Source organism: Variovorax sp. P1_H2 (genome assembly GCF_056405295.1).
The window spans coordinates 1-56,737 of record NZ_JBFUCJ010000017.1 but is presented as its reverse complement, the minus strand read 5'-3'; the positions used below and the strand labels follow the sequence as shown (position 1 = coordinate 56,737).

Annotated in this window: 53 protein-coding genes and 4 pseudogenes (1 of these 57 cut by a window edge); 20 read left to right on the top strand and 37 right to left on the bottom strand. The window is 65.8% G+C overall.

Annotated elements, in window-relative coordinates; all coding sequences use genetic code 11:
* The 10 genes and pseudogenes from AC1D2E_RS08820 to AC1D2E_RS08775 form a co-directional block, all read right to left on the bottom strand.
* A protein-coding gene (locus AC1D2E_RS08820; RefSeq protein ID WP_478197043.1) for a dicarboxylate/amino acid:cation symporter crosses the window boundary here: on the bottom strand, positions 1 to 1,327 show its 5' portion. Its footprint begins 17 nt before the window's first position; 1,327 of the gene's 1,344 nt are visible here — the first part of the coding sequence; it begins with the start codon at positions 1,325 to 1,327; its stop codon lies beyond the left edge, outside the window.
* Positions 1,328 to 1,346: 19 nt separating this feature from the next.
* On the bottom strand, positions 1,347 to 3,680 hold the full coding sequence (locus tag AC1D2E_RS08815; RefSeq protein WP_478197042.1) for an NADP-dependent malic enzyme: 2,334 nt from the start codon (positions 3,678 to 3,680) through the stop codon (positions 1,347 to 1,349).
* An 18-nt stretch (positions 3,681 to 3,698) separates the two neighbouring features.
* Positions 3,699 to 4,493 carry an alpha/beta fold hydrolase gene (locus AC1D2E_RS08810; RefSeq protein ID WP_478197041.1) on the bottom strand — a complete coding sequence of 265 codons (795 nt, stop codon included), beginning with the start codon at positions 4,491 to 4,493 and terminating at the stop codon, positions 3,699 to 3,701.
* Between the two features lie 10 nt (positions 4,494 to 4,503).
* Positions 4,504 to 6,264 (bottom strand): dihydrolipoyl dehydrogenase, encoded by a 1,761-nt coding sequence (gene lpdA, locus AC1D2E_RS08805; RefSeq protein ID WP_478197040.1) that lies wholly within the window; start codon positions 6,262 to 6,264, stop codon positions 4,504 to 4,506.
* Positions 6,265 to 6,277: 13 nt separating this feature from the next.
* Positions 6,278 to 7,750 (bottom strand): annotated as a pseudogene (gene aceF / locus AC1D2E_RS08800) (dihydrolipoyllysine-residue acetyltransferase); the annotation flags it as partial.
* A pseudogene (gene aceE / locus AC1D2E_RS08795) lies at positions 7,665 to 10,262 on the bottom strand (pyruvate dehydrogenase (acetyl-transferring), homodimeric type); the annotation flags it as partial. The pseudogenes aceF and aceE, both read right to left, overlap by 86 nt.
* A 294-nt stretch (positions 10,263 to 10,556) precedes the next feature.
* A complete protein-coding gene (locus AC1D2E_RS08790; RefSeq protein WP_478197039.1) occupies positions 10,557 to 11,306 on the bottom strand; it encodes a Mut7-C RNAse domain-containing protein in 750 nt (249 codons plus the stop codon).
* A 31-nt stretch (positions 11,307 to 11,337) separates the two neighbouring features.
* Positions 11,338 to 11,817 (bottom strand): aminoacyl-tRNA deacylase, encoded by a 480-nt coding sequence (locus AC1D2E_RS08785; protein ID WP_478197038.1) that lies wholly within the window; start codon positions 11,815 to 11,817, stop codon positions 11,338 to 11,340.
* Positions 11,818 to 12,051: 234 nt separating this feature from the next.
* A complete protein-coding gene (locus AC1D2E_RS08780; protein WP_478197037.1) occupies positions 12,052 to 13,170 on the bottom strand; it encodes a helix-turn-helix domain-containing protein in 1,119 nt (372 codons plus the stop codon).
* 24 nt (positions 13,171 to 13,194) lie between these two features.
* The gene (locus tag AC1D2E_RS08775; RefSeq protein ID WP_478197036.1) at positions 13,195 to 14,640 is read right to left on the bottom strand and encodes a catalase; all 1,446 of its coding nucleotides are present in this window, start codon (positions 14,638 to 14,640) and stop codon (positions 13,195 to 13,197) included.
* 209 nt (positions 14,641 to 14,849) lie between these two features.
* Between AC1D2E_RS08775 and AC1D2E_RS08770 the strand changes: the two genes are divergently transcribed.
* Positions 14,850 to 15,554, top strand: coding sequence for a YoaK family protein (locus AC1D2E_RS08770; protein ID WP_478197035.1), 705 nt, complete (start codon positions 14,850 to 14,852; stop codon positions 15,552 to 15,554).
* 13 nt (positions 15,555 to 15,567) lie between these two features.
* Here the strand turns inward: AC1D2E_RS08770 and AC1D2E_RS08765 are convergent, their stop codons facing one another.
* From AC1D2E_RS08765 to AC1D2E_RS08695, 15 genes are all read right to left on the bottom strand, one after another.
* Positions 15,568 to 16,182, bottom strand: a complete 615-nt coding sequence (locus tag AC1D2E_RS08765) for an antibiotic biosynthesis monooxygenase (RefSeq protein WP_478197034.1) — start codon at positions 16,180 to 16,182, stop codon at positions 15,568 to 15,570.
* 12 nt (positions 16,183 to 16,194) lie between these two features.
* The gene (locus AC1D2E_RS08760) at positions 16,195 to 16,503 is read right to left on the bottom strand and encodes a GNAT family N-acetyltransferase (protein ID WP_478197033.1); all 309 of its coding nucleotides are present in this window, start codon (positions 16,501 to 16,503) and stop codon (positions 16,195 to 16,197) included.
* A 6-nt stretch (positions 16,504 to 16,509) separates the two neighbouring features.
* On the bottom strand, positions 16,510 to 17,193 hold the full coding sequence (locus AC1D2E_RS08755) for an AraC family transcriptional regulator (protein WP_478197032.1): 684 nt from the start codon (positions 17,191 to 17,193) through the stop codon (positions 16,510 to 16,512).
* 19 nt (positions 17,194 to 17,212) lie between these two features.
* Positions 17,213 to 18,034 (bottom strand): alpha/beta fold hydrolase, encoded by an 822-nt coding sequence (locus tag AC1D2E_RS08750; protein ID WP_478197031.1) that lies wholly within the window; start codon positions 18,032 to 18,034, stop codon positions 17,213 to 17,215.
* Positions 18,035 to 18,088: 54 nt separating this feature from the next.
* The gene (locus tag AC1D2E_RS08745) at positions 18,089 to 18,607 is read right to left on the bottom strand and encodes a Dps family protein (protein ID WP_478197030.1); all 519 of its coding nucleotides are present in this window, start codon (positions 18,605 to 18,607) and stop codon (positions 18,089 to 18,091) included.
* 257 nt (positions 18,608 to 18,864) lie between these two features.
* The gene (locus AC1D2E_RS08740; protein WP_478197029.1) at positions 18,865 to 19,506 is read right to left on the bottom strand and encodes a hydrolase; all 642 of its coding nucleotides are present in this window, start codon (positions 19,504 to 19,506) and stop codon (positions 18,865 to 18,867) included.
* A gap of 431 nt (positions 19,507 to 19,937) precedes the next feature.
* Positions 19,938 to 21,110 carry an acyl-CoA dehydrogenase family protein gene (locus AC1D2E_RS08735; protein ID WP_478197028.1) on the bottom strand — a complete coding sequence of 391 codons (1,173 nt, stop codon included), beginning with the start codon at positions 21,108 to 21,110 and terminating at the stop codon, positions 19,938 to 19,940.
* A 91-nt stretch (positions 21,111 to 21,201) separates the two neighbouring features.
* Positions 21,202 to 21,582, bottom strand: a complete 381-nt coding sequence (locus AC1D2E_RS08730; RefSeq protein ID WP_478197027.1) for a VOC family protein — start codon at positions 21,580 to 21,582, stop codon at positions 21,202 to 21,204.
* The gene (locus AC1D2E_RS08725; protein WP_478197026.1) at positions 21,579 to 22,337 is read right to left on the bottom strand and encodes an SDR family NAD(P)-dependent oxidoreductase; all 759 of its coding nucleotides are present in this window, start codon (positions 22,335 to 22,337) and stop codon (positions 21,579 to 21,581) included. Before AC1D2E_RS08725 ends, AC1D2E_RS08730 begins: the two co-directional genes overlap by 4 nt.
* A complete protein-coding gene (locus tag AC1D2E_RS08720; protein WP_478197025.1) occupies positions 22,334 to 24,472 on the bottom strand; it encodes an acetate--CoA ligase family protein in 2,139 nt (712 codons plus the stop codon). Before AC1D2E_RS08720 ends, AC1D2E_RS08725 begins: the two co-directional genes overlap by 4 nt.
* 3 nt (positions 24,473 to 24,475) lie before the next feature.
* Positions 24,476 to 25,237, bottom strand: coding sequence for an enoyl-CoA hydratase/isomerase family protein (locus AC1D2E_RS08715; protein WP_478197024.1), 762 nt, complete (start codon positions 25,235 to 25,237; stop codon positions 24,476 to 24,478).
* Complete coding sequence (locus tag AC1D2E_RS08710) at positions 25,234 to 26,367, bottom strand: acyl-CoA dehydrogenase family protein (protein WP_478197023.1); 1,134 nt, start codon at positions 26,365 to 26,367, stop codon at positions 25,234 to 25,236. The genes AC1D2E_RS08715 and AC1D2E_RS08710 overlap by 4 nt, the downstream gene beginning before the upstream one ends.
* Positions 26,368 to 26,374: 7 nt before the next feature.
* Positions 26,375 to 27,562, bottom strand: a complete 1,188-nt coding sequence (locus AC1D2E_RS08705) for an acyl-CoA dehydrogenase family protein (RefSeq protein ID WP_478197022.1) — start codon at positions 27,560 to 27,562, stop codon at positions 26,375 to 26,377.
* A gap of 79 nt (positions 27,563 to 27,641) precedes the next feature.
* Positions 27,642 to 28,613 (bottom strand): flavin reductase, encoded by a 972-nt coding sequence (locus tag AC1D2E_RS08700; RefSeq protein ID WP_478197021.1) that lies wholly within the window; start codon positions 28,611 to 28,613, stop codon positions 27,642 to 27,644.
* Positions 28,614 to 28,650: 37 nt separating this feature from the next.
* Positions 28,651 to 29,742 (bottom strand): LLM class flavin-dependent oxidoreductase, encoded by a 1,092-nt coding sequence (locus AC1D2E_RS08695; protein WP_478197020.1) that lies wholly within the window; start codon positions 29,740 to 29,742, stop codon positions 28,651 to 28,653.
* 100 nt (positions 29,743 to 29,842) lie between these two features.
* Between AC1D2E_RS08695 and AC1D2E_RS08690 the strand changes: the two genes are divergently transcribed.
* Positions 29,843 to 30,754, top strand: coding sequence for a LysR family transcriptional regulator (locus AC1D2E_RS08690; protein WP_478197019.1), 912 nt, complete (start codon positions 29,843 to 29,845; stop codon positions 30,752 to 30,754).
* Positions 30,755 to 30,766: 12 nt separating this feature from the next.
* Here AC1D2E_RS08690 and AC1D2E_RS08685 read toward each other — a convergent pair whose 3' ends face one another.
* Entirely contained in the window at positions 30,767 to 31,921 is a 1,155-nt protein-coding gene (locus AC1D2E_RS08685) for an SMP-30/gluconolactonase/LRE family protein (protein WP_478197018.1), read from the bottom strand.
* Between AC1D2E_RS08685 and AC1D2E_RS08680 the strand changes: the two genes are divergently transcribed.
* Both AC1D2E_RS08680 and AC1D2E_RS08675 read left to right on the top strand, forming a co-directional pair.
* Positions 31,802 to 32,968 carry a CaiB/BaiF CoA transferase family protein gene (locus AC1D2E_RS08680; protein ID WP_478197017.1) on the top strand — a complete coding sequence of 389 codons (1,167 nt, stop codon included), beginning with the start codon at positions 31,802 to 31,804 and terminating at the stop codon, positions 32,966 to 32,968. The genes AC1D2E_RS08685 and AC1D2E_RS08680 overlap by 120 nt on opposite strands.
* Positions 32,969 to 33,034: 66 nt before the next feature.
* Positions 33,035 to 34,153, top strand: a complete 1,119-nt coding sequence (locus AC1D2E_RS08675) for a Bug family tripartite tricarboxylate transporter substrate binding protein (RefSeq protein ID WP_478197016.1) — start codon at positions 33,035 to 33,037, stop codon at positions 34,151 to 34,153.
* 59 nt (positions 34,154 to 34,212) lie between these two features.
* Here the strand turns inward: AC1D2E_RS08675 and AC1D2E_RS08670 are convergent, their stop codons facing one another.
* Both AC1D2E_RS08670 and AC1D2E_RS08665 read right to left on the bottom strand, forming a co-directional pair.
* Complete coding sequence (locus AC1D2E_RS08670; RefSeq protein ID WP_478197059.1) at positions 34,213 to 36,612, bottom strand: penicillin-binding protein 1A; 2,400 nt, start codon at positions 36,610 to 36,612, stop codon at positions 34,213 to 34,215.
* A gap of 162 nt (positions 36,613 to 36,774) precedes the next feature.
* Entirely contained in the window at positions 36,775 to 37,695 is a 921-nt protein-coding gene (locus tag AC1D2E_RS08665) for a LysR family transcriptional regulator (RefSeq protein WP_478197015.1), read from the bottom strand.
* Positions 37,696 to 37,770: 75 nt separating this feature from the next.
* Here AC1D2E_RS08665 and AC1D2E_RS08660 point away from each other — a divergent pair, with 75 nt between their 5' ends.
* Genes AC1D2E_RS08660 through AC1D2E_RS08640 form a run of 5 tightly spaced genes read left to right on the top strand, consistent with a single transcriptional unit; the run spans position 37,771 to position 42,708 of the window.
* A complete protein-coding gene (locus AC1D2E_RS08660; RefSeq protein WP_478197014.1) occupies positions 37,771 to 38,640 on the top strand; it encodes an HpcH/HpaI aldolase/citrate lyase family protein in 870 nt (289 codons plus the stop codon).
* 31 nt (positions 38,641 to 38,671) lie between these two features.
* Positions 38,672 to 39,649: a tripartite tricarboxylate transporter substrate binding protein gene (locus AC1D2E_RS08655; protein WP_478197013.1), complete on the top strand. Its 978-nt coding sequence runs from the start codon at positions 38,672 to 38,674 to the stop codon at positions 39,647 to 39,649.
* An 8-nt stretch (positions 39,650 to 39,657) separates the two neighbouring features.
* Positions 39,658 to 40,854, top strand: a complete 1,197-nt coding sequence (locus tag AC1D2E_RS08650; RefSeq protein WP_478197012.1) for a CoA transferase — start codon at positions 39,658 to 39,660, stop codon at positions 40,852 to 40,854.
* The gene (locus AC1D2E_RS08645; protein WP_478197011.1) at positions 40,851 to 41,726 is read left to right on the top strand and encodes an amidohydrolase family protein; all 876 of its coding nucleotides are present in this window, start codon (positions 40,851 to 40,853) and stop codon (positions 41,724 to 41,726) included. Before AC1D2E_RS08650 ends, AC1D2E_RS08645 begins: the two co-directional genes overlap by 4 nt.
* Positions 41,727 to 41,748: 22 nt before the next feature.
* A complete protein-coding gene (locus AC1D2E_RS08640; protein ID WP_478197010.1) occupies positions 41,749 to 42,708 on the top strand; it encodes a tripartite tricarboxylate transporter substrate binding protein in 960 nt (319 codons plus the stop codon).
* Between the two features lie 65 nt (positions 42,709 to 42,773).
* Here AC1D2E_RS08640 and AC1D2E_RS08635 read toward each other — a convergent pair.
* A pseudogene (locus tag AC1D2E_RS08635) lies at positions 42,774 to 43,082 on the bottom strand (kynureninase); the annotation flags it as partial.
* Here AC1D2E_RS08635 and AC1D2E_RS08630 point away from each other — a divergent pair.
* Positions 43,081 to 43,413, top strand: coding sequence for an aldo/keto reductase (locus AC1D2E_RS08630; protein ID WP_478197009.1), 333 nt, complete (start codon positions 43,081 to 43,083; stop codon positions 43,411 to 43,413). The pseudogene AC1D2E_RS08635 and the gene AC1D2E_RS08630 overlap by 2 nt on opposite strands.
* Positions 43,414 to 43,459: 46 nt before the next feature.
* On the opposite strand, the gene AC1D2E_RS08625 is transcribed toward AC1D2E_RS08630, so the two are convergent.
* The gene (locus AC1D2E_RS08625) at positions 43,460 to 44,362 is read right to left on the bottom strand and encodes a LysR family transcriptional regulator (protein ID WP_478197008.1); all 903 of its coding nucleotides are present in this window, start codon (positions 44,360 to 44,362) and stop codon (positions 43,460 to 43,462) included.
* Between the two features lie 34 nt (positions 44,363 to 44,396).
* Between AC1D2E_RS08625 and AC1D2E_RS08620 the strand changes: the two genes are divergently transcribed.
* The 8 genes from AC1D2E_RS08620 (at position 44,397) to AC1D2E_RS08585 (ending at position 50,478) form a co-directional block, all read left to right on the top strand.
* The gene (locus AC1D2E_RS08620) at positions 44,397 to 44,657 is read left to right on the top strand and encodes a hypothetical protein (protein ID WP_478197061.1); all 261 of its coding nucleotides are present in this window, start codon (positions 44,397 to 44,399) and stop codon (positions 44,655 to 44,657) included.
* Positions 44,658 to 44,666: 9 nt separating this feature from the next.
* Entirely contained in the window at positions 44,667 to 45,239 is a 573-nt protein-coding gene (locus AC1D2E_RS08615; protein WP_478197007.1) for an ester cyclase, read from the top strand.
* Between the two features lie 92 nt (positions 45,240 to 45,331).
* Complete coding sequence (locus AC1D2E_RS08610; RefSeq protein WP_478197006.1) at positions 45,332 to 45,472, top strand: hypothetical protein; 141 nt, start codon at positions 45,332 to 45,334, stop codon at positions 45,470 to 45,472.
* Positions 45,473 to 45,485: 13 nt separating this feature from the next.
* Entirely contained in the window at positions 45,486 to 46,328 is an 843-nt protein-coding gene (locus AC1D2E_RS08605; protein ID WP_478197005.1) for an SDR family oxidoreductase, read from the top strand.
* A gap of 233 nt (positions 46,329 to 46,561) precedes the next feature.
* Complete coding sequence (locus AC1D2E_RS08600; RefSeq protein ID WP_478197004.1) at positions 46,562 to 46,840, top strand: ester cyclase; 279 nt, start codon at positions 46,562 to 46,564, stop codon at positions 46,838 to 46,840.
* 165 nt (positions 46,841 to 47,005) lie between these two features.
* Complete coding sequence (locus AC1D2E_RS08595; RefSeq protein WP_478197003.1) at positions 47,006 to 47,692, top strand: flavodoxin family protein; 687 nt, start codon at positions 47,006 to 47,008, stop codon at positions 47,690 to 47,692.
* Between the two features lie 64 nt (positions 47,693 to 47,756).
* On the top strand, positions 47,757 to 48,230 hold the full coding sequence (locus AC1D2E_RS08590; protein WP_478197002.1) for a (2Fe-2S)-binding protein: 474 nt from the start codon (positions 47,757 to 47,759) through the stop codon (positions 48,228 to 48,230).
* A 10-nt stretch (positions 48,231 to 48,240) separates the two neighbouring features.
* Positions 48,241 to 50,478, top strand: a complete 2,238-nt coding sequence (locus AC1D2E_RS08585; RefSeq protein ID WP_478197001.1) for a xanthine dehydrogenase family protein molybdopterin-binding subunit — start codon at positions 48,241 to 48,243, stop codon at positions 50,476 to 50,478.
* An 85-nt stretch (positions 50,479 to 50,563) separates the two neighbouring features.
* Here AC1D2E_RS08585 and AC1D2E_RS08580 read toward each other — a convergent pair whose 3' ends face one another.
* The 6 genes and pseudogenes from AC1D2E_RS08580 to AC1D2E_RS08555 form a co-directional block, all read right to left on the bottom strand.
* A complete protein-coding gene (locus AC1D2E_RS08580) occupies positions 50,564 to 50,701 on the bottom strand; it encodes a hypothetical protein (RefSeq protein WP_478197000.1) in 138 nt (45 codons plus the stop codon).
* Entirely contained in the window at positions 50,650 to 50,919 is a 270-nt protein-coding gene (locus tag AC1D2E_RS08575; protein WP_478197060.1) for a hypothetical protein, read from the bottom strand. The genes AC1D2E_RS08580 and AC1D2E_RS08575 overlap by 52 nt, the downstream gene beginning before the upstream one ends.
* Before the next feature lie 8 nt (positions 50,920 to 50,927).
* Positions 50,928 to 51,368 (bottom strand): (R)-mandelonitrile lyase, encoded by a 441-nt coding sequence (locus tag AC1D2E_RS08570; RefSeq protein ID WP_478196999.1) that lies wholly within the window; start codon positions 51,366 to 51,368, stop codon positions 50,928 to 50,930.
* A gap of 61 nt (positions 51,369 to 51,429) precedes the next feature.
* Positions 51,430 to 51,920, bottom strand: a pseudogene (locus AC1D2E_RS08565) (SDR family oxidoreductase).
* A 43-nt stretch (positions 51,921 to 51,963) separates the two neighbouring features.
* Entirely contained in the window at positions 51,964 to 52,947 is a 984-nt protein-coding gene (locus AC1D2E_RS08560) for an aldo/keto reductase (protein WP_478196998.1), read from the bottom strand.
* A gap of 66 nt (positions 52,948 to 53,013) precedes the next feature.
* Positions 53,014 to 54,006: an aldo/keto reductase gene (locus AC1D2E_RS08555; protein ID WP_478196997.1), complete on the bottom strand. Its 993-nt coding sequence runs from the start codon at positions 54,004 to 54,006 to the stop codon at positions 53,014 to 53,016.
* Positions 54,007 to 54,108: 102 nt separating this feature from the next.
* Here AC1D2E_RS08555 and AC1D2E_RS08550 point away from each other — a divergent pair, with 102 nt between their 5' ends.
* Positions 54,109 to 54,999, top strand: coding sequence for a LysR family transcriptional regulator (locus AC1D2E_RS08550; protein ID WP_478196996.1), 891 nt, complete (start codon positions 54,109 to 54,111; stop codon positions 54,997 to 54,999).
* A 1,136-nt stretch (positions 55,000 to 56,135) separates the two neighbouring features.
* Here AC1D2E_RS08550 and AC1D2E_RS08545 read toward each other — a convergent pair.
* Positions 56,136 to 56,297: a hypothetical protein gene (locus AC1D2E_RS08545; protein WP_478196995.1), complete on the bottom strand. Its 162-nt coding sequence runs from the start codon at positions 56,295 to 56,297 to the stop codon at positions 56,136 to 56,138.
* Between the two features lie 107 nt (positions 56,298 to 56,404).
* Here AC1D2E_RS08545 and AC1D2E_RS08540 point away from each other — a divergent pair, with 107 nt between their 5' ends.
* Entirely contained in the window at positions 56,405 to 56,596 is a 192-nt protein-coding gene (locus tag AC1D2E_RS08540; protein WP_478196994.1) for a hypothetical protein, read from the top strand.
* Positions 56,597 to 56,737 lie beyond the last annotated feature (141 nt).

Sequence of the window (56,737 nt, the reverse complement as noted above, 5' to 3'; positions counted from 1 at the left end):
CGGGCATGCGGGTCTCGACCTGGTCCAGCACGGCCTCGGGCGCGTCGGCATCGGCCGGCGTCTCGTTGTCAAGGACGCGCTTCATGCGCTCGGTGTCCAGTTCGTTGGTCCATTTGGCGACCACGACCGTGGCGACGCCGTTGCCGATCAGGTTGGTCAGCGCGCGGGCTTCCGACATGAAGCGGTCGATGCCCAGGATCAGCGCCAGGCCTGCGACCGGCACATGGCCCACCGCCGACAGGGTGGCGGCCAGCACGATGAAGCCGCTGCCGGTCACGCCGGCCGCGCCCTTGGACGTCAGCAGCAGCACCAGCAGCAGGGTGATCTGCTGCGTCAGGGTCATGTCGGTGTTGGTGGCCTGCGCAATGAACACCGCCGCCATCGTCAGGTAGATCGAGGTGCCGTCGAGGTTGAAGGAGTAGCCGGTCGGGATGACCAGGCCGACCACCGACTTCTTGGCGCCCAGGTTCTCGAGCTTGGCCATCATGCGCGGCAGGACCGATTCGCTCGAGGAAGTGCCCAGCACGATCAGCAGCTCTTCCTTGATGTACTTGATGAACTTCCAGATGCTGAAGCCGTGGAAACGCGCGATGCCGCCGAGAACGACGAAGATGAAGAGCAGGCATGTGGCGTAGAACGTCGCCATCAGCTGGCCGAGCTGCAGCAGCGAGCCGACGCCGTACTTGCCGATCGTGAAGGCCATCGCGCCGAAGGCACCGATGGGCGCCAGCTTCATGATGTAGCCGACGATCACGAACAGCACGTGCGAGAACTTCTCGATGAAGTCGAACACGAGCGTGCCGCGACCGCCGAACTTGTGCAGCGCGAAGCCGAACATCACGGCGATCAGAAGCACCTGCAGGATCTCGCCTTTGGCGAACGCATCGACCACCGTGTTCGGGATCACGTGCAGCAGGAAGTCGACCGTGCCCTGCATCTGCCCGGGAGCGGTGTAGGCGGCGATCGACTTGGTGTCGAGCTGGCTCACGTCGACGTTCATGCCGGCGCCGGGCCGCACGATGTTGATGATCACCAGGCCGACCACCAGCGCGATGCTGCTGACGATCTCGAAATACAGCAGCGCCAGGCCGCCGGTCTTGCCGACCTTCTTCATGTCCTCCATGCCGGCGATGCCGACCACCACCGTGCAAAAGATGATCGGCGCGATGATCATCTTGATGAGCTTGATGAAGCCGTCGCCCAGCGGCTTCATCGCCGCGCCGGTGTCGGGATAGAAATGGCCCAGCAGCACCCCGATCACGATGGCCGTGATGACCTGGAAGTAGAGCGACTTGTACAAAGGCTTGGATACGGGTTGGTGGTCCATGGATGTCTCCTTGAAGATTTCAGACGCGGGCGGCAGAGGCGGCGTGCGCGTGCTGCGCAAGGCTTTCGAATGGCGCCGCGCCGCGGTGCGAGTTGGCGTCGACCACCGCCAGCGCCGTCATGTTGACGATGCGGCGCACGGTGGACGACGGCGTGAGGATGTGCACCGAGCGTGCCGCGCCCAGCAGGATTCCGCCCACCGTGATGCCGCTGCCGGCCGCCATGCGCAGCAGGTTGTAGGAGATGTTGGCCGCGTCGACGTTGGGCATGATGAGCACGTTGGCTTCGGTGTCCAGCGCCGAGTCCGGGAACTCGTGGTCGAGGATCGACTTGGACAGCGCCGCGTCGCCGCGCATCTCGCCCTCCACCGCGAGCTGCGGATCGCTCGCCTTGATGAGCGCGAGCGCCTCGCGCATCTTCAGGGCCGACGCCGCGTCCGAGCCGCCGAAATTCGAGTGCGACAGCAGCGCCACACTCGGCGTCACGCCGAAGCGGCGCACCTCTTCGGCCGCCAGCAATGTGATCTCGGCGATCTGCGCCGCATCGGGGTCGCGGTTGACGTGCGTGTCGCAGATGAAGAGCTGGCGTCCCGGCAGCATCAGCATCTGCATGGCGGCCATGGTCTTCGTGCCCGGGCGCAGGCCGATCACGTCGCGCACATGGCGCAGGTGGTCGCCGTAGCCACCCAATGTGCCGCACAGCATGGCGTCGGCCCGGCCCTGGCGCACCAGCATCGCCGCGAGCAGCGTGCCGCGGCTGCGCATCTCGGTCTGCGCCACCAGGCGCGAGACGCCGTCGCGGCGCTTGAGCTGGTAGTAGGCCTCGGCCGCGTCACCGTGCACGGCGGGGTCGAGCAGGTCGACAGCCTCGCAGTCGGTGCCCGGCGCAAGGCGCAGGCCGTACTGTGCGATGCGCTCGGCGATCACCTCGGGGCGGCCCAGCAGCAGCGGCCGCGCCAGGCCTTCGTCCACCACCACCTGCGCGGCGCGCAGCACGCGCTCGTCCTCGCCCTCGGCGTAGACCACGCGCTTGGGCGACTGCTTGGCGGCTGCGAACAGCGGCTGCATGCTGCTGCCCGACTGATAGACGAACTGCGACAGGCGCTGGCGGTAGGCCTTCATGTCGGCGATCGGCCGTGTGGCCACGCCGCTGTCGGCCGCGGCCTGCGCCACCGCGGGCGCGACCGCCTCGATCAGGCGCGGGTCGAAAGGCTTGGGGATCAGGTAGTCGCGGCCGAAACGCAGGCCGAGCGCGCCATAGGCCTGCGCCACCACTTCGGGGATCTCGGCATGCGCGAGCTCGGCGATGGCGCGCACGGCGGCGAGCTTCATCTCTTCGTTGATGGTGGTCGCGCCGACATCGAGCGCGCCGCGGAAGATGAACGGAAAACACAGCACGTTGTTGACCTGGTTCGGGTAGTCCGACCGGCCGGTGCCGAGGATGGCGTCGGGGCGCACGGCCAGCGCGTCTTCCGGCAGGATCTCCGGCGTCGGGTTGGCCATCGCGAGGATGATCGGATCGCGCCCCATCTCCTTCACCATCTCCGGCTTGAGCACGCCGCCGGCAGAGAGGCCGAGGAAGATGTCGGCGCCGCCGATCACGTCGGCCAGCTTGCGCGCCGAGCTGTCCTGCGCATAGCGGGCCTTGTTCGGATCCATCTGCTCCTTGCGGCCGGTGTAGACCACGCCCGCACTGTCCGACACGTAGATGTTGTGCATCGGCAAGCCGAGGCTCACGATCAGGTCGAGGCAGGCCAGTGCCGCCGCGCCGGCGCCCGAGGCCACCAGCTTCACCTCTCGGATGTCCTTGTTCACATGGCGCAGCGCATTGAGGATGGCGGCGGCCGCGACAATGGCGGTGCCGTGCTGGTCGTCGTGGAAGACCGGGATCTTCATGCGCTCGCGCAGCTTCTTCTCGATGTAGAAGCATTCGGGCGCCTTGATGTCTTCGAGGTTGATGCCGCCGAAGGTGGGCTCCATGCGCGCGATGGTGTCGATCAGCGCGTCGGGGTCGGTCTCGTCGAGCTCGATGTCGAACACGTCGATGCCGGCGAATTTCTTGAACAGGCAGCCCTTGCCTTCCATCACCGGCTTGCCGGCCAGCGGGCCGATGTTGCCCAGGCCCAGCACCGCCGTTCCGTTGGTGATGACCGCCACCAGGTTGGCGCGCGAGGTGAGATTCATGGCCTCGGCCGGGTCGCGCACGATCTCCATGCAGGCGTCGGCCACGCCGGGCGAGTAGGCGAGCGCGAGGTCGCGTTGGGTGGCCATCGGCTTGGTCGGGTTCACCGAGATCTTGCCGGGCGTGGGATAGCGGTGGTAGTCGAGGGCGGCTTCGCGCAGGTTGTCGGACATGGTTTCTCCGTGGGGATGTCAATGAGGGGCGGCCGCGCAGGCGTCGGCCAGCCAGCCGCGCAGTCCGCGCAGCAGCGCCGCGGGCTGGTCGGCATGCACCCAGTGGCCGGCATCGGCGATGCGCTCGGTCGCCGCACGCGGGAACAGCGCACGGATGCCGGCGAGCGACGAAGGCGGCACGTAGTCGGACTCGGCGCCGTGGATGAAGAGCGCCGGTCCGCCGTAGCGCGCGTCGCGCAGCGCTTCGGGAAAGCCGCACAGCTCGCGCATGCACAGGCCGGTGGCGAGCAGGTTGAGCCGCCAGTCGAAGCGGTCGTGCTGCCGGCGCAGGCTCTGCATCAGGACGTCGACCGGGGCTTCGGCGCTGAGGCTGTCGGCCAGCGCCTGGTGGATCTCGCGGCGGCCGGCCGCGCCGGCCACGTCGAGGCTGCGCATGGCCGACACGTACGACGAGAACTGGTGGGTGTAGCTCTCGGGCGCGATGTCGATCACGGCGATGCCGCCGATGGCTTGCGGGTGCGAGAGCGCGAGGGCCATCGCCGTCTTGCCGCCCATGCTGTGGCCGATCACGAAGGGCCGCTGCAGATGCTCGCGCTCGATCAGCGCGCGCACGTCGCCCGCCATCTCGGCGTATGACATGGACCCGGCCCACGGCGAGGCGCCGTGGTTTCGGGCGTCGGGCAGGTAGACGCGATGGCCCGAGGCCAGCGCCTGCGCGACCTGCGTCCAGTTGCGTCCCGCGCCGAACAGGCCGTGCAGGATCACCACCGGAGGCCCCGATCCCAGGGCCTCGAAAGCCAGTGTGAGCGGCATGGCGGGCGGCCTACTTCTTCTTCACCGGGGGCAGGTCGGTGCAATGCCCTTCGAACAGCTCGGCCGCCATGCCGATGGATTCGCCGAGTGTCGGATGCGGGTGGATGGTCTTGCCGATGTCGCCGGGCTCGCAGCCCATCTCGATGGCCAGGCACAGCTCGCTGATCAGGTCGCCCGCATGCGTGCCGACGATGCCGCCGCCGACGATGCGGTGCGTGGCCTCGTCGAACAGCAGCTTGGTGAAGCCCTCGTCGCGCCCGTTGGCGATGGCCCGGCCCGACGCGGCCCACGGGAACACGGCCTTGCCGACCTTCAGGCCTTCGGCCTTGCACTCCTCCTCGGTCTTGCCGGCCCAGGCCACTTCGGGGTCGGTGTAGGCGACCGAGGGAATCTGCCTGGCATCGAAGAACGAAGCCTCGCCATGGGCCGCCTCGGCCGCCACATGCGCCTCGTGCACGGCCTTGTGCGCGAGCATGGGCTGGCCGACGATGTCGCCGATGGCGAAGATATGCGGCACGTTGGTGCGCATCTGCTTGTCGACGTCGATGAAGCCGCGCTCGGTGACGGCCACGCCGGCCTTGTCGGCGCCGATCTTCTTGCCATTGGGACTGCGGCCCACGGCCACGAGCACGAGGTCGTAGACCTGCGGCTCCTTCGGTGCCTTCGCGCCTTCGAAGCTGACCTCGATGCCGGCCTTCGTCGCCTTGGCACCCACGGTCTTGGTCTCGAGCATCACCTTGTCGAAGCGCGTCGCGTTGACCTTCTCCCACACCTTGACGAGGTCGCGGTCGGCGCCCTGCATCAGGCCGTCGAGCATCTCGATCACATCGATGCGCGTGCCCAGCGTCGAATACACCGTGGCCATCTCGAGGCCGATGATGCCGCCGCCGACCACCAGCATGCGCTTCGGAATGGCCTTGAGCAGCAGCGCGCCGGTGGAGTCGACGACGCGTTCGTCCTCGGGCATGAAGGGCAGCTTCACGGCCTGCGAGCCCGCGGCGATGATGGCCTGGGCGAACTTCACCACCTTCTTCGCGCCGCCCTCGGCCACCACCTCGACGTGGTAGGCGTCGAGGAAGCTGCCGACGCCGGTCACGACCTCGACCTTGCGCGCCTTGGCCATGCCGGCCAGGCCGCCGGTGAGCTTCCTGACGACGCCGTCCTTGAAGTCGCGCAGCGCGTCGATGTCGACTTCGGGCGCGGTGTACTTGATGCCGTGTCTGGCAAGCAGCTTCACCTCGTCCATCACGCTGGCCGTGTGCAGCAGCGCCTTCGACGGGATGCAGCCGACGTTGAGGCACACGCCGCCGAGCGTGGCGTAGCGCTCGACCAGCACGGTCTTCATGCCGAGATCGGCGCTGCGGAAGGCGGCCGAATAGCCGCCGGGACCGGCGCCGAGCACCAGCACCTCGCACTCGATGTCGGCCTTGCCGGCGTAGCTGCCCGCCGTGGGTGCGGATGCGGCGGCCACGGGTGCCGCGGCAGTTGCCGGTGCAGGCGCCGGGGGCGGCGCTGCCGCCGGCGCTGCCGCCGACGTCTCGATCACCAGGATCACCGAGCCTTCGCTGACCTTGTCGCCGAGCGCGACCTTGAGCTCCTTCACCGTGCCCGCATGGCTCGACGGAATCTCCATCGAGGCCTTGTCGGACTCCACCATGACGAGGCCGGTATCGACCGCGATGACTTCGCCGGGCTTGACCAGCAGCTCGATGATCGCGACATCCTTGAAGTCGCCGATGTCGGGGACCTTGACTTCCACCGTGTGTGCCATTTGGGAGCTTCCTTCAGAACAGCACGCGCCGCAGGTCGGCGAGCACGTTGGCGAAATAGACGTTGAAGCGCGCGGCGGCGGCGCCGTCGATCACGCGGTGGTCCCAGGACAGGGACAGCGGCAGCGTGAGGCGCGAGGTGTAGGTCTTGCCGTCGGCGGAGTGCTGCTTCCAGTAGCTCTTGCAGACGCCCATGATGGCGACCTCGGGCGCATTGATGATCGGCGTGAAGTAGATGCCGCCGATGCCGCCGAGCGAGCTGATGGTGAAGGTGCCGCCCGACATCTGGTCGGGCTTGAGCTTGCCGTCGCGCGCGAGCTTGGCGAGCTCGCCCATCTCCTTGGCGATCTCGGGCACGGTCTTCTTGTCGGCGTCGCGGATCACCGGCACCATGAGGCCGTTGGGCGTGTCGGCCGCAAAGCCGATGTGCCAGTAGTTCTTGAGCACCAGCGCGTCGCCGTCGAGGCTGGCGTTGAACTCCGGAAACTTCTTCAGCGCGGCCACGGCCGCCTTCATCATGAAGGGCAGCATGCTGATCTTCACGCCCGACTTTTCCAGCTCCTTGTTCATCTGCACGCGGAAGGGTTCGAGCTCGGTGATGTCGGCCTCGTCGTGGGTCGTGACATGCGGAATGACGACCCAGTTGCGGTGCAGGTTGGCTGCGCTGATCTTCTTGATGCGCGACAGTTCCTTTCGTTCGGTCGGGCCGAACTTGGCGAAGTCGACCTTGGGCCAGGGCAGCAGGTCGATGCCGCCGACGCCACCGCCGGAGGGCGCCGCAGCGGCCTTGCCGGCGGTCGGTACAGCGGCTGCATCGCCACCCTTCGCGAAGGCCTCGACGTCGGCGCGCACGATGCGACCGTGGTCGCCGGTGCCCTTGAGCTTGCCGAGGTCGACACCGAGTTCGCGCGCCAGCTTGCGCACCGCCGGGCCGGCGTAGGCGAGCGCGAAGGCGGCTTCGTCGATGCCGCCGGAGGATGCGGCGTCCTGCGCCGGTGCGGCGGCGGCTGCGGCCGGCGCGGCTGCAGCAACGGTCGCCGCGGGCGCCTCGCCGGTCGCCGCCGACGCAGCAGCAGCGCTGCCCTCGGCCTTGAAGGTCATGATGACGCTGCCTTCGCTGACCTTGTCCCCCAGCTTCACGGCAATGGACTCGACCACGCCGCCGCGCGGCGCGGGCACGTCCATCGTGGCCTTGTCGGATTCGAGCGAGACCAGCGGGTCTTCGGCCTTCACCGTGTCGCCCGGCTTCACGAAGATCTCGATGACCGGCACGTCGCTGAAATCGCCGATGTCGGGAACCTTGATGTCGATTGCGTTGCTCATGTTCTGTCGTGCCTCAGACGGTCCAGGGGGCGGCGCGGTCGGCTTGGAGCCCGTACTTCTCGATGGCCTCGGCCACCACGGTGTGCCGGATGACGCCGTCGTCGGCCAGCGCCTTGAGCGCGGCCACGACCACGTGCCAGCGGTCGACCTCGAAGAAGCGGCGCAGCTTGCGGCGGTAGTCGCTGCGGCCGAAGCCGTCGGTGCCGAGCACCGTGTAGCGCCGGCCCGCGGCCTGCACGTACTCGCGCACCTGATCGGCGTAGTTGCGCATGTAGTCGGTGGCCGCGACGACGGGGCCGTCGTGGCCGTCGAGGCATTGCTCGACATGGCTCCTGCGCGCCGGCTGGGTCGGGTGCAGCCGGCTCCAGCGCTCGGCGGCCATGCCGTCGCGGCGCAGTTCGTTGTAGCTGGTGGCGCTCCACACGTCGGCGACGATGCCGAAGTCGCTCTTGAGCAGCTCGGCCGCGAACATCACCTCGCGCAGGATGGTGCCGCTGCCCATGAGCTGCACGCGGTGGCCCTTCTTCGGCGTCTTGCCGCCGTCGCTGAGCTGGTAGAGACCCTTGAGGATGCCCGCCTCGCTGCCCTCGGGCATGCCGGGGTGCGGGTAGTTCTCGTTCATGAGGGTGATGTAGTAGTACACGTCCTCCTGCTCGGCGTACATGCGGCGCATGCCGTCGCGCACGATGGCCACCACCTCGTAGGCGAAGGTCGGGTCGTACGAGATGCAGTTCGGAATGGTGCCGGCCAGGATGTGGCTGTGGCCGTCCTCGTGCTGCAGGCCTTCGCCGTTGAGCGTGGTGCGCCCCGCGGTGCCGCCGAGCAGGAAGCCGCGCGCACGCATGTCGCCGGCCAGCCAGGCCAGGTCGCCCACGCGCTGCAGGCCGAACATCGAGTAGTAGATGTAGAACGGAATCATCGGCACGTTGTTGGTGCTGTACGAGGTGGCCGCGACGATCCAGCTGGACATCGCGCCGCCCTCGTTGATGCCTTCCTGCAGCACCTGCCCGTCCTTCGACTCGCGGTAGTACATGAGCTGGTCGGCGTCCTGCGGCTTGTAGAGCTGGCCGAGCGAGGACCAGATGCCGAGCTGGCGGAACATGCCTTCCATGCCGAAGGTGCGCGACTCGTCGGGCACGATGGGCACCACGTGCTTGCCGATGGCCTTGTCGCGAACCAGCGTGCCGAGCATCTGCACGAAGGCCATGGTGGTGGAGATCTCGCGCTCGCCGGTGTCCTTGAGCAGGCGCTCGAAGTTGGCCAGCGGCGGAATCTCGAGCGCGACCGACTTGCGCCGGCGCTGCGGCAGATAGCCGCCGAGCGCGGCGCGGCGCTCGCGCAGGTACTTCATCTCGGGGCTGTCTTCGGCGAGCTGGATGAAGGGCACCTTGGGCAGCTCTTCATCGGACACCGGGATCTGGAAGCGGTCGCGGAAGCCGCGCAGCGCGTCCTGCGTCATCTTCTTGGCCTGGTGGGCGATCATCTGGCCCTCGCCCGATTCGCCCATGCCGTAGCCCTTCACCGTCTTGGGCAGGATCAGCGTGGGCTGGCCCTTGTGCTTGACGGCGGCGGCATAGGCGGCGAACACTTTCTCGGGGTCGTGGCCGCCGCGGGTCAGCGCCCAGATCTGCTCGTCGCTCATGTCGGCGACCAGGGCCTTGGTCTCTTCGTACTTGCCGAAGAAATGCTCTCGCACGTAGGCGCCGCTCTTGCTCTTGAAGTCCTGGTATTCGCCGTCGACGCACTCTTCCATGCGCTGCAGCAGCTTGCCGCTCTTGTCCTTGGCGAGCAGCGCGTCCCAGCCGCTGCCCCAGAGCACCTTGATGACGTTCCAGCCGGCGCCGCGGAACACGCTCTCGAGTTCCTGCACGATCTTGCCGTTGCCGCGCACCGGGCCGTCCAGGCGCTGCAGGTTGCAGTTGATGACGAACACGAGGTTGTCCAGGCTCTCGCGGCCCGCCAGCGAAATGGCGCCGAGCGATTCGGGCTCGTCCATTTCGCCGTCGCCCATGAAGGCCCAGACCTTGCGCGGCGCGGTGTCGGCGAGACCGCGGCCGTGCAGGTACTTGAGGAAGCGCGCCTGGTAGATCGCCATCAGCGGGCCAAGCCCCATCGAGACCGTGGGGAACTGCCAGAAGTCGGGCATCAGCCAGGGGTGCGGGTACGACGGGATGCCCTTGCCCTCGGCCTCCTGGCGGTAGTTGAGCAGTTGCTGCTCGCTCAAGCGGCCTTCGAGGAAGGCACGCGCGTAGATGCCGGGCGAGCTGTGGCCCTGGATGAAGAGCAAGTCGCCGCCGTGCGTGTCGGTGGCGGCATGCCAGAAGTGGCCGAAGCCGATGTCGTAGAGCGTGGCCGCCGACTGGAAGCTCGCGATATGGCCACCGAGTTCGGACGAGTCCTTGTTGGCGCGCAGGATGATCGCCATCGCGTTCCAGCGGATGATCGAGCGCAGGCGGTGTTCGATCTCGCGGTTGCCGGGAGATTTTTCTTCCTTCTCTGGCGGGATCGTGTTCTTGTAGGCCGTGTTCAGCGAACGGGGCACGTACACGCCGTCGCGGCGGCCTTCGTCGACCAGGCGATTCAACAGAAAGTTCGCGCGCTCGCTGCCCCGGTGCTGTTGGACCGCGCCCAGCGCGTCGACCCACTCGCCAGTTTCCGTGGGGTCAAGGTCGCCCATGGTGCTCATCGGTTTGTCTCCAGTGTCATGGCCAGGACCCGCATCGAGCGACGCGGTCGGCCTGGGTACAGAGCAATCGATGTGCCACGCGGCGCGCGGCGCGGAAAGCGCTCTAAGTTGTTGATTTCATTGGGATGAGGCGAAATCGAGGCGTGCGCTCCGCCGCTGATCCGGATGCGGAGCGATGCGGCCGTCCGATTCACCGGACCGATGATTGGGGGCAAACCCTGAGGCGGCCAACGAGGCACCGCAGGCGGCGGTTGCGGCCCGAAACTCTTGTATCCCGCTGCCGCCTCATCCTTGCGCTGGCGCCACCAACTCGTCCACCATGGCGCGCATCCGCTGCCAATGCGAGCCCTCCCAGAAGACGCGCCGGCATGCATCGCAGGTGCTGAAACGCTGGTAGCGTTCGCGCACCATCGCCGGCAAGGTCGAGGCGACCAGCGACTTGTCGATCTCGTGCAAGGGCGTGTTGCAGTCCAGGCATCGCGTGAACGGCCGCGCGCCGCGCGCAAGGTCGAGTCGATCAAAGACCTCGCGCAACTGTTGCGCGGATCGCAACGCATGCACGTAGCAGCCATGCGTGATGCCCCGGCGCTTGAGCAGCTCTCGATCTCTCGTCAGCACGATGCGTCCTTGCGCGCCAGCGATACGCTCGATCTCTTCGTCGCGAAAATGGTTGTCGTACAGCGTGTCGAACCCGGTCATGCGCAGCAGGTGCGCGAGGCCACCCAGGTGCGCGTCCGCGACGAAACGGGTCACACGCAACGCACGCTCGCGAACGCGCAGCAGCGGCGTGATGTCGAGGGCTTCGAACTGCGGAAAGACGGCTACCCGGTCGCCGTCGTGCAGCAGGGTCTCGAAGCCGACCGACCCGCCGTTGACCAGCACCAGTTCGACCTCGGTATGGGGAACGCCGAGCGCCTCGATCATGTGCTTGGTGGTCGCCCTTCGCGCGCACCGGCAGGAGAACTCGCGCCCTCGCCGCTCACGCGCGAGGAAGTCGTTCAGCTCCTCGTAGAACCGGAAGGTCGCCGTGACCATGGCTTCCGGTCAGCGCGCCCGTCAGCTGCCTTCAGAGCTCCGGGGTCTTGGAGAAGCTCCCGTGCGGCTGGGCACGCATCAGCGCATGGAACTGCTCGTGCGACATCCGCAGCAGCCGCTCGTGATCGCCACCTTCCATGTAGACGACGTCGTTGCTTTCGAGTTCGTCATCGACGATAGTCGGCAGCCCCCATGCCATTCCGACTGGCGGTATCGCGCCGGGATCGCAGTCATCGAACAGCGCCGCAATCCGGGCCTCGCCGGCCAGCTTCAGCTTGTGGCGACCGACAAAGCGGGAGAACTCGCCGAGCATGACCATTTTGTCGGCGGGAACGACGGCCATCACGCAACCGTGTTCGTCCTCGAGGATGACCGATTTGGCCAGTTGACCCGGGCTCACGTTGGCGCAGCGGGCGGTCTCCAGGCTGCTATGGCTGTGTCCGTGCATGGAGACGTCATAGCGTGCGCCACGCTGGTCGAGATAGCTGGACAGATGGGAAGGAATGGACATGGCAATCCTCCTTATGCGCAAATACGGCGGGGTCGCCGATCCGTCAGTTTGCTCCTGCCGGCGGAAGATCGCAAATTCGTCGTGTTCCAGGGACGCCACCCGCCCGGGAGTGCATGCATCGCACCTTATGCGGTGCCGGACGCAGATGGTTACAAGGCCGCTCCCGCGGTCCCGATAGCGCCAACCCGGTCGCGCGTTTTTGGGCTTGAACAATGCGACGCTGATTTCTCCATTTCAGCTGCCGACCCGCACCCTTCGGCGCCAATTGCCAGGCGGCGTTCCCATGCTCTGGGTGAAGGCGCGCGTGAAGTGACTTTGGTCGGCAAAGCCGCAGGCTGCGGCGACGTCCGCGAGCGGGCACTCGAAGTCCATGAGGAGCGTGCGTGCACGCTCCAGCCGTTGGGCGATCAACCACTGATGCGGCGTCTGGCCCGTGGTCTCGCGAAAGGCGTGGATGAAATAGCTGCGCGACAGGTTGCAGGCGTCCGCGATGTCGGTGATCGAAATGCTGCCGTCGATCTTGCTTCGCAGCATTTCCTTCGCCCGCGCCTCCTGTGAACGCGAAAGAATCCGATTCTTCCTGGGGCTCGCCGCGGGGGCGCCGCCATACCTCTCGAGAAGATAGGTCCCCATGGCGACGCTCATCTGATCGATGAACAGCATGCTCGTCTCGGCAGGCCGTTCGAGCGCCGGCGTCAGCGCCGAAGCGAGGTTGACGAGCACCTCGTCCTTGACAGCAGTGACCCGCGCGAGACCGCTGATACGGGGGCCATCCCTCTCCTCGATCGCGCGCTCGATCGCGGCATGCGAGATTTCGAGCAGCACGAAATCGAAGGAGGACTTCATGTCGGCGCGATAGCGATCGCTGAAGTCGCGGATGTAGATGGAGCCCCTGACGAAGTCATGGCACGACGCATGGTGCTCATGAAGAATCCGCCTCCGGTGGCCGTCGCGCAGCGAAATTCCGACGAGCACGCCACGGCCGCTGGCCGGCGTCTCCACGTAGTCGAGCTGCGTGCCCTCGGTCGTCTTGCGGTAGACCCTGACGCCGCCGGCCGAGAGCTCCAGGTCCTTGTGGAGATGCGTGGACGTGCAACCCAGCGTGTCCTTCGGTCCGACCGAAAGATCCGGCAAGGATGATGCGGCTTTGGCTGCCTGGGGAGAGCTTCCTCTCGCCCCGAAAGAGCTGGTTTCAGCGTGCATGGCCTGACAGAACAAGAGTTGAAGATAGGAAAGCGCTATTTGCCGCTCGGCGCCGAACTTCGGATAGAAGCTTAGCGCGCTTTCTTGAACGAACGTGGCGTCGGCCGCATCGCGTGCAACGCGCGACGCCAGGAGTTCAAGGCTCAGCACAAAACGTACCCGTGACTTTCGCTTTCATTCAATTCCAAGCTGCGCCGCCACGCCCTTTCCAAACGAGACGTCGATCAGCCGGAAGTGCGCGATCTGGCGCCGCTGAATGGCCTCGGGCACCGCGGCCATCGACGCCGCGATGTTCTCGAACAGCCGCTGCCTCTGGCCGCTGTCCATGCGGCGGTACAAGGCAGCCGCCTGCGCATGGTCGCCGAGTCCCTGGCGATCGTCGAAGCGCATGGCGTCGCCGCTCAGCGGCAGCGCCGGCTCCGCGAGCTGGCGGTCGGGACGCGGTCCCCCGAACGAGTTGGGCTCGTAATAGGCGTCGGTCCGGGCTGGAACATTCAGACGCATGGCGCCATCCGCATGGTAGGTGTGCACGGGGGACCTCGGACGGTTCACGGGCAGCGCCTCGTGGTGCGTACCGACCCGGTAGCGCTGCGCATCGGCATAGGCGAGCAGCCGCCCCTGCAGCATCTTGTCGGGTGAAAAGCAGATGCCAGGCACGATGTTGGCCGGGTTGAAGGTGGCCTGCTCCACCTGTGCAAAGTAGTTGTCCGGATTGGCATCGAGTTCGAGCGTGCCGAGTTCCATCGGCGCAAATTCCTGCTGCGGCCAGACTTTGGTCGCGTCGAAGGGGTTGAATGGCATCGCGGCCGCCTGCGCTTCGCTCATCACCTGCACCTGCAGCGACCAGCGCGGATGCTCGCCGCGCTCGATCGCTTCGAACAGGTCGCGCTGCGCGCTTTCCCGATCGTCGGCGATCACCTCGCGGGACTCGGCGTTCGTCAGGCAGCGGATGCCCTGCTGCGTCTTGAAATGAAACTTGACCCACACCCGTTCGTTGGCCGCGCTGATGAGCCCGAAAGCGTGCGTGCCGTAGCCATGCATGTGGCGGAAGCCCGCCGGCAGGCCGCGGTCGGAGAACAGCATGACGATCTGGTGCAGGCTTTCCGGCGACAGCGACCAGAAGTCCCAGATCGCCGTGGGCGAGCGCAAGTGGCTCACCGGATGGCGCTTCATGGCCCGGACCAGATCGGGAAACTTCTGCGGGTCGCGGATACAGGCCACCGGCAGGTGGCTGCCGACCAGGTCCCAGTTGCCCTCTTCCGTATAGGCCTTGAGGGCGAAGCCGCGCACGTCGCGCTCCGCGTCGGCGCAGCCGCGCTCGCCCGTCAGCCCGGAGAAGCGGACCAGGACCGGCGTTCGCTGGCCGGGCTGAAGAACCCGGGCCCTGGTGTGGCGCGAGAGATCGCCCGTGATGCGGAGGGTGCCGAAGGCGGCAGCGCCCTTGGCATGGAGCACCCGCTCCGGGATGCGCTCGCGCGCCAGGTACGCCAGTTTCTCGACCATCTGGTAGTCCTGGATCAGGATCGGTCCGCGAGGGCCGGCCGTGATCGAGTGCTGACTGTCCGCAACGGGCGCGCCGCCTGTCGTGGTCAGCGTCGGCGGCCTGCTTTGTCTTGCCATGGGGGATCTCTCGGTTCGACTATCTCGCCGAATATTTAACCCACCCTCACCCACCTGTCTTGAACAAGAGTCGCCCGGCTTGAACGCCGGGCCACGCCAGCGCCCGAATGTGCAAAGCGTCAGTCAACCCGACAAGACGGCGCGTGCGCCGAAGGCGCACCATGGCGCCCTGCGCGCAGAAGCGCTCCCCCATCCATGAAGGCCTCCGCATGAAACCGTCCCTTCCTTTGCTCATGAGCCTCAACGGGGGCTTCGTGGATACCGCCGGCTTCCTGGCGCTCCAGGGCCTGTTCACCGCCCACGTCACCGGAAACTTCGTGACCTTCGGCGCGGCGCTGGTGCACGGCACCTCGGGGGCACTGACCAAGCTCCTGGCATTGCCGGTGTTCTGTGTCGTCGTCGTCCTGACACGCTGGCTGAGCTACAAGCTGCCCGACTTCGGCCTGCCGGTCCTGCGCACGATGCTGGTCCTCAAGACGCTGCTGCTCGCCGCGGGCGCGGCGATCGCCGTGCGCTTCGGCCCTTTCAGCGACGGCGACAGCGGGCTCGCCATGCTCACGGGCATGGCGCTGGTGTCGGCGATGGCCATCCAGAACGCCGCGCACCGGATTCATCTGGCAAGCGCCCCGCCGACCACCCTCATGACCGGCACGACCACCCAGATCATGATCGACCTGGCCGACCTGCTGCGAGGCCTGCCCGCGCAGGACGCCGTCGCCGCACGCGCCCGCCTGCTGCGCATGTCGGGCAGCGTCGCGGTCTTCGCGGCAGGCTGCGCGGCTGCCGCGCTCAGCTTCACCTTGGTGAATATCTGGTGCTTCGCGATTCCGCCGGTGCTGGCCGCCTGCGCCGTCGCTCTTCAACACAGCACGCGCGAGGGCGAAGCCGCAGCACCGGTCGTCGTTGGCCGCTGAGGGGCAAGGCGCACTACCTGTAGAGCCATCGGGACATCAGCCGCGTGTACCTCGGCATGATGACGTACACCATCAAGGCAACGATCGCGGCCGACGCGATGAAGTGCTCGGTGAAATAGTTCGACCTCGGGAGCACAAGATCGAACAGCCGGCCCAAGATGGCCGGGACCAGCATGGTCAACGGGTAGATCACCGACAGCGTCAGCAGGAATTGCTTGTAGCGCCTGGCCGGCTTCTGCCCCGCCGGCGGCCTGAACCAGAACTCGAGGCCACTGCGCGTTTCCACCGTTTCGTCGGCCTCCAGGAATGCGGCAGCTTCGTCCACCAGCTGCCGGCGCGCAGCGGAGCCGAACCAGTCTTGTGCATGTTCCAGCGAATCGAATCGAATGGTGATCGTGTACTGCAGGGTACCTGCTGCCGGGTGGATGACATTGACGCCGCGATGGCCGGGGAATCGGGCGGCGATCGGCATCACTTTCTTCAGCCATTGCTCGTACCGCGCCACGGCTTCCGGCTTGACGGTCTGCCGGATGACGGCGGTGACGGTGTCCGGCCGGGGCGGCTCGCGACCGATGATCTCGTCCAGCGTCGCGGTCCGCAATTCGGGGCGACGATCCTCCGCGGCCATCGACGGCTCCCTTCAAAGGCCGAGCAGGGCACGGCCCTCATCGGCCAGCAGGTCATGGGTCTCGGGATGGCTCCGCATGTAGGCAGCGAAAACGGGGCACTGCGGAATGACCCGCAGACCGCGCTCGCGCGCGGAGGCCAACCCGGCCAGCACCAGCTGCGTCGCGATGCCCTGGCCGCGCAGCGCATCCGGGACGATGGTGTGGAGAAAGGTGATGACCTTGTCCGTCGATGCGTAGACGGCCACCGCAACTTCGCCCTGGGACTCGGCCTCGAAACGATGCTTCGAAGGATTGTCGCGGACGGAAATGGAAGATGTCATGGTTCTTCAGTGCAGATGCAGTCGTCGCCTGGCGGCCTGCGGCGACGTCACGGGATCGAAGGCAAGCCGATGGCGTGAAGGTGCCGAAGCCTCGGTCACCGGCACATCGGTCTCGGTATTCTTGCCGAATCGGCGCACCAGGTGGGCACAGATTGCCAGGGCCAGGTGCTCGAGCATGGTCGAGTTGGCGAATCGCGGGTTGTCCAGCAAGGGGAGCAGCGCCGCGCCCAGATGTCCCAGCACCGGATCGACCAGACCCGGCAGGCACGAAAGCGCGCTGACACGGGCGACGCCGGCGGCGTCCGCCACCGCATCCACCAGCGCATGCGGCACGTAGAACTTGAGCGCGTCCAGCGGGCTGCCGAGGTAGCTGGCCACCTCGTCGCGCAGATCGACGATGCTGATGGCACCGCGCGAATAGCCCCGGACCACCGCGGGCCGGCCGCGCACCCAGAGCTCGTGGTGGCGCATGCCAACGAGGTGCAGCGTCACGACGAACGCGTCCTGCCCCGGGATCTCCTGCTTCATGCCGAGCTGATCGGGCGTGCAGCGGATGCGCGTCGCCGCAAACGGTGCGCTCGACGTGCGGAGCATGACGAGCGCGGGCGCCGACGACAACTCGAAATATCCTCCCAGCCGGTCGCCGTAAGCACCTTCGGGAAACGGAGGAGTCATCGCCGCGCCTGGCATGCATGCACCCCGCGAATCGCTAGGCCTGGATGAACGCCAGCAGGTCGGCGTTCACCTGGTCCTTGTGCGTGAAGCAGGTGGCATGCGGCGCGCCGGGATAGACCTTGAACTGGCTGCCCGGAATCATCTCGGCCGCGAGCTTGCCCGTGGCGGCGATCGGGACCACCTGGTCATCGTCGCCATGGATGACGAGCGTAGGCACGCCGATCTTCTTCATGTCCGGCCTGAAGTCGGTTTCGGAGAAGGCCGTCACGCAATCGATGGTGCCCTTGATCGAGGCCTGCAATGCGATTCCCAATGTCTGCTTGAAGATGCCCTGCGAGACCTTGGCCCCCTCGCGGTTCGTGCCGTAGAAGAGCGTGCTGAAATCGTCCAGGAACTGCGGCCGATCCGCGGCCAGGCCGGCGCGGATGCCGTCGAAGACCGCCTTGTCGGGGCCTACCGGGTGGTCGGGCGTCTTCATGAAGAGCGGCGTCACGGCGCTGATGAGGGCGAGCTTGGCAACGCGTGCCGTGCCCTTGCGCGCGATGTAGCGCACGATGTCGCCGCCGCCCATCGAGAAGCCCGCGAGCACGACGTTCTTCAGGTCCAGCTTCTCGATCAGTTCGGCGATGTCGTCAGCGAAGGTGTCGTAGTCGTAGCCTTCCCACGGCTGGCTCGAACGACCGAAGCCGCGGCGATCGAACGCGATGGCGCGGTAGCCGCGCTGCGCGAAGAACAGCATCTGGTACTCCCACATGTCCGAGCTGAGCGGCCAGCCGTGGCTGAAAAGGATCGGCTGGCCCGTTCCCCAGTCCTTGTAGTAGAGCTCGGTGCCATCGCGCAATGTGAGTGTGGTCATGGGTTCTCCTGGTGAAATGTTGCAGATAAGGTGGTTGGTTGATCGGTCCGGCAGTCAGCTCTCTCGCACGGATTCGAAGAGAAACCAGGTGCGACGCTCGGCTTCGTCGATCCAGTTCTCCAGCACGCTCGCGCTGGCGACGTCGCCGTACTCGTCGCACAGCGCGTGCGTCGCGCGCATGAAGCCGGCGAGTCGCTGGTTGTCTTCGCGCAGCTCGGCCAGCATGCCGATCGGGGTCACGAAGTCGGCGTCGTTGTCCGACAGACGCTGCAGCCGTGAGGCATGGCCCGTCGACCGCAGGGTGGTCCCGCCGAGCTTGCGCACGCGTTCGGCGATGGGATCGATCGTGGCGAAGATCTGGTCGGCCTGCTCGTCCAGCAGCAGGTGGTAGTCGCGAAACGACGGACCCGACATGTGCCAGTGGAAGTTCTTCGTCTTGAAGTAGAGCGCGACGGTGTCCGCCAGCAGGACGTTCAGCCCCGCGGAGATGTCGCGCGTCGCGTCGGCGCCCAGATCGCTCGGGGTGTGGAGCGGCGCGAGGCGTCGCTTCTTGCTGGTCTTCGAATCAGCCATGTTTCTTCCTTCAAAGGTGGCAGGGATTGGCCGAACTCAACAGGTCTCTACCGGACGACGCACGGCGTCGATCGCCTGTGGTCGCCCGTATGCCTGGCCGCCGTAACTCTCTGACGAGAGGTTCGCGATCGCTGCGTGCAGCTCGTGCCGGAGGATGAAAGGGTTGGCGTGTTTTCGGAACACTTCTATCGAAGGTCATGGGCGTCTGCCGAATCGGAAGAAAGGCGGATTGATAAGTTGCGTCCGGGAGAGTCAGGTCACTTGGCAGGCAGCATGTCGCGGGCGTAATTGAGACCCATGCCGTAGCCGCCGCCGTTGCGTTCGATGATGGCTCTCGCGGCTTGGTACGTGTCCTGGCGCGTCCAATCACGTTGCAACTCCAGCAAGACCTGGAGCCAGCTCGTCATGACGGCGCCGCTGGAACTCATCCGTTGGAGCGCAAGCTCATGGCCCGACAGGGTCAGTCCACCGCAGGTATCTGCGACGACATAGGCCTGATAGCCGGACGCTTGCGCACAGAGCACGGGAAACGTGATGCACGCTTCCGTCAGCATTCCTGAGAACAAGATGCGTCGACGCCCGGTCGCCTGGATTGCCGATAGCGCTGCCTGGTCCTCCCAGATGTTCATCGTTCTTCGATCAATGACGATCTGTCCCGCGAGCAATTCGCGCAGCGCGGGGAGCAGCGGCCCGCTGTAGACCTTCGTGGCCGAGGTGCTGATCACGATCGGAATCTTGAACGCCAAGGCCGTGCTTACGAGCGCAATCGTGTTGTTCAGAAGCGTTTGGCGGTCGATGGACTGGACGCCGAATGCCAGTCCCGCCTGGTGATCGATCAACACCAGTGCGCAGTTCTCCGGAGTCAGAAGGTTTTCAAGGGCGTCCATCATGGTTCCCATCGTGTGGAGGTGGCGGCGTCCGCTTTGATGGACATGGGAAGCTCCATGGTTGCGAAAGCAAAAAGAGGGATGGCGTTCGGTGTGCATCCTCGTTTCGACGTGGATGCATGTCTTGTCGATTAGTGAGGCTCTTTGGACATTTGGCGTCCCGATAGGCCACGGATGCCTCCAGCACGAGGGCAGTTCATTCGGCCGCAGGTCGAGGCTCCGCACGCTGCGGCGACGAGAAATGACCACGCGAAAGCCCGCAATCGCGCGCGACAACCAGCCAGCGAGACATCGCCGGCCAGGTGCTCCATCAGGAGGCCTTGGCGCGCCGCTCCTGCCAGGGTGCGAGCATCCCGTGCACATCGAGTACCGGCCCGCGCCATCCGGCTACCTGGGCTCGGGGGCCTAAAGAAGATCGCGGCCGCCGCAGGTGGCCTTGCAGGCTATCCCGCAACCGACCGTTCGCCGTTGCTGCCGTGCATGGTTCGCTTGGCAATGTTGAGCAGGTGAATCTGGCTCGTCCCCTCGTAGAGGCGGAACAGGCGCACATCGCGGAAGAAGCGCTCGGCGACGTTGCCGGCGATGTAGCCGCTGCCGCCGAAGACCTGCACGGCCCGGTCCGCGATGCGGCCGCACATCTCGGAGGCGAACAGCTTGCACATGGACGCCTCCATCGTGACGTCGGCGCCGTCGTCTCGCTTGCGCGCCGTCTCGAGCACGAGCGCACGCGCGGCATGCACCTCCGTATTGCTCTCGGCGATCATCTGCTGCACCAGCTGGAAGTCGCCGATCGGCTGGCCGAACTGACGGCGCGTTCGCGCGTGCTTCGCCATTTCCTCGACGAGCCGGATCGCGGGACCGACGCACAGGGCGGCGAGGTTGATGCGCTGCTTGTTCAGAGTCTTCATGGCCGTGCGGAATCCCTGCCCTTCGATGCCGCCAACGATCGCGGTGGCCGGAACCCTGACCCGCTCCAGGATGACCTCGCCCACCGGCGAGCCGTGCTGTCCGAGCTTGCGGTACGGCGCCGATGTCGACAAGCCGGGCGTGCCTCGCTCCACGAGGAACGCGGTGATCCCGTTGGCACCCTTCGCATCTGGTTGCGTCCTGGCGAACACGGTGAACAGGTTCGCGATCGGTGCATTGGTGATGAAGCACTTCTTGCCGCTGATCACGAAGTCGCCGCCATCGCGCACCGCCGTCGTCTTCTGCGCCGTCGCGTCGGACCCGGCTTCCGGTTCGGTCAGCGCGAAGCACCCGGTCAGCTCGCCGCTGGCGAGCCTGGGCAGGTAGTCCGCCTTCTGGCGGGGCGTGCCGTCGACCACGATGGATTCCGACGCGATGCCGGTATTGCCGCCGAAGCGCGCCCGGAACGTCGTCGCCGCTTGCGAGACTTCGATGTTGACGAGCGACAACTCCTCGGTGGTCAGCCCGGCGCCGCCATGGGCCTCCGGAATGCTGTGGCCGAACAGCCCGATCTCGCGCATGCGCTGCACCAGCGGCTCGGGGATTTCGTCGTCGCGATCGACAGCCTCCTCGATGGGCAGGCACTCGGTGCGCACGAACTGCCGCACTTCGGCGAGCAAGGCGCCGAACTTCTCCGTGTTGCGGATCATCGCTCTATCCTTCGCCGCTGCAGCGCGAGGAAGCACAGCCACTCGCGAATGGCCTCGCGATCGAGCAAAGCCTGCCACTGAGCCGTCGAACTCATTGCGCAGGCGCCACGGCGCGCTTGAACAACTGCACGACGTTTCCTTCGGGATCGCGCAGCGACAGGACCGCCCCATGCGACCCCATGTCTCGGATGCCGAGCACCTGGCCGCCCGCGCCGACGATGCGTTCCTTCGCCCCGGAGAAGTCGTCCACCTCGAACACCATCACGAGCCCGGACGTTGCCGGTGCCGCTTCCTCCTTGCACGCCAGGGCCACACTGGTATGGCCCACGCCGTACTGGATCCAGCGATCCTTGTCGCGGAACTTGAGTTGCAGCCCCAGCGCCGACGCGTAGAAGGAATGCAGTTCGGCCGGCCGCTGCGCGACCACGTAGACGTTCTGCAGGCGTTTGGGGGATGTATCCGAACGGCTCACAGCGAGGTCTCCGATGCGCCGCCGTCGAGGCGAAGCACATCCGCGTTGATGAACCGTGAACCATCGCCGGCCAGGAAGCAGATCGCGTCGGCGATGTCCTCCACCGTGCCGAGCCGGCCGAGCGGCGTGCGCGCGATGCGCTTCGCATCGAGTTCCGCGTTGCGGTGCTTCGCCGTGCCTTCGGTGGGGACCGCGCCGGGCGCCACGGCATTGACGCGGATGCCGCGCGCGCCCAGGTCGGCCGCCGCGGCGCGGGTGATCCCGAGCACGCCGGCTTTCAGGCCGCTATAGACCACGGACCGCGCCGGGGACTTGAAGGCCGCGATGGACGCCACGTTGACGATGGAGCCGCCGCGCTCAGGGTCCATCGCCTCGGCGGCGGCCTGGATACCCCAAATCACCGACTTGAAGCCGATATCGACCATCCGGTCCATCACCTCGGGCGTGATCTCCGCCAGTGGCTGGTAGCGTACCCAGGCCGCGTTATTGACCATCACGTCCAGCCGCCCCGCGTCCTGCGTGAAGCGCAGCACGGCCTCGCGCATGCCTTCGCGCGTGGAGACGTCCTGCGGCAGCGCGATGGCCTTGCCGCCCAGTCTGCGGATTTCCGCGACCGTGTCTTGCACGAACTCCTGCTTGAGGTCGTTGACGCCGACCGTGGCGCCCAGCTTCGCCATGGCGAGCGCGGTGGCGCGGCCGATGCCGTGGCCGGCGCCGCTGATGAAGGCGGCGCGGCCTTCGAGGGAGGGGTTCATGGCTTGCCTTTCGTTTCGGGCACCAGCAGTGCATCGAGCGCAAAGGCGCCCTGCCCCTGGTCCAGCACCACCAATGGGTTGATGTCGATCTCGGCGATGGCGTCCGCATGCCGCGCGGCGAACTGCGAAAGCGCTGCGACGGCGCATGCCGCGGCAGCCACGTCCGCGCGCGGCCGGCCCCGTGCGCCGTCGAGCAGGGGAAAGGCCTTGAGCGAGCGCAGCATCTGCGTTGCCTGCTGCTCGGTCACGGGCGCCATTTGCAAGGCGACGTCGCGCAACACCTCGGCGAATATCCCGCCCAGGCCGACCATCACGACCGGCCCGAAGACCGGGTCCTTCTTGGTGCCGAGGATCAGCTCGGTGCCGCCTTGCGCCATCTGCGCCACCAACACGCCGGTGATCCGGGCTCGCGGCGCCTTCAGCGCGACGCGCGCCAGCAGGCTGTCGTATTCGTCGCGCAACTGCGCCTGCGAACCCACGCCGAGCACGACGCCGCCCACCTCGGTCTTGTGCGCGATGTCGGGCGAGACGATCTTCAGCACCACCGGAAAACCGATCTCGCGCGCTGCGGCCAGCGCCTCGTCCCGGCTCCCCGCCGTGACTTCCTTCAGAACGGGAACACCGGCCTGGGCGAGCGCAGCCTTGGCACTCGCCTCGTTGGCGAAGATATCGCGCGACAGCGCTTGCGAAGAAGGCCGACCTGCTTGCACCCTTGCCCGCACGCCCTGCGTGCCGAGCCGCACCAATGCCGCCAGCGTGGCGCAAGCCGCGTCGATGGTTTCCACCGTCGGGAAGCCCATCTGGTTCAGTTGCGCCATCGTGTCGCGCGGCGCCTTGCAGCACAGCAGGACGAGCCGCGACGGATGCGCCTTGCGCACTTGTTCCAGCGCGGCGAGGTAGACGTCGCGCAGCCTCGGCATCTGGAAGGCATAGGCCGACTGCAGGATCACTGCATCGCACGAGGCATCTTCCGCCACCGCGGACAGCACCTGCACCAGCAACTCCGGTCGGCTCGACACCTGGGCCGTCATGTCGACCGGATTGGCGGGCGATGCATACGGCAGTGCCGAGAGAATCCGCTCCTGCGTGCGTGCGGAGAGCTTCGGCAGGTCCAGGCCCTGGGCGCTGGCTGCATCGGCCATCAGCACGCCGAAGCCGCCCGAGGCCGTGACCAGCGCGGCGCGATTGCCCTTCGGCGCGCGGTCCGGTCCGACCACGGAGATCGCATGACCGACGTCCAGCAGTTGCTCGATGCTCGGCACCCGAATGGCGCCGGCATTGCGCAGCACGACGTCGAACACGGCGTCCGACCCAGCCAGTGCGCCGGTGTGCGATGCGGCCGCTTCGCTGCCCGCCGAAGACACGCCGACCTTGAGCACGACGATGGGCTTGCCCGCTTCGTACGCCATCGCCATGGCCCGCACCAGCTTGCCCGCGTCGCGGCACGTTTCCATGCAGCACAGGATCACCGAAGTGGCCGGGTCGCTGGCCAGCGAGGCGATGCCGTCCGCGATGTCCACGTCGCATTCATTGCCTGTGGTGAGCAGGCGGCTGATGCCGACGCCCCGCTCGACGGCGAGCCGCATCGTGTAGCTGCCGAGGTTGCCGCTCTGCGACACGATGCCGACATGGCCCGCCGTGGGGAATGCAGACTCCAGCGCCACCGAGAAAGTGGCAATGCTCCTGTCCGCGACGCCGATGGAGCCGAGGCAATTGGGCCCCACGACGCGCATGCCCGATGCCCTCGCCACCTTGCCGATCTCTGCCTGCAGGCGGCTGCCCTCCTCGCCCATCTCCGAGAAGCCCGAGGAGAGGATCACCGCCGCGCGCACACCGCGGGCGGCGCAGTCCTTGATCGCCTCCAACACGCTTTCGGGCGGAACGGCCATGACCGCCAGGTCGGGGGTCTGCGGCAGATCCGCCAGGTTCGCATAGGCCTGGAGCGACTGCACCCTGCCGCCCTTGCGGTTGATCGGATAGATCGCGCCGCGATAGCCGTATTTCTGCAGGAACTGCAGCGGCCGGCCGCCGATCTTGGTCACGTCGTCCGAGGCACCGAAGATCGCGATCGAGCGCGGCTGGAACAGTGCGTCCAGGCCCCTGCCGACTTCCACCACTTTCACCACGTCTTCCATGGTTCAGCGCCCCTTGTAGACGGGCTGGCGCTTTTCGAGGAAGGCCTGGCGCGCTTCCTTCGCGTCGTCGGTCTTGGCCAGCGCCATGGTGATGTTCTGCTCGAAGCGATAGCCGTCGCGCTGCGGCATGAGGTCCATCATGTTGGCCGCATTCTTCGCGTAGCCGATCGCCACCGGGCTCTTCGACGCGATCTCCTGCGCGATCTGCATGGCGGCGGACATCAGCTCGTCGGGCGGCAGCACTTCGTCGAGCACGCCCCTGCGGTACAACTCGGCGGCAGGCACGCGCATGCCGGTGAAGAACATGCGGCGCGTGAAGGAACGGCCGAACATCGTCCTCAACATCGACACGCCCCCGGCCAGTCCCACGTTGATCTCGGGCATCGCGAAGCTCGCGTCCGCGGATGCCAGGAAGATGTCGCAGGCGGCCATCAGCCCCATGCCTGCGCCGAGCGCCGGGCCGTTGACGGCCGCGATGACCGGCTTCGCACATTCGCGGATCGCGTTGCCGGTCTCGCGCGTCATTCGGTTGTGCTCGAGGAAGTCGCCGGCCTTGTCCTGGTTCGGCCGATCCTTCAGGTCGGCACCGGAACAGAAGAACTTGCCGGTGCCGGTGAGGATGGCGACGCGGATATCTTCGCGTTCGGAGATCTCGTCGAAGACCTCGATGAGGCGGCGCCGCGTCGCGCGGTCGAGTGCGTTGACCGGCGGCTTGTCCAGCCGCACCACGGCGACGTATTCGGAAACTTCAAGGCTGACGCTCATCGTGAACTCCTGGAAAGGTTGGATTGGCCGCGTGCCGCCGGCTCGACCGCCGTGGCCTCGGGGTCTTGCGGTGCGAGCAGGCGCGATGTGTGCGTCATGCGGTCGCCATAGCGGAATTCGGAAGCGAGCAGGCGCTGTGCCATGCGGGTGGCCAGTACTTCCTCGCTCACGCCCATGCCGCCGTGCATCTGGATCGCGCCTTCGGCGCAGATTCGCGCGGTCTCGGCCAGCGCGATCTTCATCAGGCGCAGGGTGCGGCGCAGGCTCGCGGCGCCGCTTTCGAATTCCTGAAACGCGTGCAGGACCAGGCCCTTGGCGCAGAGGTAACGCACATACATGTCGGCCGTTCGGTGCCTGAGCACCTGGAAGGACGCCAGTGCCACGCCGAACTGGCGCCGTTCCTGCAGGTGTTTCACGGTCTGCTCGATCAGGGTCGCCAGCGCGGCGACCGTGTCCGCCGCCGTGAGCAGCAGCGCGGCGTTGTCGGCTTGCACGAGCGCATCGCGCGCCGCGATGCCGCGAGCGATGCAGGCACCGGCAGGCACCGTCAAGCCGTCCAGCCTGAAGTCGGCACTGCATCGCCCTTCCATCGTGCGGTAGGTGGCCGCCGGTGCGGGGATGCGCTCGGCATCCACCAGGAACAACGTCAATGGGTCGCTTCCCTGGAGCGCCGCAGGCACCAGCCAGTGCGTGGCCGCCAGCGACACATCGACGCCCTTTACCTCGCCAGTGAGTTCGTAGCCGATGTCCAGTTGCTTCGCCTGCACGGCGACTTCGTCGAGCGAGGCGGACAGGGAAGTCATGGGCGCGACCTTCGCGCTGCCCTCGCACACGGCTTGCAGCCATGGCGCGGCGGTGTCGGGCGCCGCAGCCTGCAGCAGGAGCGGCGCGACGGCGCAGGCTTCCACCACGGGCAGGTGGACGCCGTGCGTGGCGAGCCCGGTGACGATGGAGGCAAGGTCGGCCAGCGTGCCGCCGACGCCGCCAGACGCTTCCGGCACGACCGTGCAGGCCCAGCCCATCTCGCCGATGGCGTCGGCGCCCGCGAAATCCTGCATCGCGGCGTGGTCCTGCGCGAACCGGCTCGCCGCATCGAGCAGCATGCCGGGAAACAAGGGTGTGAATGACATGGACATCTCAGACTCCCAGCAGTTCGTTGGCAACGACGTTGCGCTGCACTTCGGATGTGCCCCCCGCGATGGTCCTGGCGCGGGTGAACAGGTAGTTCTGTACCCAGGTGGCGCCGGGCTCGCCCTCCCCCTGGTCGACGAGGAAGCGATGCGCCGCATCGGGCCCCACCGCATCGAGCGCAATGGACGTGAGACGTTGGGCGACGTCGCTGCACATCAGCTTGATCACCGAAGGCTGAACGCCGAGCGGCCGCTGGTGCTTCAGGTCGTCCGTCGCATTGGCGAGCAGCACGCGGGCGCCCTTCACGTCGGCTTCGGCCAGCAGCAGCCGGTAGCGCAGGCCACTGAAGTCCCTGCGCCCCGCCGCTGCCAGCGCTGCCTCTTCGACCACGCGCGTGACCTGCCTTCGCACCAGCTCCAGCCGGGCCACATTGGCCGGCGGAAGGCGCTCGCGCTCCAGCAGGAACTTGGCGCAGGTCCAGCCCTTGCCGGGCTCGCCGATCAGGTTGGCGGCAGGGACGCGCACCTCGTCGAAGAACACTTCGTTCAGGTGGTGCCAGCCGTCGATGGTGCGGATCGGACGCACCGTGATGCCCGGCGTGTCCATGGGCACCAGGATCAGCGAGATGCCGTCCTGCTTCCTCGCCTCGCGCGAGGTGCGCACCAGCATGTAGATCATGTTGGCCTCGTGCGCGTGCGAGGTCCAGATCTTCTGGCCGTTGATCACGTAGTCGTCGCCGTCCAGCCGCGCGCTGGTGCTGAGCGAGGCGAGGTCGGACCCCGAGCCCGGCTCGGAATAGCCCTGGCACCACCAGTCCGAGCAATCGAGGATGCGCGGCAGGAAGCGGGCCTTCTGCTCCGGCGTGCCGAAACGGATGATGACCGGGCCGATGTGACCCAGGCCGTGGTGGTACAGCGGCGGGCAATCCGCCTCGGCCATCACTTCCTCGAAGATCAGCCGCTGCTTGATGTCCCAACCCGTGCCGCCGTGCTCGATCGGCCAGCCGGGCGCACCCCAGCCCTTGGCGGCGAGGATCTTCTGCCATCCCATGTACTCGCGCTTCGTGACCTTCTGGCCGGAGGCGACGACGGCGCGGATCTCCGGGGGGCATGCGCTGCGGGCAAAGTCTTCCAGCTCGCGGCGGAAGGCGGCGTAGGCATCCGCCTCACCGCCGGCGGTGTCGTTGTTCGACATGGTGTCTCCTGTCCTGGTTTCGATGCGCAGTGCTGCGCGATGGATTCGTGGGTGGGCTCGCAGGGCGAGGCCCGATGCGTCATGGCCGCGCGTCGCCGCCTTTGCGCAGTTTGGTGATCAGCTCGTCCAGGGCGGCCACGGCACCGTCTGCGTCACGCCGCCGCAGGCAGACCACGACCTTGCGCCGCAGCGGAAACAGGTCGGGCCGCGGCCGCACCGGGATGACGTGCGTCATGCGTTCGCGCAGCACGGTGGTCATCGTCTGCGCCATGAGCGTGAGGGCCTCGTTGTGTCCTGCCGCCGCAATCGCGCAGAAGAAGCGACTGGCCGACTCGATGCGCTGCGCCAGCGAGTCCGTGTCACGGTGTCGTTCGATGTCGTCGACAGCCGCCTCGACGGCATCCAGCTCGGCCTCGCTGGCCCGATCGCAGGCCAGCCGCAGCAGGGTGCCGTACAGCGTGCGATAGGCTTCATCGAGATCGGGCGAGTCGAGACGCCCCTGGACCACCAGCGAGCGAAGCGACTCCGCCAGCATCATGTAGGCGCCCTTGTAGAACACCAGCGCGTGGTCGGCGTCGCCCCCGCCCATATGCTTCACCTCGCCGATGAAGATGTAGTGGTCGCCGGCGTCGTGGCGCGCGTGGACGCTGCACTCGAAGCTGGCCAGGCAGTCCTCGATGACCGGCATGCCCTGTGGGCCCGCGTGCCAGTCCACGCCCTCGAACTTGTCGGCGATCTTGCTCGAAGCAAAACGACCCGACAGCGCATCCTGGCGCTGCGAAAGGATGTTGATCGCGAAGCCATCCGCGTCCGAGAAAGTGCCCGCCAGGCTGCTGGCCTTGCGCAGGCTGAACAGCACCAGCGGCGGCTCCRGCGATACCGAGCTGAACGAATTGCAGGTCAGGCCTGCGGGCCGCCCATCGGCGCCGCGGGTCGTGATGACGGCCACCCCCGTCGGGAAGCAGCCAAGCAGTTGCCGGAACAGCGTGGGCTCGATGGAAGCGCCGCGCATCGCCGCCAGTTCGCCGGCGGGGGAAGCTACTTCGTTCATGGTTTTTCCTTCGGGTGGGTCGCGGGATCCGCCCGGCTCAGGCGGCGGCGAGCGCCAGGGCCGGCTCGGCCACGTGAGGCGGATCGTTGGCGATCTCGCGCTGCACCGCGGGCATGATGACCTTGGCCCACAGCTCCAGGTGCTTCAGCATTGTGGGGTGGTCGAAGTCACCCATCTGCGTCTGGAAGCAGTAGTGCACGGGCTTGATGGCGCGGATCTCGCGCACCACTCGCTCAATCACCGTGTCCACCGAGCCCACCGGCAACAGGGCACGCATCTCGTCCAGGGTCGGCTCGCCTTCCACCATGGTCTCGGCCACTTGGTAGTCCTCGCCGATCTGCGCAGTGCGGCGCTTCAGGCTGAGTGCCACGCGGCGCTGGTAGCGGGCGCAATCGAGGTAGCGATCCACTTCAGCCTTGTTTTCGCTGGCGTAGGCCGCGCGCAGCACGCCGACCTGCACCTGGGCCGGGTTCTTGCCTTCGCCCAGGGCCACCTTGTCGATCAGGGCGCGGGTGGCCTGCAGCTTCTCGACGCCGCCGTCGCCGCCGGAGACGAACACGTGGTGGTCGCCACGCACGGCGCGGGCAAGGAAGGTCGGGTCGACGCTGGTCACCCACAACGGCGGCATCGGCTGCTGCACCGCGCGCTGGCTGATCGCGCTCTCCGGCTGCTGGTAAAACTGGCCGTCGTAGGCGAACTTCGGCTCCTTCAGGCCCAGCTCCAGCATGTCCAGCATCTCCAGAGTGCGCTGCTTGGAGGTCTCCAGCGAAACGCCGAAGCGCTCGAACTCGAAGTGCTGGTAGCCGGACCCGATGCCCAGGTTCAGGCGACCGTCGGACAACTGGTCCACCATGGCGACGTCGGCGATCAGGCGGGCCGGGGTGTACAACGGTGCGACGACAATGCCGGTGCCCAGACGAATGTTCCGGGTGACGGCGGCGCAGTGCGCGATCATGGTCAGCGGCGACGAGCACATGCCGTAGTTGCTGAAATGGTGCTCCGCGTACCAGGCGGCACCGAAGCCCAGTTCGTCCGCCAGGCGCGTCTGCTCCACGGCATCGCGCAGGATCTGATAGGACGACTTATGCTTGTTTCGTTGCTGCATCAGAATGAAGATTCCGAAATCCATCACCGGGCTCCTTGTTGAGTAAGTGGTATGGCGTCGATGTTAGGAACGGGACGCATCTCTTGATCACCACGCTTCGCACAGCTTCTTTGCGTTTTATGAAATGAAGGCACTCGATTCGCTGCGGATCTTCGTGATCACGCTCAGGAAAGGAAGCCTCTCGGCCGCGGGGCGCAGCCTCGGCCTTTCGCCCGCCACCATCTCGCGGCGCATCAGCGCCCTGGAGGAAGAGCTGGGGGTGCAACTGGTGGACCGCACCAGCCGCAACCTCAAGGTCACCGAAGCGGGGCAGGCCTTCCTCGAACACGCGGAGGTGGTGCTGGAGGCCATGGCCGAAGCGGAGGAAGCCGCGCGCAGCTCGAAGCTGCTGCCCGAAGGGAGGCTTCGCATCCACTCGCGCACGCAGATCGGCCTGCGCGTGATCGCGCCGCTGCTGCCGCAATTCGCCCAGCGCCATCCCGACATCCAGTTGGAACTGGAACTCTCGGAACATCCCGTGAACCTGGTGGAGCAGGATTTCGACATCGACATCCGCACCGGCGAGTCGAACGATTCGAGCTTCGTGATCAAGCGGCTTCTCAGCAGCGACGAGGTGCTGGTCGCGAGTCCGGCTTTCATCAAGAAGCATCCTCGCATCCGCCATCCGCATGACTTGACGCAGGTCCGGTGCCTCACCTACCGCCGCGAGCGCGAGCTCACCACCTGGAAGTACATCGACGAAGAGGGACAGCAGAAGGTGCTGACGATTCAGGGCGCGCTGAGCTCGAACAACGGCGAACTCCTGCGGCTGGCGGCGATCGGCGGCATGGGGATCGCTCTGCTGTCGGAGCCCACGGTGCGCAGCTCCATCCAGGACGGCTCCCTCGTGCGGCTCTTTCCCGAGTACAGGTTCGCGGTGCGCGCTTTTTCCAACGGCATCTACGCCGTGTTTCGCCAGAGCCGCACCCTGCCGCTGAAGGTGCGCGCGTTTGTCGACTTCATGGCCGAGGCGCTGCGCGAACGCGATGCGCCCTGAGGCGCTGGAGCCTCAGTCCGCGAAGCGGTGCGGCGCCACCCCGGCAGCAGGCAGGCCGAGCAGTTCGAACAGTCCGCCGTCCTGCGGGAGAGCGCCCGCAAGATGCGTGCTTCGGGAGATCGAGGTCACATAGGCGGATTCGAGGCGCGCGCCCCCGAAGCACAGGCTGGTCGGGTGCGTTGCCGGCAACTCGACCATTCGATCCAGCGTTCCGTCGGGTGCGAATCGGCCCATCCTGCCGATGCGCGTCAGCACTGTCCAGACGAAGCCCTGTGCATCCACGGTCGCCCCGTCGGGGCCGGAGCCGAAGGCCTCGGTCTGCACGAAGGCGCGTTGATTCGCGAGTGGTCCCTCCGGCGAATAGTCGAAGGCCCAGATGGTGCGCACCGTGCTGTCCGCGACATAGAGCGTGCGCCCGTCGAGGCTGAAGCAAGGCCCGTTGGTCAATCCAAAACCGCTCGCGACGTGCTCCACGGCGTGGTCAGGGCGCAGCCGGTAAACGCCGCCGAGAATCGCATCGCCCGGCTGACGGTTGATGTGCATGGTGCCGGCGAGGAAGTTGCCCCAGGGGTCGCATTTCCCGTCGTTGAGGCGCACGTCCGGATGATCCATGTCGATGCGGGCCAGGGTCTCGAGCCTGCGAGTTGCGAAGTCATAGCGGGCGAAGCTGTTCTTCAGCGCCGCGATCACCGCGCCGCTCGCGCACAACGCGATCGAGCCGATGGGTGCGGGCAGCTCGTGCATCTCGATCTCTCCGGTCGCCAGCCGAAGTCGCCGGAGCGTTCCGGCCAGGGAGTCGATCCAGCAGACGACGCCTGCGCGTTCATCCCAGCAGGGGCTTTCGCCCAGCAGGTCCTTGGTGTCCCCGATCCTTCGAATGTTCACTGCGCTCATGAGGTCCGAAGTGTGGCGACCCTGCTGCCCAGCCGGCGCCGTCGTCTGCAAAGCATCTTTGCGGCTTGCGCTTTCCCGCGGGCGTCGCGGGCTCCTAGAGTCGCGCCGATGAACCCACAAGACGTCCCTCCCCCGCCCCTCCAGGGCATCCGAGTGATCGAACTCGGAAACTACATCGCCGGCCCCGGCACCGCGATGACGCTCGGCGACCTCGGCGCCGAAGTCGTCAAGATCGAGTCGATGGAAGGCGACATGGCGCGCCACACCGGTCATTTCGGCCACGCGATGCTGCGCGCCTATAACCGCAGCAAGAAGTCGATCGCCCTGGACCTGCGCAAGCCGCGCGGCGTGGAGATTGCGCGCCGACTGATCTCGCGCGCCGACGTGGTCGTCCAGAATCTCCGACCCGGCGCCGCCGAAGCGCTCGGCCTCGCGCCCGACGTGCTGCGCGCGGCGCATCCGGAACTCGTCTACGCGTCGATCAGTGGCTTTCCCGCGGAAAGTCCTTCGCGGGATCGGCCCGGGTACGACATCGCGGCGCAGGCGGAAAGCGGCCTGATGTCGGTGACCGGCGAGCCGCAGGGACTGCCGCAGAAGGTGGGTGCCACCATCATCGACGCGGCGACGGTGCAGGTGGCGGCCCAGGCCATCCTGGCTGCGCTGTTCCGGCGCGAGCGCACCGGCGTCGGCGAAACCATCCGCATCTCGCTGCTGGAAGTGGCGCTCAACCTGCAGTCGCCCAACTGGAGCGACTACCTGGTGCGCGGTGTCGAGCCCACCCGCAGCGGCGACGGTCAGCCGATGAACGCCCCCGCGGCGGACATCTTCCGCACCCGCGATGGCATGGTGGTGGTCTCCGCGTACGTGCAGGCGCACTGGGTTCGCCTGTGCGAAACCATTGGCTGCCCCGAATTGGCGACCGACGCGCGTTTCCTCACCAACGAGCTGCGGGTCGAGAACCGGCCCGCGATGAAGGTGGCGGTCAGCGAACTGCTCTCAAAGTACGGCACGCGCGAGTGCGTCGACCTGCTCACGGGCAACAACATCGTCGTGGGCGTCGTGCGCAGCTACAGCGACGCACTGGTCGGCGAGGACTTCCAGGCCAGCAATATGCTCGTCGATGCCGCGCCCAACGGCGACCGCCCGGGCTATCGCAGCTTCGGGCTGCCTTACGACCTGTGCGATACACCGCGCCGTCAGACCCAGGCGGCGCCTGCCCACGGCGCGCACACCGAAGAAGTCCTGCGGGAGGCGGGATTCAGCCCCGACGAGATCGCAGCGCTGTTGGAGGCTTCTGTCGTGAAGGCTGCGGATGGTTGAGCCGCAGGATGAGGTCTGGAGCACTTCCAGCAGGGGAAAACCCGCGATCACAGCAGGCATTGGGGCGTGCATCTGCATGACATACAAAGCAGCTTTTCATTCCTTGCAGATCAAACCGGCGCGCCCGACCATAGACTGGCCCGGAGAGTTCAGCCCGATCGGACCTCGTCGCCAAAAGGCGCGGCTGGATGCGGGTTTCACCTGCCTATCTGGATGGAGACAAATATGAGTTTTCGGAAGTACATCGCCGGCGCGTTGTTCGGGCTGTTCCTTGCGCTGGGTCCGGCCCAGGCACAGCAAGCCACCCGGATCGTCGTCCCCTTTGCCGCAGGCGGCGGCACTGACTTGTACGTCCGCCTGCTGGCGTCCGAACTCGTCAAGCACGGGATGCCGGTGATCGTGGAAAACAAGCCCGGCGCCAGCGGCATCGTGGCCGCCGACTACGTCGCCCGGGCACGACCGGACGGGCGCACGGTCCTTGTGTCGTCGCTAGGCACGCTGGCCAACAACACGGTCCTGTTCGACAAGCTCCCCTACGACCCGACCAAGGATTTCGCGCCCGTCTCGCAGATCGCCTACCAGCCGGCGATCATCGTCGGACGCACCGACCTGCCCTACAAGAACATCAAGGAGATGGTCGCCTACGCCAAGGCCAATCCCGGCAAGATCAATCGGGGCTCCCCGGGCGCGGCGATCCTGACCAACCTGGCGCCGCTGAGCTTCGAGAAGGCCGCCGGCATCCACACCACCCACATCCCTTTCAACGGGGACTCCCCGGCCATCCAGGCTCTGCTGGGTGGCCAGATCGATATACATGGAACGTCCCTCACGGGTTCGCTGCCCTATATCCGCAGCGGCAAGTTCCGCATCCTGGGGGTGATGGACAGCCACAGGCTGCCACAGGTTCCCGATGCGCCCACCTTCAAGGAACAAGGCTATGACATCGAGGCTGTCCTTTGGTATTCGCTCTCGGTTCCGGCGGGCACGCCGAAGGATGTGATCGAAAAACTGAACAAGGCCGTCAATCAGGTGATCGCCGATCCCGAATTCGTCGCGCGGGCCGAGGCCATCGGCATGGAGCCTCGGGGCGGCACCCCGGAGGAGCTGTCCAAGTTCGTTCGCGCCGAATTCGACCGCTGGGTGCCGCTCCTGCAGAGTCTGAACCTTCCCAAAGAGGTTCAATAGACCCGGGTCACCATGGCGTCGCCGCCACGATGATCGCGCAGGGCGGAGAAGCGCCCTGCCTAGTTGCGGAACAGGTCAAGAATCCGGCTGCGTTCGACCAGAAACGGGTCCGCAATCGGCTCCGGCTTCGTTGGCGGGGCCGCCTCGGCGGGTGCCGGTGCAGACATGCCCCATGGGTTGGCGAGCCCACTGCCCGGCGCGTAGTCATCGTAGTACCACTCGCCGCCGACCTGGACCACCCCTTCGGGCGCCTGAAGTTCAGTCACGGGCACACCCTTGATCGCGGTCTCCATGTAGCTGATCCAGATCGGCAAGCTCAGGCTGCTGCCCGTCTCTTTGTCTCCCAGGCTGCGAGGCGTGTCGTACCCCATCCACGCGATCGCGGTCATCGTCGGTTGGAACCCCGCGAACCATGTGTCGATCGAGTCGTTGGTGGTTCCCGTCTTGCCGTAGAGGTCGTCGCGCTTGAACGCCTGATACGCCTTCGCGCCGGTGCCGCCCTTGACGACGCTTTGCAGCAGCGTGTCCATGATGAAGGCGTTGCGTCGCGGAATGGCGCGCATCGTTTCGTTGAGCAGCGGTGGCTGCGGCTCGACCAATATCTTGTCCTTGTGGTCCGTGATGCGCGTGATCAGGTAAGGATTGACGCGATAGCCGCCATTGGCAAACACCGAGTAGGCCGTTGCCATCTGCATTGGCGTGACCGCACCGGCGCCCAACGCCATGGGCAGATAAGCGGGGTGCTTCTCGCGGTCGAAGCCGAAGTTCGTGATCCAGTCCTGCGCATAGCGGATACCGATCGATTGCGTGACGCGAAGCGTGACCATGTTGATGGACTTCATGAGCGCCGTGCGAAGCGGTACCGGTCCAGCGAAGGTGCCCCCATAGTTCTTCGGCGCCCATGGTTGCCCGCCTGTCGTGGCTGCATCGAAGTAGAGCGGGGCATCATTGACCACGGTGGCCGGCGTGAATCCTTTTTCAAGCGCTGCCGAATAGATGAACGGCTTGAAACTCGAGCCTGGCTGACGCCACGCCTGCGTGACATGATTGAACTTGTTCTTGTTGAAATCGAAGCCGCCCACCATCGCCTTGATGGCGCCGTCACGCGGATCCATCGCGACGAACGCTCCCTCGACCTCGGGCAGCTGGGTCATTCCCCACAAGTCTTTCGGCGTCTTCGCAAGGCGGACTACCGCCCCACGACGGATCATGATGTTGCGCGGCGCCTTGTCCGCCAATCCCGACTGGACAGGCCGCAGCCCGTCTCCGACGACGTGCAAGGTCTCGCCGTTCGCACGAACGGCCGTGACCTCCTTGGCGCTGGCTTTGAGCACCACCGCAGCAATCAGGTCACCGTTGTCGGGGTGTTCTKCAAGCACGTCGTCGATCGCGTCTGCGCGTTCTTTCGGATMGTCGGGCAGATCCACGAATCCTTCGGGTCCACGGTAGATCTGGGTTCGCTCGTAACCCATGATTCCGTCGCGCAAGGCCTTGTAGGCGGCCGTTTGGTCGACCGCAGAGATCGAGGTGTAGACCTTGAGTCCCCGGGTGTAGGTGGCGTCGCCATACTGCGCGTAGATCAACTGGCGCACGGTTTCAGCGACGTATTCGGCGCGCAGAAGGGCGGGGCCTGGGGGGTCGCGCAGATGAAGCTTTTCTTGCCTGGCCTGCGCCGCCTGCTCAAGCGTGATGAAACCGTTCTCCTGCATTCGGTCGATCACATAGAGCTGGCGTTCTCGCGCCCGCGCGGAATTGTTGACCGGGTTGTTGGCGCCGGGCGCTTTGGGCAAACCCGCCAGCATCGCGGCTTGTGCGATCGAGATGTCCTTGAGCGGCTTGCCGAAATAGGCCTCCGAGGCCGCGGCGAAGCCGTACGCCCGCTTGCCCAGGAAGACCTGATTCAGATAGATCTCGAAGATCTGATCCTTGGTGAGGAGATGCTCCAGCTTGAATGTGAGCAAGACCTCGTAGGCCTTGCGGACAACCGTTTTCTCCGAAGTCAAGTACGCGTTGCGTGCCACCTGCATCGTGATGGTCGAGGCACCTTGGCTCTTTACTCGGTTCAGGTTTGCGTACCCGGCGCGCACCATGCTTTTGAAGTCGACCCCACTGTGGTCATAAAAGCGCGCGTCCTCGGCGGCCAGCACGGCGTCCTTCATCAGCTGGGGAATTGTCGAGATCGGCGTGAATTCGCGGCGCTCTTCGCCAAATTCGCCAATCAGAATGCCTTCTGAGGAGAAGACCCGCAGCGGCAGCTTCGGTCGATAGTCCTGAAGCTCGAAAATGTTCGGCAGGTTCGGATAGGCGACCACGAGTGCAGTCAAGACGACGAATGACAAGCCCAGCGCCCCGGCCAAGGCCAGCCCTGTGAACCAGAACACCACGCGCAGGAGCCAGGATCGCCAGGATCTTGAAACCGGCTTGTCGGCGTGTCCCGAAAAATGCGATCGGTCGGCCATGACAGCATGCAAAAAGGCTCGGTTGCCAAGTGTCGCCGAAATGCCGCTGGCCGCATATCCCGAGCAAGACGGCTTCAGCTCAGCATCCAAGGCCAGTGGTCCTGCCGCCAGGGGAAGACGCTGGCTCAGCGAGCAAAGCCATGCCGACCTTGCGGCGTCGTGTCAGTTCCTGCCGGGGCTGCCGGCAGCCAGATTGGCTCGGCCTGTCGGCGCCGGATTTGTAACGGTGTTTGCGCTGGCAACCAGTCCTTGAATCAATCGCAGTCTCGCGGACGACCGCAGCCACAGGATCCCGAAGCGGCGCGCCTCCGAACGAATCGGCAATGCGATCTTCGCGATGCGCTGGCCGTCCAGCAGCGGCGACGCGATGTCCGGCACGATCGATACGCCGAGGCCACGGTCCACCATCATGGCGATGGCCAATAGAGAGCTCAACTCGAAGCGCTCCTGCGGCACGATGCCAGCGGCGCGCAAGTAGCGGTCTGCCTGCTTGCCACCGCCCAGATTGCGGTCGTAGCGGATCAGGGGCGAGGTGCGCAGGAGCTCGTGCGGATCGCGCCGCGCCAGCCGACTCGGCGCCAACAGCACCAGCGGCTCTTCGCGCAACAGCGACCAGTCGAAGGTCTTGGGCAGCACGAAGTTGGGATACAGGCAAATCGCCGCGTCCAGGTCGCCCTGTTGGACTGCCTTGTGGAGGGTTGCGGTGTTGCCTGATTGCAGGAACACCTTGACACCAGGATGCGTCTTCACGAAGTGCGCCAGGATGTCCGGCAGCACGCTGTGCAGCGCCGTGTTGATCGTGCCGATCAGCAGTTCGCCACCGGCTGCCTCGCTGCCCAGCAGCGCCTTGATGTCACTCACCTCCCGCAGCACACCCCGCGCACGCTGCACGAGCTGGTGACCGGATTCCGTCGGTTGCACCGTGCGACCGGCGCGCGCCAGCAAGGGGACGTTGAGTTCCCGTTCGAGCGTGCGGATCTGCTGGGCCACCGCTGCGGGCGTGAGGTCGAGCCTGCGAGCCGCTTCCGACATCGAGCCGCACTCGACCACGAGAAGAAAGCTCTGCAGGTACGCCGTTTCCATGAACGTATATTTTCTATCATCTGATCATAGAGAGCATGTGTTTTTCTTTCTTCATGCGCGGCAGACACTGCCGCCATGAGAAGCAAACTTTTTGTACCGGGTACCCGCCCCGAGCTGTTCACCAAGGCCCTGACCAGCGCGGCCGATGGCATCTGCCTCGATCTGGAGGACGCGGTGTCGGAGTCGCGCAAGGACGAAGCGCGCAACGTGGTGCGGGAACTGCTGCAGGGCGGCGGCACCGCCTTCTCCGGCAGGACCCTGATCGTCCGCGTCAACGCCATGGACACGCCGCATTTCGAGCAGGATGTGATGGCGGTCGTGCAACCCGGCGTGCACCTGATCAACTTGCCCAAGCCCGAGAGTCCGGCGCATGTGCGCACCGCCGTCGCGGCGATCGAACGGGCCGAGCAGGCCAACGGCGTCGTCAAGCCCGTGGGTTTGCTGCTCAACATCGAAACGCCCGTGGCGCTGCGCACCGCCGCCGCGCTGGCCCAGGCCGATGCGCGCGTGGTGGGCCTGCAGCTCGGACTGGGCGACCTGTTCGAACCGCTGGGCATCGCCCGTCGCGAGCCGGCAGCGATCCAGCAGGCGATGTTCGCGACCCGCGTCGCGGCAGGCGAAGCCGGCATCTATGCCTATGACAGCGCGTTCGCAGACATCCGCGACGCCGAGGGCTTCCGCGCCGAGGCGATGCTTTCGCGCCACCTTGGATTTCTTGGCAAGACCTGCATCCATCCCAGCCAGGTCGCCATTGCCAACGACGTGTTCCGCCCGACGGACGAAGAGATCGCCCACGCACTCAGGGTGATCGAGGCCACGCGCGATGCCGATGCCAAGGGTGTCGGCGCCTATGTGGTGGACGGAAAAATGATCGACATYCCTTTCGTCCGCCGCGCACACGCCATCGTCGCCAGCGCCTGCAGCCTTGGCCTGCTGGCCGACTGATTTCCCTTTTGCCAAGATTCCGGAGACAAACATGCCCATCGCTATTCCATCGCCCGTCCGCAAGCTCGCACTCGCCTGCTGCCTCGTACCGACCCTCAGCTTCGCGCAGGGCGCCTACCCGGCCAAGCCCATCACGATCGTTGTTCCCTACCCCGCAGGCGGATCGAACGACACTTTTGCCCGCCAGGTCGCCAAGGAACTGGGCGACGAGCTCAAGCAGCCAGTGATCATCGACAACCGTCCTGGTGCCAGTGRCAACACCGGCACCGGCCAGGTGGCGAAGGCCGAGCCGGACGGCTACACGCTGGTCGCGGTGTCGTCCAGCATGACGACGAACGCAGCCGTTCAGGCAAAGCTTCCCTACGACCCGAACAAGAGCTTTGCGCCGGTGGCGATGTTCGCGAAAGGCCCATTCATCGTGGCCGTGAACAACGAGTTCCCCGCGAAGACGCCTGCCGAACTGATCGCCGCCATCAAGGCCAAGCCGAACCAGTACAACTACGCCTCGTCGGGCTCGGGCAGCGTGAACCAGTTCGGCACCGAACTGCTCAAGGCGCAGGTCGGCAAGCTGGACATCACGCACATTCCCTACAAGGGCATGGGTCCGGCCGTGACCGACCTGGTCGGCGGGCAGACGCAGTTGCTGATCTCGAGCGGGCCGTCGCTCCTGCCGATGGTGCGCGCCGGCAAGCTGCGTGCTGTCGGGATCACGAGCCTGAAGCCGAGCCCGATCGCGCCGGACCTCACGCCGATGGCCACGACGGTGCCGGGCTACGAGTTCGAACTCTGGTGGGGCCTGCTCGCGCCTGCCGGTACGCCGGCCGAAATTGTCGACAAGCTCAACAGCGCCGTGAACAAGGCGCTCGCCAAACCCGGCCTGGCCGCCAACTTCCTCAAGGAAGGCGCGATCGCCACGCCGATGTCGCCCGCCCAGTTCGGCAAGGTCATCGCCGACGACGTGGAGCGCTGGAAGAAGCTGGCCAAGCAACAGAACATCACCGCCGACTGAGGACCGCCATGAACGCCGCAGAAATCAACGACATGGGTCTCCCGCCACGCATGGGCCCGCAAGGTCCGCTGTCCGGCCTGCGGGTCCTCGACCTGAGTGCCTACATTGCGGGTCCCTACGGCTGCTCGCTGCTTGCCGACCAGGGTGCCGAAGTCATCAAGATCGAGCCGCCCACGGGCGACAACCTGCGCAAGTACCCGTCGACGCTGGAAGCCGAGAGCCGCGCCTTCATCGGCGTCAACCGCAGCAAGCTCGGCGTCGCGCTCGATCTGAAGCAAGCTGAGGACCATGCCACGCTGATGGCGCTGGTGCGCACCGCCGACGTGCTGGTGCACAACTTCCGGCCCAATGTGCCGCCGCGGCTGGGCATCGCCTACGAGCAGTTGAAGGCGGTCAATCCGCGGCTTATCTATTGCAGCGTCACCGGCTACGGCGAAACCGGACCGATGAAGGAGAAGGCCGGCTACGACCAAGTGTTGCAGACGATGACTGGCATGTGCGCCCTGCAGGGAAAGCGCGGCGAGCCGCCCGAGATCCTCTACGGCTCGGTGGTCGACTACTACGCGGCGGCGCTGGTGGCAGCAGGCGTCGCCTCCGCGTTGTATGAACGCGAGAAGAGCGGTCAGGGCCAGTTCGTCGGCGTCTCGCTGCTGCGCGCCGCGCTCACGATGCAGTCCGCCCGCATGGTGTGGGCTGAAGGCGAACCCAAGGACGTGGGGCGCGACATGCGCTCGGGCGGCATCACGGGCATCCACCCGACGAAGGAAGGCCACATCTACATCTCCGCCAACACGCCGCACTTCTGGAAGGCGCTCTGCGACAAGGTGGGGCTGCCCGAACTGGCGGCCGACGAACGCTACGACAGCGTACGCAAGCGCGCGCAGCACTTCACGGAGATCGTTCCGAAGCTGCACCGGGCGCTGGCAGCCCGCACAGCGCTCGAGTGGGAAGAACTTTTCGGCGAAGCAGTTCCCTGCGCCGCCGCGCGCACGGTCGAGGACATGTTCGACAACGAGCAGGTGCTGGCGGAGGACATGGTGGCAACCTTCGAACACCCGACGCTGGGGGCGTACCGTGGCTTTACGCGGCCGATCAAGTTCGACCGCACGCCCGGCCCGCTGCCCTTCGCCGCGCCGACACTGGGCCAGCACACGTCGCTGGTGGTCGCATCGCAGAAGCAGGACCGCGCCGCGGACGCGCGATGAGCCGGCAAACCGCCTGCCCGAACAGCAGCGGCACCGGGGCGCCGCGAACCGAGGTGCCCGCCGGCGCCTGCGACGCGCACATGCACATCTACGACCGGCGTTTCACCACCTTCGGCGCGCCCGACGCCTTTGTCGACCATGCAACCGTCGACGACTACCGGCTGCTGCAGCAACGCATCGGAACGCGACGCACGGTGATCGTTCAGCCGCGCGTTCACGGGACCGACAACACGGTCACGCTGGCGGCCATCTCGTCGCTCGGCCTTCAGCACGCCCGCGGCGTCGCGGTCGTCCGGCCCGACGTGACGGAGGACGAACTGACCCGCCTGCATGAGGGCGGCATCCGGGGCATCCGGTTCACGCTCTACACGGCCGACAATGCCGCCACCGATTTCTCGATGGTCGAGCCACTGGCGCAGCGCGTCCACGCGCTGGGCTGGAATGTGCAGCTTCACTGGAACGCCGACCAGATCGCCGAGCACGCGCCGCTGTTGGGCCGCCTGCCGTGCACGGTCGTGTTCGACCATCTGGCGCGCCTGCCGCAGCTTGAGCCGCAGGCGCACCCGGCCTTCGCCGTCGTCAGCCGGCTGCTCGAGAAAGGGCGCACGTGGATCAAGCTGTCCGGCGCCTACCTGAACTCGACGGTGGGCGCTGAAGGCGGCTTTGCCGATACCGACGTGATCGCGCGACGCTGGGTCCATCAAGCGCCTGAGCGCCTGGTCTGGGGCAGCGATTGGCCGCATTCGACCGAACCGACGCACAAGCCGGACGACGCCGCCCTGCTCGACGTCTTGGCCCGGTGGATTCCCGACGAGGCCGTGAGGCACCGTGTGCTGGTCCAGAACCCGGCGCAGCTCTACCAGTTTTCCTGAAACCACAAACCGAGACATTCCCGTGAAAAAACTTGTCCTGAAGTCCATCGTGGCCATTGCGGCCTGTGCTCCGCTGCTGGCCGCCGCTGCCTGGCCCGGCAAGCCCATCCGGATGGTGGTCCCGTATGCAGCAGGCGGTGGAGCCGACAACACCGCGCGCATCGTGGCGCAGCAAATGAGCGTCGCGCTGGGGCAGCAGATCATCATCGACAACAAGCCCGGCGCCGGCGGCGTGATCGGTGCGGACAACGTAGCCAAGGCGGCCGCCGACGGCTACACGGTGCTGTATGACGCCTCGGCCTTCTCGGTCAATCCGTCGCTGCGCAAGTTGCCGTTCGACGCGGCGAAGGACTTCATCCCCGTCTCGCTGGTCGCCACGGCGCCGCAAATCCTGGTGGTGCCCGCGACTGCGCCTTACAAGAACGTCTCGGAGCTGCTCGATTTCGCACGCAGGAATCCGGGCAAGCTGACCTTCGCATCGGCAGGTGGCGGCACCGGCTCGCACCTCGCGGGCGAAGCGCTGAATGAGCAGGCGAAGATCAACCTGCTGCACGTGCCGTACAAGGGCGGGGCACCTGCGCTGACCGATGTGATGGGGCAGCAGGTGTCGATCTATTTCGGCAACGTGGCCTCGACGTCGAGCTACGTCAAGTCCGGCAAGCTTCGGGCGCTCGCCGTCAGCTCCGCCAAGCGCGTGCCCAGCCTGCCCGACACGCCGACCCTCGCAGAATCGGAACTGCCCGGTTACAACGTGGTCGAGTGGAACGGCGTGTTTCTGCCCAAGGGAACACCGCCGGACATCGTGCAGAAGCTGGGCAAGGCCGTGCAAGCGGCCGTGAACGACCCCAAGGTCAACGAGAAGCTGCTGCAGCTCGGCCTCGTGCCAGCCGGCACTTCGCCCGAATCGTTCTCGAAATTCGTGCAGGACGAAAGCGCTCGGGTGAATGCGTTGGTGAAGGCTCGGAACATTCAGGTGGACTAAAGCTTCGGGCCCGGGCCCCATTGCCATTGCCATTGCCATTGCCAACGTTGAATAGGGCGTCGTGGCACTCGGGACAGCAGCAGCGATGTCGAATCGGCCGCAACCACTTCGCCCGGACCCGCACCGATGAGGTGCGCAATCTTGTCGCCCACCCTCTGCGGCTGCGTGATCCAGCCCGCGCTGTTCCAGGCACGGATGAGCTCGCTTCCCCATTCCTGTGTCACCACCTGCTGCACCCGCGCGGCCGTGGCCTTGGGCAGTACGCCCAGCGAGTTGCCGTCCAGGTATATCACCCCCGCAGGAAGATCGAACAGGTCGCGCAGCGAGGCGAGCGAATCCTTTGCGTCGAGCGCGACGCAGTCGTTTCGGGTCATGGCCATTGCAGTTCCTTGGGTGCGCGGGCGTCTCTGGCTATTCCAGGCGGAGGGCGGCTGCGGGCGTCCCAGACCTTGTCGGGACCTGGGCTGGAACAATCCGCGCTGCTGGGCATCGGGCAGGAATGTGCAATCGCGATCCATGTGCAACGCCTACGGCACTCGATCGGACGCGGAGTCCTTGCAAGTGATCCAGCGCGGGGTCGATCAGGGCATCAACGTCATCGACACCGCCGATTTCTACGGCTGGGGACACAACGAAGAGCTCGTCGCCTCGGCATGCCCATTCCCGCCGGCCGGGGGGTCACCATCGTGTCATGTTCGGCAATGAACGGTGGTACGAGGCAGACTGACGCTCCTGGGCATCTGGACAGTTGTCAGCGCCTGCGGAAATGCGCCAGGGCGTACTCGACGAAGGCCTTCATCTTCGGAGACTGCTGACGCCTGCTGGGGTAGTACAGATAGAACCCTGGAAACGTCGGCGAGAAGCCGCTCAAAACKCGTTTCAACCTCTTGGCCCGAATGTGAGGAAGCGCGAGCTGCTCGAAGGTGTACGCCAGTCCTACCCCCTCCAGCGCAGCCTCGACCGAGAACAACGAGTCGGTGATCGTCAGATTGCCACTGGGCTCGTATTCGACAAGTCGGCCATCCACCTCGAGTTCCCACTTGTGGATCGCCCCGCTGCCGGAGAACCGGAATCGCACGCAGTCATGGCGCACCAAGTCGGAGGGGTGCCGTGGAACGGGACGTCGCTCGAAGTAGTCCGGTGAGCCCACGATAGCAACGGAAATCGGGCCACCGAGAGGCACGGCCACCATGTCTTTCTGGACACTTTCGCCCAGGCGAACGCCCGCGTCGAACCCTCTTTCGACGATGTCGACGTAGCCCTCATCGTTGGTCAGCTCGACCTGGATGTCCGGGTACGCCTTCAGGAACCCAGCCAGCAGCGGCTGGAGGACCATGGCGATCGAGATTCGCGCCGCGTTGATGCGCAGGACACCCGACGGCTGGCCCTGGAGCGCGTGAAGTTGCTCTGCCGCTTCCTGCACGTCGCCCAGCGCCGGCCCGATCCGCGACAGGTAGGCCTCGCCGGCCTCGGTGAGACTGACACTGCGGGTGTTCCGGTTCAGCAGTCGAACCCCCAGTCGGGTTTCGAGGTGGCGGATCGCCTGACTGAGCGCGGAGGGCGACACCTCGAGTGCGGCCGCGGCGGCGGTGAATCCACGGTGCTCCGCGACTTTCCAGAAAGCGAGCAGTCCATCAAGCTGGTTGAGTCTCATGGTTTGAAGAATATCTTCATACGGAATTCAGTGTTTGGGTATTTTTCTTCTCAGTCTGGCTGCCTACATTCATCGCATCGAGAAGGAAGTAAGACCGATGCCTCACCTGTTCGCCCCATACACCCTCAAGGGAGTGACGCTGCGCAACCGGATCGCGGCTTCGCCGATGTGCCAGTACAGCCAGGCGCGTGAGCGGCCCAATGTCCCGATGTTGTCTCCAGCACACCCCTACGCCAAGACCGACGCCATCGCGCATCGGCGCCAAGGCTCTTCTCACTCTCTTCAACTTATTTGAAAGTCTGATATGAACAAGTCAGTTCATCACGCGATCCGTGTCCTCACGATCGCTCTCGGTACAGCGAGCGCCTTTGTTTCGGTCGCCGCGTTCGGGCAGGAACCAAAGCAGTCAGCCGGTTCACCCGTGGCCGCAGGCCCGTCGCAAAAGCGGGCCAGCCACGCGACCGCCGAGGCAAACAAGCGCACCATGGAGCGATTCACCGGTGAGTTCCTCCGCACGGGCGACAAGGCGCTGGGTGAGCAGTTCATCGGCCCGGACATCGTCCTGCACTTTGCCGGCCAGCAGTTTCGGGGCCGCGACACGTACCTCGGCATCGTGGCCGCGAATCAGGCGGCGTTCCCGGACCTCGTGTGGACCGTCAAGCAGATGGTGGCCGATGGCGACACCGTGGCGATCCGCTACACCATGACCGGAACCCAACGGGGCCCCTTCGCCGGGGTGCCGGCGTCGAACAAACCCGTGACCGCGGAGAGCATGGCGTTCTACCGCCTGGCCGGCGGAAAGATCGTCGAGGAACGTGCCCAGCTCGACATGCTGTCGGTCTTCCAGCAAATCGGCACCGTGCCCGGTGCCAAGTAAACCCCACACCTCCACGCAAGAGCTCTCGTCCCGCCAGCGGTGATGACACGGTGTGGAGACAAGGCCTTAGGCGGCCAGTCAAGCCCTCCGACGTGCAGCAGATCTTCGACCTCATCGCAGCCAAGCACAAGAAACTGTTCTGGATCGAAGGCACCGACGAGCGCTTCCAGGGCTACAACCATTTCAGCAACCACCCCGAGCTGATGCTCGAGTGGTTCAACTCTCACATCTGATCAGAAGAACACCATGAGTGACAAGAAAGTTTGGTTCATCACCGGCGCAGGCCGTGGTTTGGGCGTCGACATTGCCAAAGCAGCGCTGGCCGCCGGCCACACCGTCGTCGCCACCGGTCGCGACGCCAAGAAGGTCGCGGCAGCGGTCGGCCACCACGACAAGCTGCTGGCACTGAAGCTCGACGTCACACGCCCCGAGGAGGCCCAGGCCGCGGTCGAGGCCGCCGTCGAGAGGTTCGGTCGAATCGACATCCTCGTCAACAACGCCGGCAACTTCTACGCAGGCTTCTTTGAAGAGCTCAGCCCCGAACAGGTCCGCCACCAGATCGAGACGCTGTTGTTCGGTCCGATGAATGTCACCCGTGCGGCACTGCCGGCAATGCGCAAACAGCGCTCCGGCCTGCTGCTCACCATCTCGTCGACCGCTGGCATCTCCGGCGGCATGTTCTGCACGGCCTATGCGGCCGCGAAGTTTGGCATCGAGGGGTGGATGGAGTCGCTCACGCCGGAGATTGCCCCGTTCGGCATCCGAACGATGCTCGTCGAGCCCGGCTTCTTTCGCACGGAACTGCTCAGCAACGACTCGACGACCTACGCGCCTCCATCCATCGACGACTACGCTCAGCGCACTCGGGAGACCGTCGCCGCGTGGAGCAGCATGGATGGCAAACAGGGTGGTGATCCCGCCAAGCTCGCCCGCGCCATCGTGCAGCTCGCCGGCCTCGAGGAGCCTCCGGCCCGCTTCGCAGCCGGCGCCGATGCTGTGCAGGCCTTCGAGGCCAAGGCCAAGTCCCTGCTCGCCCAGGCGGATGCCCACCGCAAGCTGTCGTCCTCACTGGCGTACGACAACGGCTGACCGAACAGGTCACCACATTGATCAGGAGAGGACGCTCCTGGCACGGGCGGGGCACGATGTGGTCTTCAGCTACTCCCGCAGCCCCGCCAAGCTGAAGCAGCTGGTGGCGAGCGGCACGTTGAGCTGGCGAGAGAGAGTGCTGGCATCTTGAAGAAATTCTTGAAGGGTAGTTCAGCGTTTGGCCATTCTTTCTTCGAGCTCTCGAACCTAGACTCGGAAGGCGTTGGCCTCGCGTGCGACCCGGCCACCAATTCGCTGACCTACACCGGTGGGATCAAGCCGCGGTGCTCCTGCAAGCAGTTGCTGACTGCACAACCAAAGGACTCTTTGTATGCACGCAATCTGGTACGAGAGACGGGACCTTCAACGGGGTGCCGCCCTCCGGCAAGAAGATCGCGGTACAGGCGTTGAACATCTATCACCTGTCCCCTCAAGGCCAGTTCATTCAGGAGTACGGACAGCCCGACATGCTGGGACTGCTCACGCAGATCGGCGCGATCCCCAACCGTTGACGCCGCGTTCGCGACGACGCTTGCCACCGGCTTCAAGCCGTCGCGAGCGCCCGGCAATCGGCACTCCGAGGAAATGGAGGCCGAGTCGGTGGATCCAATCTTGAAGAATTTCTTCATGGCTTGTTCAGTGTTTACCCATTTTTCTTCCGAGCGCGCGTACCTACAGTGGCGAGCATCGAATTAGGAAACGAGGCTGCCTCGTCTTGGGGGCGTACCGACTTCATGTTGAACCGCAGGCAAATCGGCGTCGGCGTGGCCGTTGGCCTTACAGGCCTGGCGCTCGTTCCCCTGGTCGTGACGACGATCGAAAGCCATCAGGCCAGCGCCACCGCACGACTGCTGCCGTACGACGGGTCTGTTGAAGGCTCACCGCGGAGGTCAGCGGTGATCTACTTTTCCCGTTCAGGCAACACGGCGCTGCTGGCGCGACATCTGGCCAAACGGTTGAATGCCGGTCTCCATCGGCTCGAAGCGCGCGACTATGACCTGGGCCTCGCGGGATGGGTCCATGCCATGCGCGATGCCAGGAACCACGGGGTGGTCATTTCACCTCAGAAGATCGACCTCGCCGGATACGACGTGGTCTATCTGGGCTCGCCGATCTGGATGTTCAGCCCTTCGCCGCCCATCTGGCAGTTTGTCGAGCAGAGCCGCTTCGACGGCCGGCGAGTCGTGCTCTTCAACACCTTCAATAGCCGATTCAAACCCGAATACATCGAGACCTTCCGGCAGAAGGTGCTGCAACAGGGAGCCCGCTCCTTCGAGCACCAGTTCGTTCGGCGCGGCCGAATGGGTTGGCAACTCACCCCACGGGAAATGCTGGATGCATTCGATTCGGCATGGGTCACATGACAGCCGGCACCGAACCCACCACCTTCCCACCACCCTCAGCAAGACCACGGAGAACCGACCCATCATGAGCACGCTCAACGTCAATGGCCGCCAGCACACGGTCGATGCCGACCCGGCCACCCCCATCCTCTGGGCCCTGCGCGATACGCTGGGCATGACCGGCACCAAGTTCGGCTGCGGCGCTGCGCTCTGTGGTGCCTGCACCGTGCACCTGGACGGCGCAGCCATCCGATCCTGCATCACGCCCATCTCGGCGGCCGAAGGCAAGAAGATCACCACCATCGAGGCGACCACCAATGGCAATGACCGCGTCGGCGCTGCCGTGCACGCCGCCTGGGTCAAGCATGACGTGGCGCAGTGCGGCTATTGCCAGAGCGGCCAGATCATGAGCGCGACCGCGTTCCTGAAGTCACTTCCCATCGGCAAGAAGCCAACGGCCTCCGAGATCGACGGCGCGATGGCCGGCAATATCTGCCGCTGTGGCACCTACGACCGCATCCGCGCCGCTGTGGCCGATGCCGCCAAGACCCTTGCCTAAAGGAACCACCATGTTGCCCAACCTTGATCGCAGCGAGATGCCACGCGCCTTGCAGCACATGCTGACCCGCGGCCAAGCAGACGACGCCGCGACGCTGCCGCGACGCAGCTTCCTGAAGCTCGCAGGTGCAGGCGGCTTGGCACTCGGCGCCTTTCCGCACTTGGCCACTGCGCAGTCCGCGGGTGAAGCGCCTGGCCTGAAGCCGACGCAGCAGCCGTCGGCGTTCGTGCAGATCGCGCCGAGCGGCGAGGTCACCGTGACCATCAACCGGCTCGAGTTCGGCCAGGGCGTGCAGACCGGTTTGCCGATGATCCTGGCCGAGGAACTGGATGCGGACTGGAAGCTGGTGCGCAGTCGCAACGGCACCGGCGATGCCGCCTACGCCGACCCGCTGTTCGGCATCCACCTTACCGGTGGCTCCCACTCGATCAAGAACAGCTTCACGCAATACCGCGAACTGGGCGCGCGCGCGCGATCAATGTTGTTGTCGGCCGCGGCCGCACGCTGGAAGGTGGACGTGGCCACCCTGCGCACACAGGCCGGCACAGTGCTCGGTCCGGGTGGCCGCAAGGCAAGCTACGGCGAACTGGCCGGGGTCGCGATGGCCCTGCCAGTCCCGGAAAAGGTGACGCTGAAGGACCCCAAGGACTTCCGGATCATCGGCAAGCCCACCACGCGTCTCGATGCGCGTGCGAAGAGCAGCGGGCGACAGGATTTCGGCATCGACACGCGCCTGCCCGGCCAGCTCACCGCGGTGGTGGCGCATCCGCCGGTGTTCGGTGCGAAGCTCAGCTCGATGGACGACAGCGCGGCGCGCGCCATCAAGGGCGTGAAGGCCGTGCTGCGCGTGCCGGCGGACCGTGGCGGTGAGAGCGTGGCCGTGGTGGCCGACGGCTACTGGCCCGCCAAGCAGGGCCGCGACGCGCTCAAGCTGCAGTGGGACACGGCCGCGGTCGAGAAAGTGGACAGCGAGCGTCAGCGGATCCAGTACCGTGAGTCGGCCGGCCAAGCTGGCCCGCGCGCTTTCGACGCCGACATGGCGCCGCTCGCCACCGCGCCGCGGCAACTGGAAGCCGAGTTCGTCTTCCCCTACCTGGCACATGCGCCCATGGAGCCGCTGAACTGCACCGTGCAACTGTCTGACGGGCGCGCAGAGCTCTGGGTCGGCACCCAGTGCGCGGGCCTCGATGCAGCCGCCGCCGCAACTGTGCTGGGCCTGAAGCCCGATCAGGTCACGATGCACGTGCAAACGGCCGGCGGCGGATTTGGCCGGCGTTTCGTGGGCACGAGCGACTACGTGGTCGAGGCCTGCGCGATTGCAAAGGCCGCTCGCGCCGCCGGCCTGAACGTGCCCGTGCGCACGCTCTGGAGCCGCGAGGACGATATCAAGGGCGGCTACTACCGCCCCATGCATCTGCACCGCGCGCGCATCGGCTTCGACGAGCGCGGCCAGGTGCTGGCCTGGGACCACGTCATCGTCGGCCAGTCCATCACCACCGGAACCGTGTTCGGGCAGTTCCAGGTGAAGAACGGCATCGACGCCACAGCCACTGAGGGCATGCGCGAACCGTACGGCGTGCCGATGCGCCTGACCGTGCACCACCCGAAGGTGAACGTGCCGGTGCTGTGGTGGCGCAGCGTGGGCTCCACGCACACCGCTTTCGTGATGGAAACTTTGCTCGACGAGATTTCCCGTGCGACGAAACAGGACCCGGTGGCCTATCGCATGCGGTTGTTCGGCGACAAGCACCCGCGCCATCGCGCCGCGCTGCAACTGGCCGTAGACAAGAGCAGCTACGGCAAGAAGCAGTTGCCCACCGGCCACGCCTGGGGCGTGGCGGTGCACGAGTCGTTCGACAGCGTCGTTGCTTACGTGGTGGAAGCGTCCGTGCAGGACGGCAAACCGGTGCTGCATCGCGTCACCTCGGGTGTGCATTGCAACCTCGCGGTGAATCCGCGCAGCGTGGAGGCTCAGGTGCAGGGCGCCGCGGTGATGGGCCTGTCGATGTGCCTGCCGGGCGCGGCCATCACACTCAAGGACGGCGTCGTGGAACAGAGCAACTTCGGTGACTTCGTCGTGCCGCGCATCACCGACATGCCCCAGATCGCGGTGCACATCGTGCCCAGCGCCGAACCGCCCACCGGCATGGGCGAACCCGGGCTGCCGCCGCTGGCGCCCGCGTTCGCCAACGCCATCGCGCAATTGACGGGTAAGCCGTTGCGCGAGTTGCCCTTCAAGCTTGCCTGAAATGCACAAGGCCGCGGCGCTGTGGTCCTGCGCGCCCGGGCCTGGCTGGAGGCGAGGGAGGCTGAGTGGCAGCTATTCGGGCGGGCTAGCGGATGGAACCGTGCGTGAAGACGATCGCGTGGATGCCGTTGATGGCCGCGGCCAGCGTCTCGGCTTTCGTGAGATCGCCCACTACGCGCTCGGCGTCGTCCGGCAACGAGCCGGCGCGGGCGAGTTCGCGCACCAGGGCGCGAACCGCATGACCCTGCCGCAGCGAATCCTCCTCGACGACCAGCCGTTGCCCCAGTCGTTGCGCACGTTGTGCAGGTCGGAGTGGCAGACGCCGCAGAAGAGGATGTCGATGACGACATCGTCGGGGCGAGGGGTGCGGCGCCGGAGCGCGAACGGCGCGAGTGGCGCCGTCGGTGAACGGGCCGCGTAGCTCTTGACGGGATAGGTCATCGGAACTTTTATCCTTGCGCGCACGGCGCAATCGAGGTCTGGTTTGCAGGCGGCCCCACGAGGTACTCCGCATCGGTGACCTTCTCCAGCCAGTTGACCGCCTTGCCGTCCAGCGACTCCTGGATCGCCATGTGCGTCATTGCCGTGGTCGGCGTGGCGCCGTGCCAGTGCTTGTGCCCGGGCGGGCACCAGATCACGTCGCCGGCACGGATTTCGACGATCGGTTCGCCTTCGCACTGCGTCCAGCCGCAGCCTGCGGTGACGACGAGGATCTGGCCAAGCGGATGGGTGTGCCAGGCCGATCGGGCGCCGGGTTCGAACGTCACATAGGCGCACGACACGCGCGCCGGGTCGGATGCCGCATGCAGCGGGTCGATGCGGACGGTGCCGCTGAAAGTTTCGGCGGGGCCTTTGACGGAGGCCTGCGAGCCGGCGCGTTTCAGTTCCATGTTCATGTACTCCTTGTTGTTGGCTTTGGCTGTCGAGGGTCGAACCGTGTTGCGGTCGGCCTCACTTCGGGGCCAGCTCGCCGTACCAATAGGCCGCGGTCACGCCGCCGTCCATCAGGAAATCGCTGCCGGTGATGAACCCGCCGTCCGCGCCCATCAGAAGCGCGCCGACGGTTCCGACTTCATCCGGCGTGCCGCCCCGTTTGGCGGCCGACAGATCGATCATTCGAGCACGAGGGCGGTGCCGTAGAGATCGACCTTGAGGATCGTCGCCGGCGAGGCCTGCGACGGCGAGACGCCGGCCGCGTGAATGACACCCGTGACGTCGCCGAGATGCGTCGCCGCTTCGACGAGGGCGCGGACCGACTGACGCGATGAGACATCGACCGATGCGGTCGTGACCTCGAACCCGGCGTCGCTCAACACCTTCGCGGCCGCGTCGGCGTTCTCCTTTTTCAAGTCGGCCAGCAGGACGTGCTTGCCGGCGCTGACCCGACGTGCGATGGCTTGACCGATGGATCCGGCCCCGATCACGACGATGACGTTTGGCATGGTGGTTTTCCTTCTTCCGTGTGCGTTGAAGTGCTTCGGGCGCTTATTTCCCGACGAGCTTCTGGCGATCCGCCGAGTAGCGCGCTCCCTGCACGGGAACACGCGAGACGGCGAATTCGATCTCCTGCAGATCAACCGCCGACAGCTCGACGCTCGCCGCGCCGGTGTTCTCTTCGAGCCGGCTCAGCCTGGTAGTGCCGGGGATCGGCACGATCCACGGCTTCTGCGCGAGCAGCCAGGCGAGCGCGAGCTGCGCGGGGGTCACCTGCTTGCGCGCCGCAATGCCGGCCAGCACATCGACCAGGGCGCGATTCGCCTGGCGCGAGTCGGGCGCGAAGCGCGGCACCGTGTTGCGGAAGTCGGTCGCGCCGAAAGCGGTGTTCTGGTCGATCGCGCCGGTCAGGAAGCCCTTGCCGAGCGGGCTGAAGGGAACGAAGCCGATGCCGAGCTCTTCGAGCAGCGGGAGGATCTCCTTCTCGGGCTCGCGCCACCACAATGAATACTCGCTTTGCAGGGCCGCGACCGGATGAACCGCATGGGCGCGGCGAATGCTGTCGACGCCGGCCTCGGAGAGACCGAAGTGCTTGACCTTGCCCTCGCGCACGAGGTCCTTGACCGTTCCGGCAACGTCCTCGATCGGCACGGCCGGATCGACGCGGTGCTGGTAGAAGAGATCGATGCGGTCCGTCCGCAGGCGCTTCAGCGCTTCGTCGGCCACCTGCCGGATGCGCTCGGGGCGGCTGTCGAGGCCCTGGGTGGTGCTGCCTTCGCAGAAGCCGAACTTCGTCGCGATCACGACCTGGTCGCGGATCGGTTCGAGTGCTTCACCGACCACGGTCTCGTTGACGAACGGGCCATACGCTTCGGCGGTGTCGAAGAACGTGATGCCTCGCTCAAAGGCCGCGCGGATCAGCTTGACCGCGTCCGCGGTGTCGGTCGCCGGACCATAGCCGTAGCTCAGGCCCATGCAGCCGAGGCCGAGGGCCGAGACCTTCAAGTCGCTGTTGCCGAGTTGTCGTTGTTGCATGTCGATTCCTTGTGTTCAGTTGATTTCGTGCGTTCAGCGGCTCGCGCCGAGGCTCATGTGCGGCGCCTACTTGTCGGCGATCGCCGTGAGGCCTTCCGAGAGCGGCGCGCCTTTCACGTCGATGGCGGCGAACGCTTCGTCGATCTGGCGCAGATCGTCGGCCGACAGCACGAGTTCGGCGGCCGGCAGGTTGTCGTCGAGGTGCTCCATCGTGGTCGCGCCCGGGATTGGCACGACCCAAGGCCGTTGGGCCAGCAGCCAGGCGAGCGCGATTTGGGCCGGCGAGGCGTTCTTGCGAGCCGCCATCGCGCGCAGGAAGTCGACGATCGCGAAGTTGGCCTTCAGCGCCTCGGGCGTGAAGCGCGGAAAGGTCGCGCGCAAGTCGGTCGCGTCGTCGAACTTGGTGTCCGGCGTGATACGGCCGGTCAGGAAGCCCTGGCCGAGCGGGCCCCACGAGACGAAGCCGATGCCGAGTTCTTCGCAGAGCGCGAGCAGTTCGATTTCCGGTTCGCGCATCCACAGCGAGTAGTGGTTCTGGATGGCCGCGACGGGCTGAACGGCATGCGCGCGGCGAATCGTCTTCGCGCTCGCCTCGGAGAGGCCGAAGTGCTTGACCTTGCCTTCGCCGATCAACTGCTGGACCGCGCCGGCGACGTCCTCGATCGGCACGGCCGGGTCGACGCGGTGCTGGTACAACAGATCGATGCGGTCGGTGCGCAGGCGCTTCAGCGAGGCTTCGACCACGCCGCGGATGTGCTCGGGGCGGCTGTCCAGCCGGACCATCTGGCCGCTGTCGTCGAGCTTGAACCCGAACTTGGTGGCGATGACGACCTGATCGCGGATCGGCTCGATCGCTTCACCGACGAGCAGTTCGTTCGTGAACGGGCCGTAACCTTCCGCGGTGTCGAAGAAGGTCATGCCACGCTCGAACGCGCCGCGGATCACGGCGATGCCCTCGGATTTGTCGGAGGCGGGGCCGAGCCCGAAACTCAGGCCCATGCAGCCGAGGCCGAGTGCCGAGACGGTGGGACCATGGCGGCCAAGTTGGCGGGTTTTCATGAGGCGTTCCATGTTTGTGTTGCGGCTTCATGGAATCTAGGCGCCTTGGCATTGAAAGACTAGACTGCTAAATTGACATTCAATCATTAGCAGGCTTAATTAATGGGACGATTCGATGACCTCGCGGCGTTCGCGGCCGTCGTCCGCGAGGGGAGCTTCACCCGCGCCGCCGCCAAGCTTGGCGTCACGCAGTCGGCGCTCAGCCAGACGGTCCGCACGCTGGAAAAGCGGCTCGACCTGAAGCTCCTCAATCGCACCACGCGCAGCGTGGCCCCGACCGAGGCAGGCGAAAGGCTTTACCGAACGGTCGAACCGCGGCTGGGCGAAATCGAAGCCGAGCTGGCGACACTCGGCGAGATGCGCGGCAAGCCGATCGGCACGGTCCGCCTCACGGCGACCGAGCACGCGGTGCGGACCTTGATCTGGCCGAGGCTGTTGCCCTGGCTGTCCAAGTATCCCGAGATCAGACTGGAGATCAGCAGCGACAACCGGTTCGCCGACATCGTTGGCGAACGTTTCGACATCGGCATCCGCCTCGGCGACGACGTGGCCAAGAACATGATTGCCGTCCGCGTTGCGCCGGACATGCGTATCGTGGTTGTCGGCAGCCCTGCCTACTTCGGTCGCTATCCGCAGCCGTCGACGCCGCAAGACCTGACCGAGCACGACTGCATCGGGCTTCGCTTGCCGACCCACGGCGGCCTGCTGCCGTGGGAGTTCAAGCATGGCGCACGGACGGTCAACGCGCATGTGAAGGGACGGCTCGTCTTCAACCAGAACGAACTGATCGTTGAGGCTGTACTTGCCGGACACGGGTTGGCTTGGCTGCCACAAGATCTTGTCGACGAGCACATCAAGGCTGGACGGCTCGTGACGACGCTGAACCGGTGGACGATTACCTACCCCGGTTACCACCTCTACTACGCGACGCGTCGTGCTTCACAGGCTTTGATGCTGGTGGTCGAGGCGTTGCGCCTCCAGAAGACGCGATAGGCGAGCGCGGACGGTCAGATGCAAGGAACTCCATAACAGCCGGTCGCGTATGACCGCTCCTGGCCTGAAAGATGACCGCATCCACCTAGGTCCGGGTGCGGTCCATACAGCGTTCCTTGAACGGTGACCCTCTTACCGTGCCAGCGTCGAAGTTGCTCTTCGTTGAACTGTAGAGCTCCGGTGCCGACGCTGAGCCAAATACTGGACGGTTCGACTGGGCCCATGACCTGGGACGCTGGAGCCGAGCGCACGATCGATTGCCAGGAGAATGTTTGTCACAAATCCACTTCGACTTCCGTCGTGGCTCATGGGGACGATCAAATACACCAAGTGAGTTGCCGCTAGGAATCCCGCTTCCTTGCACTCACCAAGCGGACGCACCTGCGGCCCAAGAAGCCGGAGCGCGTGAAGCAAGATGGTTGTCTTCGCGGTTCCGGTGATGCCGACGACAAGCAGGCAACTGCTGCTTGGCAGAGGATCAGGAAAACCGGCGAAATCAGGCGACTGGCCCTGCTCTATTGCGGACAGCACCAGTTGCCTTCCCGTCGTCGTGGCAGGATTTCTCAGGGACAACGAACCGTGCACGGAACGTTGAGGCTGACGGAGGCGTCTTGTCCGTTCGGGACGCACCTGGCACTGGGTGTGTCTTCACCATCAAGCTTCCGCGCAGGACGCTTGACTAGCGAGGAGGAGCCATCCCTCTCCCGGTCAGCATTCCGTTCAAATGAGCGCTTGACCTACGCGTCGCGCTAGCGAAGCCCCGCCTTATGGGGTGAATGAACCCAAAAGTCGAAGGTCAGTTCCTGGCCCGGTCGTAGACGTAGCTCACGATTTTTGGGGCAACTCTGGCCAGAGAGCGAAGCGCTTGAAGGAAAACTGGAGGACCGTGACGAACTTCCGCTGTTGGTTGCGGATTCAACCGGTCCTGGTTCTTGATTCAAACTCAAGATGCCGGTCAGATCAGATTCGCGATAGGTTGCGAGGGCCTCTTTCGACAAGGCGATCTCGGTCATACGAAATTTGTCCTACGAACCGACTGGATGCGTGACTAYGGCTGCGCGCCCAACGGGTGCCTACTTTGAACTCCGGAGCGCCATTGCTCCGATGACTTAAGAGGCATTCATATGGCAAACCAATCAGGTCAAAACAACCCGAATCAAACCGGCAATCAGCCGAGCAACCCAGGCCAGCAGCAGCAGGATCCGGGAAAGCCGCAACCGGGGCAAGGCAGCCCGAGTAGCCCAGGGCAGCAACAGCAAGACCCGGGTAAGCAGCAGACCGGTCAGCAGCCAGGTCAAGGCACTCAGCAGCAACCTGGCCAGAAGCGTTGAGGTACGTCTTGCCCGGCTCGGTGCCGGGCGGTTGACCTTTCACCGTCGGCCCCAAGCGCAATGTCGCACCGGGCATGGTCTATCGCATGGAGTACTTGCTGCGCATCGAGGCCGAAGGGCCCGACTACCTGCGCGCCTCGCTGGGCGCCAGCTCGGGCCCGTTCGCAACCCAGGACTACCTCGCGGCGCCATCGGAGCGATTGCGCTGGACGGCGAGCGCTCCTTCGCCCATTGCCGCTACGCTGCAGCTTATGGCCGTCCGCTGATGCACGTAGCGCCATCGAGCGTCGGGCGGTGCGCCCTCGCGCGAAATCATCTCGGCGCCGCCACCGAACCGTTGTAGAACACTTCGCAGCGTCCGCCAAAGAGCTCGCTGCCCTCTTGCAACAGCTGCCCTCTTGCAACAG

Coding starts and splice junctions, on each gene's coding strand:
- AC1D2E_RS08815 (WP_478197042.1), bottom strand. CDS start 3,680: ATGTCCGACAACCTGCGCGAAGCCGCCCTCGACTACCACCGCTATCCC.
- AC1D2E_RS08810 (WP_478197041.1), bottom strand. CDS start 4,493: ATGCCGCTCACACTGGCTTTCGAGGCCCTGGGATCGGGGCCTCCGGTG.
- lpdA (WP_478197040.1), bottom strand. CDS start 6,264: ATGGCACACACGGTGGAAGTCAAGGTCCCCGACATCGGCGACTTCAAG.
- AC1D2E_RS08790 (WP_478197039.1), bottom strand. CDS start 11,306: ATGGTCACGGCGACCTTCCGGTTCTACGAGGAGCTGAACGACTTCCTC.
- AC1D2E_RS08785 (WP_478197038.1), bottom strand. CDS start 11,817: ATGTCCATTCCTTCCCATCTGTCCAGCTATCTCGACCAGCGTGGCGCA.
- AC1D2E_RS08775 (WP_478197036.1), bottom strand. CDS start 14,640: ATGGCAAGACAAAGCAGGCCGCCGACGCTGACCACGACAGGCGGCGCG.
- AC1D2E_RS08770 (WP_478197035.1), top strand. CDS start 14,850: ATGAAACCGTCCCTTCCTTTGCTCATGAGCCTCAACGGGGGCTTCGTG.
- AC1D2E_RS08765 (WP_478197034.1), bottom strand. CDS start 16,182: ATGGCCGCGGAGGATCGTCGCCCCGAATTGCGGACCGCGACGCTGGAC.
- AC1D2E_RS08760 (WP_478197033.1), bottom strand. CDS start 16,503: ATGACATCTTCCATTTCCGTCCGCGACAATCCTTCGAAGCATCGTTTC.
- AC1D2E_RS08755 (WP_478197032.1), bottom strand. CDS start 17,193: ATGCCAGGCGCGGCGATGACTCCTCCGTTTCCCGAAGGTGCTTACGGC.
- AC1D2E_RS08750 (WP_478197031.1), bottom strand. CDS start 18,034: ATGACCACACTCACATTGCGCGATGGCACCGAGCTCTACTACAAGGAC.
- AC1D2E_RS08745 (WP_478197030.1), bottom strand. CDS start 18,607: ATGGCTGATTCGAAGACCAGCAAGAAGCGACGCCTCGCGCCGCTCCAC.
- AC1D2E_RS08740 (WP_478197029.1), bottom strand. CDS start 19,506: ATGGGAACCATGATGGACGCCCTTGAAAACCTTCTGACTCCGGAGAAC.
- AC1D2E_RS08735 (WP_478197028.1), bottom strand. CDS start 21,110: ATGATCCGCAACACGGAGAAGTTCGGCGCCTTGCTCGCCGAAGTGCGG.
- AC1D2E_RS08725 (WP_478197026.1), bottom strand. CDS start 22,337: ATGAACCCCTCCCTCGAAGGCCGCGCCGCCTTCATCAGCGGCGCCGGC.
- AC1D2E_RS08720 (WP_478197025.1), bottom strand. CDS start 24,472: ATGGAAGACGTGGTGAAAGTGGTGGAAGTCGGCAGGGGCCTGGACGCA.
- AC1D2E_RS08715 (WP_478197024.1), bottom strand. CDS start 25,237: ATGAGCGTCAGCCTTGAAGTTTCCGAATACGTCGCCGTGGTGCGGCTG.
- AC1D2E_RS08710 (WP_478197023.1), bottom strand. CDS start 26,367: ATGTCATTCACACCCTTGTTTCCCGGCATGCTGCTCGATGCGGCGAGC.
- AC1D2E_RS08705 (WP_478197022.1), bottom strand. CDS start 27,562: ATGTCGAACAACGACACCGCCGGCGGTGAGGCGGATGCCTACGCCGCC.
- AC1D2E_RS08695 (WP_478197020.1), bottom strand. CDS start 29,742: ATGGATTTCGGAATCTTCATTCTGATGCAGCAACGAAACAAGCATAAG.
- AC1D2E_RS08690 (WP_478197019.1), top strand. CDS start 29,843: ATGAAGGCACTCGATTCGCTGCGGATCTTCGTGATCACGCTCAGGAAA.
- AC1D2E_RS08685 (WP_478197018.1), bottom strand. CDS start 31,921: ATGACCGGTGTGGCGCGCCATGTCGCCTTCCATCGACTCGATCTTGAC.
- AC1D2E_RS08665 (WP_478197015.1), bottom strand. CDS start 37,695: ATGGAAACGGCGTACCTGCAGAGCTTTCTTCTCGTGGTCGAGTGCGGC.
- AC1D2E_RS08650 (WP_478197012.1), top strand. CDS start 39,658: ATGAACGCCGCAGAAATCAACGACATGGGTCTCCCGCCACGCATGGGC.
- AC1D2E_RS08645 (WP_478197011.1), top strand. CDS start 40,851: ATGAGCCGGCAAACCGCCTGCCCGAACAGCAGCGGCACCGGGGCGCCG.
- AC1D2E_RS08630 (WP_478197009.1), top strand. CDS start 43,081: ATGGCCATTGCAGTTCCTTGGGTGCGCGGGCGTCTCTGGCTATTCCAG.
- AC1D2E_RS08615 (WP_478197007.1), top strand. CDS start 44,667: ATGAACAAGTCAGTTCATCACGCGATCCGTGTCCTCACGATCGCTCTC.
- AC1D2E_RS08605 (WP_478197005.1), top strand. CDS start 45,486: ATGAGTGACAAGAAAGTTTGGTTCATCACCGGCGCAGGCCGTGGTTTG.
- AC1D2E_RS08590 (WP_478197002.1), top strand. CDS start 47,757: ATGAGCACGCTCAACGTCAATGGCCGCCAGCACACGGTCGATGCCGAC.
- AC1D2E_RS08585 (WP_478197001.1), top strand. CDS start 48,241: ATGTTGCCCAACCTTGATCGCAGCGAGATGCCACGCGCCTTGCAGCAC.
- AC1D2E_RS08575 (WP_478197060.1), bottom strand. CDS start 50,919: ATGACCTATCCCGTCAAGAGCTACGCGGCCCGTTCACCGACGGCGCCA.
- AC1D2E_RS08570 (WP_478196999.1), bottom strand. CDS start 51,368: ATGGAACTGAAACGCGCCGGCTCGCAGGCCTCCGTCAAAGGCCCCGCC.
- AC1D2E_RS08560 (WP_478196998.1), bottom strand. CDS start 52,947: ATGCAACAACGACAACTCGGCAACAGCGACTTGAAGGTCTCGGCCCTC.
- AC1D2E_RS08555 (WP_478196997.1), bottom strand. CDS start 54,006: ATGAAAACCCGCCAACTTGGCCGCCATGGTCCCACCGTCTCGGCACTC.
- AC1D2E_RS08550 (WP_478196996.1), top strand. CDS start 54,109: ATGGGACGATTCGATGACCTCGCGGCGTTCGCGGCCGTCGTCCGCGAG.
- AC1D2E_RS08540 (WP_478196994.1), top strand. CDS start 56,405: ATGGTCTATCGCATGGAGTACTTGCTGCGCATCGAGGCCGAAGGGCCC.